The sequence below is a fragment of the Pedobacter sp. genome (genome assembly GCF_046462515.1).
Taxonomy (GTDB): Bacteria; Bacteroidota; Bacteroidia; order Sphingobacteriales; family Sphingobacteriaceae; genus Pedobacter.
Genome location: NZ_JBKGVD010000009.1, coordinates 517644 through 575314 on the forward strand (window position 1 = coordinate 517644; position 57671 = coordinate 575314).

Annotated in this window: 44 protein-coding genes and 1 CRISPR repeat array (2 of these 45 cut by a window edge); of the genes, 24 read left to right on the forward strand and 20 right to left on the reverse strand. The window is 37.6% G+C overall.

From position 1 onward, the window contains the following. Nucleotides 1-368 carry the 3' end of an OmpA family protein gene (locus ACLHG9_RS14195; RefSeq protein WP_410222159.1) on the forward strand. 952 nt of this gene lie to the left of the window's left edge, so only the last 368 of its 1320 coding nucleotides appear in the window; its start codon lies off the left edge, out of view; it ends in the stop codon at nt 366-368. Nucleotides 369-430: 62 nt separating this feature from the next. Here the strand turns inward: ACLHG9_RS14195 and ACLHG9_RS14200 are convergent, their stop codons facing one another. The 3 genes from ACLHG9_RS14200 to ACLHG9_RS14210 all read right to left on the reverse strand — a co-directional run bounded on the left by ACLHG9_RS14200 (nt 431) and on the right by ACLHG9_RS14210 (nt 4333). Continuing rightward, nucleotides 431-901 carry a hypothetical protein gene (locus ACLHG9_RS14200; protein WP_410222160.1) on the reverse strand — a complete coding sequence of 157 codons (471 nt, stop codon included), beginning with the start codon at nt 899-901 and terminating at the stop codon, nt 431-433. A gap of 68 nt (nt 902-969) precedes the next feature. Further along, on the reverse strand, nt 970-3060 hold the full coding sequence (locus ACLHG9_RS14205) for a glycoside hydrolase family 2 TIM barrel-domain containing protein (protein ID WP_410222161.1): 2091 nt from the start codon (nt 3058-3060) through the stop codon (nt 970-972). 22 nt (nt 3061-3082) lie between these two features. After that, nucleotides 3083-4333: a DUF2130 domain-containing protein gene (locus ACLHG9_RS14210; RefSeq protein ID WP_410222162.1), complete on the reverse strand. Its 1251-nt coding sequence runs from the start codon at nt 4331-4333 to the stop codon at nt 3083-3085. 87 nt (nt 4334-4420) lie between these two features. On the opposite strand from ACLHG9_RS14210, the gene ACLHG9_RS14215 reads away from it, so the two are divergent. The 4 genes from ACLHG9_RS14215 to ACLHG9_RS14230 all read left to right on the forward strand — a co-directional run bounded on the left by ACLHG9_RS14215 (nt 4421) and on the right by ACLHG9_RS14230 (nt 8333). After that, the gene (locus ACLHG9_RS14215; RefSeq protein ID WP_410222163.1) at nt 4421-5626 is read left to right on the forward strand and encodes an MFS transporter; all 1206 of its coding nucleotides are present in this window, start codon (nt 4421-4423) and stop codon (nt 5624-5626) included. Between the two features lie 53 nt (nt 5627-5679). After that, nucleotides 5680-6039, forward strand: coding sequence for a response regulator transcription factor (locus tag ACLHG9_RS14220; protein ID WP_410222164.1), 360 nt, complete (start codon nt 5680-5682; stop codon nt 6037-6039). 69 nt (nt 6040-6108) lie between these two features. After that, entirely contained in the window at nt 6109-6717 is a 609-nt protein-coding gene (locus ACLHG9_RS14225) for a pentapeptide repeat-containing protein (RefSeq protein ID WP_410222165.1), read from the forward strand. 29 nt (nt 6718-6746) lie between these two features. Further along, a complete protein-coding gene (locus ACLHG9_RS14230; RefSeq protein WP_410222166.1) occupies nt 6747-8333 on the forward strand; it encodes a S8 family peptidase in 1587 nt (528 codons plus the stop codon). A gap of 132 nt (nt 8334-8465) precedes the next feature. On the opposite strand, the gene ACLHG9_RS14235 is transcribed toward ACLHG9_RS14230, so the two are convergent. Continuing rightward, nucleotides 8466-8774: a hypothetical protein gene (locus tag ACLHG9_RS14235; RefSeq protein WP_410222167.1), complete on the reverse strand. Its 309-nt coding sequence runs from the start codon at nt 8772-8774 to the stop codon at nt 8466-8468. Between the two features lies 1 nt (nt 8775). After that, a complete protein-coding gene (locus ACLHG9_RS14240) occupies nt 8776-9489 on the reverse strand; it encodes a pirin family protein (protein ID WP_410222168.1) in 714 nt (237 codons plus the stop codon). A 156-nt stretch (nt 9490-9645) separates the two neighbouring features. Between ACLHG9_RS14240 and ACLHG9_RS14245 the strand changes: the two genes are divergently transcribed. Beyond that, complete coding sequence (locus ACLHG9_RS14245) at nt 9646-10791, forward strand: putative sensor domain DACNV-containing protein (RefSeq protein WP_410222169.1); 1146 nt, start codon at nt 9646-9648, stop codon at nt 10789-10791. Between the two features lie 15 nt (nt 10792-10806). Here the strand turns inward: ACLHG9_RS14245 and ACLHG9_RS14250 are convergent, their stop codons facing one another. Both ACLHG9_RS14250 and ACLHG9_RS14255 read right to left on the reverse strand, forming a co-directional pair. Continuing rightward, on the reverse strand, nt 10807-10977 hold the full coding sequence (locus ACLHG9_RS14250; protein ID WP_410222170.1) for a hypothetical protein: 171 nt from the start codon (nt 10975-10977) through the stop codon (nt 10807-10809). Nucleotides 10978-11208: 231 nt separating this feature from the next. Beyond that, entirely contained in the window at nt 11209-17463 is a 6255-nt protein-coding gene (locus ACLHG9_RS14255) for an MG2 domain-containing protein (protein WP_410222171.1), read from the reverse strand. Nucleotides 17464-18285: 822 nt separating this feature from the next. Between ACLHG9_RS14255 and ACLHG9_RS14260 the strand changes: the two genes are divergently transcribed. From ACLHG9_RS14260 to ACLHG9_RS14270, 3 genes are read left to right on the forward strand one after another with little or no spacing between them, the layout of a single operon-like run. Continuing rightward, nucleotides 18286-18636 carry a PadR family transcriptional regulator gene (locus ACLHG9_RS14260; RefSeq protein ID WP_410222172.1) on the forward strand — a complete coding sequence of 117 codons (351 nt, stop codon included), beginning with the start codon at nt 18286-18288 and terminating at the stop codon, nt 18634-18636. Nucleotides 18637-18648: 12 nt separating this feature from the next. Next, entirely contained in the window at nt 18649-20262 is a 1614-nt protein-coding gene (locus ACLHG9_RS14265; RefSeq protein ID WP_410222173.1) for a PspC domain-containing protein, read from the forward strand. Nucleotides 20263-20273: 11 nt separating this feature from the next. Next, entirely contained in the window at nt 20274-20639 is a 366-nt protein-coding gene (locus tag ACLHG9_RS14270) for a hypothetical protein (RefSeq protein ID WP_410222174.1), read from the forward strand. Between the two features lie 526 nt (nt 20640-21165). Here the strand turns inward: ACLHG9_RS14270 and ACLHG9_RS14275 are convergent. Further along, nucleotides 21166-23886 (reverse strand): Ig-like domain-containing protein, encoded by a 2721-nt coding sequence (locus ACLHG9_RS14275; RefSeq protein WP_410222175.1) that lies wholly within the window; start codon nt 23884-23886, stop codon nt 21166-21168. Nucleotides 23887-24591: 705 nt separating this feature from the next. Between ACLHG9_RS14275 and ACLHG9_RS14280 the strand changes: the two genes are divergently transcribed. Then, a complete protein-coding gene (locus ACLHG9_RS14280) occupies nt 24592-24885 on the forward strand; it encodes a GIY-YIG nuclease family protein (RefSeq protein ID WP_410222176.1) in 294 nt (97 codons plus the stop codon). A 418-nt stretch (nt 24886-25303) separates the two neighbouring features. On the opposite strand, the gene ACLHG9_RS14285 is transcribed toward ACLHG9_RS14280, so the two are convergent. Both ACLHG9_RS14285 and ACLHG9_RS14290 read right to left on the reverse strand, forming a co-directional pair. Then, a complete protein-coding gene (locus tag ACLHG9_RS14285; protein WP_410222177.1) occupies nt 25304-25936 on the reverse strand; it encodes an NAD(P)H-dependent oxidoreductase in 633 nt (210 codons plus the stop codon). A gap of 6 nt (nt 25937-25942) precedes the next feature. After that, a complete protein-coding gene (locus tag ACLHG9_RS14290) occupies nt 25943-26539 on the reverse strand; it encodes a TetR/AcrR family transcriptional regulator (protein WP_410222178.1) in 597 nt (198 codons plus the stop codon). Between the two features lie 186 nt (nt 26540-26725). Between ACLHG9_RS14290 and ACLHG9_RS14295 the strand changes: the two genes are divergently transcribed. The 5 genes from ACLHG9_RS14295 (at nt 26726) to ACLHG9_RS14315 (ending at nt 31866) form a co-directional block, all read left to right on the forward strand. Continuing rightward, nucleotides 26726-27709 carry an outer membrane beta-barrel protein gene (locus tag ACLHG9_RS14295; RefSeq protein ID WP_410222179.1) on the forward strand — a complete coding sequence of 328 codons (984 nt, stop codon included), beginning with the start codon at nt 26726-26728 and terminating at the stop codon, nt 27707-27709. Between the two features lie 574 nt (nt 27710-28283). Further along, nucleotides 28284-28856, forward strand: coding sequence for a hypothetical protein (locus ACLHG9_RS14300; RefSeq protein WP_410222180.1), 573 nt, complete (start codon nt 28284-28286; stop codon nt 28854-28856). 82 nt (nt 28857-28938) lie between these two features. Next, nucleotides 28939-29151: a (4Fe-4S)-binding protein gene (locus tag ACLHG9_RS14305; RefSeq protein WP_410222181.1), complete on the forward strand. Its 213-nt coding sequence runs from the start codon at nt 28939-28941 to the stop codon at nt 29149-29151. 1 nt (nt 29152) lies between these two features. After that, nucleotides 29153-29554, forward strand: a complete 402-nt coding sequence (locus ACLHG9_RS14310; RefSeq protein WP_410222182.1) for an OsmC family protein — start codon at nt 29153-29155, stop codon at nt 29552-29554. 122 nt (nt 29555-29676) lie between these two features. Further along, the gene (locus tag ACLHG9_RS14315) at nt 29677-31866 is read left to right on the forward strand and encodes a T9SS type A sorting domain-containing protein (RefSeq protein WP_410222183.1); all 2190 of its coding nucleotides are present in this window, start codon (nt 29677-29679) and stop codon (nt 31864-31866) included. Nucleotides 31867-32592: 726 nt separating this feature from the next. Here the strand turns inward: ACLHG9_RS14315 and ACLHG9_RS14320 are convergent. Further along, nucleotides 32593-33237: a DUF6266 family protein gene (locus ACLHG9_RS14320; protein ID WP_410222184.1), complete on the reverse strand. Its 645-nt coding sequence runs from the start codon at nt 33235-33237 to the stop codon at nt 32593-32595. Between the two features lie 434 nt (nt 33238-33671). On the opposite strand from ACLHG9_RS14320, the gene ACLHG9_RS14325 reads away from it, so the two are divergent. The 5 genes from ACLHG9_RS14325 (at nt 33672) to ACLHG9_RS14345 (ending at nt 48023) form a co-directional block, all read left to right on the forward strand. Beyond that, a complete protein-coding gene (locus ACLHG9_RS14325; RefSeq protein ID WP_410222185.1) occupies nt 33672-33938 on the forward strand; it encodes a helix-turn-helix domain-containing protein in 267 nt (88 codons plus the stop codon). Nucleotides 33939-34178: 240 nt separating this feature from the next. Next, nucleotides 34179-38636 (forward strand): type II CRISPR RNA-guided endonuclease Cas9, encoded by a 4458-nt coding sequence (gene cas9 / locus ACLHG9_RS14330; protein WP_410222186.1) that lies wholly within the window; start codon nt 34179-34181, stop codon nt 38634-38636. 4 nt (nt 38637-38640) lie between these two features. After that, complete coding sequence (gene cas1 / locus ACLHG9_RS14335) at nt 38641-39663, forward strand: type II CRISPR-associated endonuclease Cas1 (RefSeq protein ID WP_410222187.1); 1023 nt, start codon at nt 38641-38643, stop codon at nt 39661-39663. A gap of 17 nt (nt 39664-39680) precedes the next feature. Next, complete coding sequence (gene cas2 / locus ACLHG9_RS14340; protein WP_410222188.1) at nt 39681-40010, forward strand: CRISPR-associated endonuclease Cas2; 330 nt, start codon at nt 39681-39683, stop codon at nt 40008-40010. 115 nt (nt 40011-40125) lie between these two features. Then, nucleotides 40126-46769: a CRISPR direct-repeat array (repeat unit 46 nt; unit sequence GTTGTTGTAAATATCAGTAGTTCAAAGAATGAAAGCAAATCACAAC). A gap of 135 nt (nt 46770-46904) precedes the next feature. Beyond that, nucleotides 46905-48023: a TlpA family protein disulfide reductase gene (locus ACLHG9_RS14345; RefSeq protein ID WP_410222189.1), complete on the forward strand. Its 1119-nt coding sequence runs from the start codon at nt 46905-46907 to the stop codon at nt 48021-48023. Nucleotides 48024-48034: 11 nt separating this feature from the next. On the opposite strand, the gene ACLHG9_RS14350 is transcribed toward ACLHG9_RS14345, so the two are convergent. The 6 genes from ACLHG9_RS14350 to ACLHG9_RS14375 all read right to left on the reverse strand — a co-directional run bounded on the left by ACLHG9_RS14350 (nt 48035) and on the right by ACLHG9_RS14375 (nt 53504). Beyond that, entirely contained in the window at nt 48035-48484 is a 450-nt protein-coding gene (locus ACLHG9_RS14350; RefSeq protein WP_410222190.1) for a hypothetical protein, read from the reverse strand. 218 nt (nt 48485-48702) lie between these two features. Beyond that, complete coding sequence (locus ACLHG9_RS14355) at nt 48703-49176, reverse strand: hypothetical protein (protein ID WP_410222191.1); 474 nt, start codon at nt 49174-49176, stop codon at nt 48703-48705. 22 nt (nt 49177-49198) lie between these two features. Continuing rightward, nucleotides 49199-49894, reverse strand: coding sequence for a hypothetical protein (locus ACLHG9_RS14360; protein WP_410222192.1), 696 nt, complete (start codon nt 49892-49894; stop codon nt 49199-49201). A gap of 18 nt (nt 49895-49912) precedes the next feature. Continuing rightward, complete coding sequence (locus ACLHG9_RS14365; protein ID WP_410222193.1) at nt 49913-51811, reverse strand: hypothetical protein; 1899 nt, start codon at nt 51809-51811, stop codon at nt 49913-49915. Between the two features lie 356 nt (nt 51812-52167). Continuing rightward, a complete protein-coding gene (gene msrA, locus ACLHG9_RS14370; protein ID WP_410222194.1) occupies nt 52168-52767 on the reverse strand; it encodes a peptide-methionine (S)-S-oxide reductase MsrA in 600 nt (199 codons plus the stop codon). A gap of 77 nt (nt 52768-52844) precedes the next feature. Next, nucleotides 52845-53504 (reverse strand): phosphatase PAP2 family protein, encoded by a 660-nt coding sequence (locus tag ACLHG9_RS14375; RefSeq protein WP_410222195.1) that lies wholly within the window; start codon nt 53502-53504, stop codon nt 52845-52847. 383 nt (nt 53505-53887) lie between these two features. Here ACLHG9_RS14375 and ACLHG9_RS14380 point away from each other — a divergent pair, with 383 nt between their 5' ends. The 3 genes from ACLHG9_RS14380 to ACLHG9_RS14390 all read left to right on the forward strand — a co-directional run bounded on the left by ACLHG9_RS14380 (nt 53888) and on the right by ACLHG9_RS14390 (nt 55964). Then, nucleotides 53888-54850, forward strand: a complete 963-nt coding sequence (locus ACLHG9_RS14380; protein ID WP_410222196.1) for an isopenicillin N synthase family dioxygenase — start codon at nt 53888-53890, stop codon at nt 54848-54850. Nucleotides 54851-55061: 211 nt separating this feature from the next. Then, entirely contained in the window at nt 55062-55535 is a 474-nt protein-coding gene (gene greA / locus ACLHG9_RS14385) for a transcription elongation factor GreA (RefSeq protein WP_410222197.1), read from the forward strand. A gap of 33 nt (nt 55536-55568) precedes the next feature. Further along, on the forward strand, nt 55569-55964 hold the full coding sequence (locus tag ACLHG9_RS14390; protein WP_410222198.1) for an HIT family protein: 396 nt from the start codon (nt 55569-55571) through the stop codon (nt 55962-55964). A 65-nt stretch (nt 55965-56029) separates the two neighbouring features. Here the strand turns inward: ACLHG9_RS14390 and ACLHG9_RS14395 are convergent, their stop codons facing one another. The 3 genes from ACLHG9_RS14395 to ACLHG9_RS14405 form a co-directional block, all read right to left on the reverse strand. Beyond that, nucleotides 56030-56356 (reverse strand): nucleotide pyrophosphohydrolase, encoded by a 327-nt coding sequence (locus ACLHG9_RS14395; RefSeq protein ID WP_410222199.1) that lies wholly within the window; start codon nt 56354-56356, stop codon nt 56030-56032. Between the two features lie 184 nt (nt 56357-56540). Then, entirely contained in the window at nt 56541-56813 is a 273-nt protein-coding gene (locus ACLHG9_RS14400) for a hypothetical protein (protein ID WP_410222200.1), read from the reverse strand. After that, a complete protein-coding gene (locus tag ACLHG9_RS14405; protein WP_410222201.1) occupies nt 56786-56935 on the reverse strand; it encodes a hypothetical protein in 150 nt (49 codons plus the stop codon). The genes ACLHG9_RS14400 and ACLHG9_RS14405 overlap by 28 nt, the downstream gene beginning before the upstream one ends. A gap of 415 nt (nt 56936-57350) precedes the next feature. Between ACLHG9_RS14405 and ACLHG9_RS14410 the strand changes: the two genes are divergently transcribed. Continuing rightward, nucleotides 57351-57671, forward strand: the 5' portion of a protein-coding gene (locus ACLHG9_RS14410; protein WP_410222202.1) for a tyrosine-type recombinase/integrase. 138 nt of this gene lie beyond the right edge of the window; only the first 321 of its 459 coding nucleotides appear in the window; the start codon lies at nt 57351-57353; the stop codon falls past the right edge of the window.

Here is a 57671-nt window from a genome sequence, read left to right on the forward strand (position 1 = left end):
AAAAAGTGATTGTTACAGAAGCAGATCGTAAAATAGTTAAAGACGCTATTAGTAACTTGGAATTTGATCTAGGTAAAGCTACTATCAGATCTAAATCTTATGCAACTTTAGACAGAGTAGCTGCCTTATTGGTAGAGAAAAACTTTAGCCTTAAACTAGCTGGTCACACAGATAATACTGGTTCAAGAGAATTGAACATGCGTTTATCAAAAGAAAGAGCAGAATCTGTAAAATCTTACTTAGTTTCAAGAGGTGCAAATGCTTCACGTATTGAAGCTACAGGATATGGTCCTGATCAACCAATTGCAACTAATAAAACAGCAGCAGGTCGTCAGCAAAACAGAAGGGTAGAATTTACACTTTATTAAGTATAATATATCTATGAAAAAGCCCGGTAGTTAACTAACTACCGGGCTTCTTATTTTTTGAGCTATTTACAAGTTTTTTCTTCGAAAGTAAATTTACCTCTTTCAAAATTAATCGGTTTGCCCTTTACAAAATAAGAACGGCCATAAGCTGTTTCTATCTGGCCCACACCCATAAATAATTTGCCATCTTTTTTTAAGAAGGCTAATGGATTAGCGTAAGTGGCTTTATCGTTTTCACCAATTTTATAGGTATAATCTACGTATAGAGTGTCGCCCTTAAATTTGCCCTGTACAGTGCCTACATTGGCAGGTTTGTTTTCATAGTTTATGGTTAAATCGCCAAGCACATTAACTGTGTCGGTGATTTTAAGTTTCAAAAAAGCGCTGTCTTTTTCATAACCTGCAGTATAGCATTGCTTAACAGTATCCAATACGGTTTTTTTGCTTTCAGCCTTATTACCATTTCCGCTTTGCTGGCAGCTAAACATAAATGGTAACGTTGTTGCCAATAAAATTAAGGTTTGTTTTTTCATTGTATTGAGATTTAGTTTTAATCAATAAACTTATTATATGCCTAAATGTTTTAAAATGACGATGTTTACTATTTCAATACCCACTCAATCTCATCACTGAAGGTTCTTCCATTATTTTTGACTGTAGCTCTGATTTTATTTTTTCCTTTTTTAAGCGGTACGGCATTAAAGATATAATGAACAGCCGTTTCACCATAAACAGGAGAAGTATTTATTTTTTTACCATTTACAAACAAACTAGGCTCGCCCTGATTTGAATATACTGTAACAGGTGTTATTGCATTTTTACGTTCAATGGTTCTTCTTTCAGTTAAATATATAACAGGTTCTTTACTCCAGTTGGCTTTATACCAGAAAAATGCATCTTTTTTTATTTTTCTATCAAAAGAAACCAATCCTTTCATATTACGGGCGGTTAAGCTTCCTCTGTTCCACATCGGCGTAGCAAAATCGAACATGTTCCAAACATATGAAGCTAGTATTACTGGGTGTTTGGCAATAATTCCCCATTGTTTTTCATGAGTCTTGGTTTCAAAATTCTCCGGATAGAAGGAAGAAGTATAATCCCATTTATCTGGTAAAGTTGCTTGTTCCTGTTGCTGGAAAATGTTACCATCGGCTCCATATTCAGATAAGATTAAGTTATAACCCTGATAATTTTTCTCTATGTTTTGTGCCCATTCTTTCAGATCACCTATATTACCACCGTACCAGCCAAAATAATGATTGATGCCTTGTACCTGTGCGTTTAAATTGGTAGGTCTATTCATTTCGGCATAGCCACTTACTGCTCCGGTATAGCGGTTAGGATCGAGTTTTTGTGCAAGGTCATTCAAATTACGGGTTAAAACAGCCGGGTAATCTGCTGGTGTTTTGCCATAAACTTCGTTATGTAAACCCCAAATATAGATAGAAGGATGGTTATAGTTTTGTTTAACCAATTCTTCCATTTGTTGCTTTGCATTATCAGCTTCATCACGGGTAAATGTGTTTACAAATGGAATTTCTGCCCAAACTAGGAAACCAATAGAATCTGCCTTGGCATACATATACTCGGCTTGCTGATAATGAGCCAACCTTATGGTAGTTGCACCCATTTCTTTAATGATCGCTAAATCTTCAGCGTGCTGTACATTGCTTAACGCACTGCCATAAGCCCAGCGATCCTGATGTCTGGCTACGCCGTGCATAGGATATTTTTTGCCATTAAGAAAAACACCTTCTCCTGCAATCAATTCTATTTTTCGTAAGCCTAAAGGCTGATCAATATGATCTATAATTTTATTTTCTTTAAGTATTTCTGTACTTACCTTATAGAGGTAAGGATTTTCAAGTCCGTTCCATAATGTTGGGTCATTTACAGTAAGATCTTGCGTAATCTCTTGTCTGCCCATTGGCGAAAGTAAATGTTGAGTGATTTTTTGTGTTACCTTTTTGCCCAGGCTATTGTAAATGGTGTTTCTTAGACTAATAGATGTAGGTTTCCCGCTAAGATTTTCTACTTTAACGGCAATACTAACATCTGCCTTTTGTTTACTTACGTTCTTTTGAGTTATGTAAACCCCTGAAGAAGCATAATCGGTAACAGAAATGTTCACCAGATCTGTAATGATAAGGCTTACCGGCCTGTAAATGCCTCCATAAATTCCGAAAAGGAAATGATTAACAGGAATGACATCTGCACGGGCTTTATTGTTTACCTTAATTTTAATCAGGTTGTTTTCACCATATTTAACAGCATAAGATATATCAAAAGCAAAAGCACTATAGCCCCCTTTGTGGCTGCCAATTAAGCTATTGTTAACATATAAATCGGCAACCTGCCCAACGCCTTCAAAGCGTATAAATATTCTTTTTCCTTTTAACTTTTCATCAAATACATAGCTTTTCTCATACAAGGCTTCGCCTTCATAAAAATTATTGCCTGTTTGCATATCAACGGCATTCCAAGTATGAGGAAGGTTAACGTTTTGCCAATGATCTCTGGTTTGTGCAGTATCAGTTATTTTTGCAAATTTCCAATTGTTATTAAAAGGTATGTTGAGGCGTGTGTTTTGCGCCTTGCTTGTATTTGGGCAAAGTAAAATGAACAGCAATAAGGTTACGATGTTTGTAACTGCTTTAGCAAACAACTTTTGTAGGAGATTAAAATTCTGCATATCGTTTTTTGGCAACTACGAATTATCCTAAAAGAAGATCTTCATCATCTTCGCCCAGACTGAGTTGAATATTGTCACTTCCTGAGATACCTTCAATAGAACCTCTGATATGGGCAGCGTTTAAGAGTACCTTTTCTAACTGTTTCTCTCTTGATTTCCATAGTTTTTCCATGGCATCTCGTTCGCGTTGTATGGAAAGTTTCATACTCATAAAACCTTCTCTTATGGCTTTCCATTGCTCATTAAATTCATTACTGGTTAGATAATCATAGAGCATATGCATCTTATCGCCTTTGTTTTCTTGCGATTTTGAAGCATTAAATAACTTAATTATACCATCTCTTAAAATGTGGGCAACAGCCTTGACCTCATCAAAAGAGCAGATCCATACACCATCTTTCTCACCAAAACTGTTCATTCCTTTAGGGTAGGTCTGGGTAACAATAAGCGCCACGTCAACGTTCATGCTGCGCATATCTTTTTTCAGCTTTTCTATCCATTCCATAGAGAAATCTTTGGTGCGCTTACTTTCATAAATAATAGAACCACATTCCTGTCCAAACTGGTTTCTGATTTTATGTATACAATCTGCACCACGCACGCCTTTGCCTACTTCTTCAATCAGATCAAAAGGGAAAGCTACTCTGAGCAATTCTTCAAGAATCAATTCCTGTATTTCGCCTTGTAGCTGCATTGAGCCTTGTTCGGCTTTGCGCTTCATTTCTTCAGCCAGTTTTTTCTGGTCCTCAAGCTGTTTTTCTTTTTCGGCCAGCTTGAGTTTAAACTCTAATTCTATCTGTTGTAAGCGTTGGTTTTCGATATTTCTGATATCAACCGCCATTTTCTCACGTTCTTCTACTAGTTTCTTTTGTATAGAAAGCTCTAGTTCTTCTTCACGACGTTTAATCGCATTCTCTTTTTGCAGGTATTCTAATTCTTTCTGACGGGCAATTTTTAATTTCTCTTCATTTTCTTTATTGGCTTCGTCAAGAACTTTGAGTTTATTTTCAAAATCGGCAGTAACCGATTTTCTTATGTTTTCTGCAACAGCAGTTTGAGCTGCGTTTTTCTCTTGTATTAAGCGTTGCTCAAAAGCGAGTTCTAATTCTTTACGCTGGTTTTCAAATGCTTCTGTTTTTTTCTTGTATTCTTCTTCCTTTTGTTTGGTAAAAAGCTGCATCTTTTCTCTCAGGTCTTTTTTATACTCTTCGGCCATTACCTCCTCAATAGGGAACGTATGATTACAATTAGGACATTTGATTTCTGTTGACATAATAATTTATCAGGGAAAAGCTGAATATCAAAAATACAGAATAGATTTCATGATTGAATAGTTAATTTTGGCATTCATTCTCATCACATGCTTGCAAAAATTATAAACGCCTATAAAACATCTTTTTCGGGTTTGAGCAGACAAACCTGGATTTTAAGTGTGGTAATTTTAATTAACCGTTGCGGGTTTATGGCCGTACCTTTTATGGGATTATATGTAACTCAGGCATTGCACAGACCTGAATCAGATGCAGGTATCATCATTTCACTGTTTGGCTTTGGTGCTATTGCCGGTGCTGCGGCAGGTGGTAAACTTACCGATGTTTTTGGGTTTAGACCGGTGCAAATCATAGCTTCTTTGGTAGGTGGTTCATTTTTTCTGGTGTTTGCGTTTATGAAAGACTTTAATACGCTTTGTATGCTGGCATTGGTCATCAGTTTTTTTTCTGAAGCTTTTAGACCGGCAAACTATGCGGCTATTGCTTCTTATGCAACCAAAGGAACCGAAACCAGATCGTATTCGTTAAATCGTCTGGCTACCAATATAGGCTGGGCGTTTGGGGTAAGTATGGGAGGAATATTGGCATCCATCAATTATAAACTGCTTTTCTTTGTAGATGGCACCATTAGCATATTTGTGGCTATTGCTATATATATGGTGCTTCCAACTGTAAAAACCGGTTTAAAGCATGCCAAAGAGAAAGTGCTTGCTAAAATCAGGAAACCATGGCAAGATATTTTGTTTATTAAATTTCTAATTCTTTCTACTTTATTTACCACATGCTTTTTTCTGATGTTCAGGGTAGTACCGGTATTTTATAAAGATGTATGGCATTTAGATGAAGCATTGATTGGTTTTGTATTGGGCTTGAATGGAATTATTATTGCCATTTTAGAAATGGTAATGATTAGCAAGATTGAACATAAACGATCTTCTATCTATTTTATTGTGATGGGTGTAATAGTGGTAGGCCTTTCATTTGCAGTATTGATGCTGCCAAAATTTGCACCTTTAGTTTTAGCTATTATTAGCATTATCCTGTTTACCTGTGGAGAAATGCTTTCACTTCCTTTTTTCAATAAGTTTGTGGTAAATAGGAGTAATGATAATAACAGGGGATTATATGCCGGAGGTTATACTTTAAGTTGGTCTGTTGCGCAAGTGGTAGGGCCTTCAAGCGGTTTTTATATTGCCGAAAAGTTTGGATATAACGTGCTTTGGGCAGGTATTACCGTTTTATTATTAGGTTGTGCCTATGCATTTAGCCTGCTACGAAACAATTCGGAGTTTTAGATGATTAATCTATTATGTATATTTAGACCAATCATAAAAAAATACATCACTACATGAAAAAGCGCATCCATATTTTAGAAGACGACCACGATATTGCTTACATTATTGAGTATCTGTTAAGTGACCAAAATTACGAGGTACAGATCTCATCAAGCTTTGCCGAATTAAAAGAACAGCTAAGAGACTCCATTCCACATTTGTTTATTCTGGATGTGATGCTGCCCGACGGAAATGGGATAGATATTTGCAGAGACCTCAAAAATGACGAGTTTACCAAACATATTCCGGTAATTGTAATGTCGGCAAATGTAAAAGGTAAAAAAATGAGCGAAGATGCCAGCCCTGATGCTTATATCAGTAAACCTTTTGATCTGGATGAGATACATGCCACAATCAAAGAACTCATAGATTAACTAGGTTTTCGTAAAAGAAATGTAAATACAGTAGTTAAAATTGCAGCTCTACGGTTAAAAAACCTCAAAATGTGTAATTTGCAACTGTTAGAAATGCCATCAGGAAAAACCACATATTACAATGATACCAAATTTGTAAAAACCAATTTACCGGGGTTTTTAGGCAATGTTATGCATTTCGAAAACTGTAGTTTTTCTACTATAGATTTCAGTGAAATAAACCTTAACTATTGTGCATTTGTAGATTGTGAGTTTGAATACTGCAATCTGAGCATGCTTAAGTTAAATGGTTCCATACTAAACAACGTAACCTATAGAGATTGCAAACTAACCGGTACAGATTTTAGTCGTACTAACGAGACCTTTTTTAGCGTTAACTTCTACAACTGTTTATTAGATTATGCAGTGTTTTTTAAAAGAAAAAACAAGAAAGGTGTATTTAAAGGCTGCTCGTTAATTGGTACAGACTTTACTGAAGCAGATCTTAGCGAAGCCGTTTTTGAAGGCAGTAATCTGGATATTGCGGTATTTATGCAAACCAACCTAAGTGGTGCAGACTTTAGGCAGGCAATTAATTTTGTAATAGATCCTGAACAGAATTTAATTAAAAAGACTCGGTTTGAGCTTTGGGGTTTACCAGGCTTATTGGCTAAATATGATCTGAAGATTGATAAATAGAAGAAAAATAATTAAGAAAACAATTTAAAATGAATAAAAATCAAATTAAAAAACTGGTTGCGCTTGCTCTTTTGGCAACGGCACCGTTTATGTCTTTTGCACAAAAAGAAAAAGCAAACTGGCAAAATCTTGATCTTAAAACCGACAGCGTGTTTGGTATCAGTACAGAAAAAGCTTATACCGAATTGTTGAAGGGCAAAAAATCTACACCAGTAATTGTAGGTGTATTAGATGGAGGGGTAGATTATCTACATGAAGATTTAAAACGGGTAATGTGGGTAAATAAAAAAGAAATTGCTAATAATGGCAAAGATGATGATAAAAATGGTTTTATTGATGATATACACGGGTGGAATTTTGTAGGGGGTAAAGAAGGTTCAGTAAATTATGAAACCTTAGAGTTAACCCGTTTGGTTCGCAGAGATAGTAAACGTTTTGCCAATACTACCGTTCAGAATGTTGCAGAAAAAGACCGTGCAGCTTTTGAGGCTTACTTAAAAAATAAAGAAACACTTGAGAGAGATCTTGAAACTGCAAAAAGTGGTTTGGAAGGCGCTACAAGAGTTAAAAATCTGATTGATGATCTGGTTAAGAAAGTAGGTAAAGATAATCCTACTGTTGAAGAACTGCGTGCTTATACGCCAAGCGGACAAACAGAAACCAATATCCGCAACAACGTGATCAGAAATATGGGTAAAGGCGATTTCAAAACCTTTTATGAAGAGCGTATCAAAGGCGCGTATGATTATTACTATAACCAGGTTAATTATAACTTAAATCTTAACTATGATCCGCGTGGGATAGTAGGTGATAATCCGGATAACAGCAATGAGAAAAACTATGGTAATAATGATGTAAAAGGTCCTGATGCATCGCACGGAACCCATGTTGCAGGTATAATTGGTGCTGATCGTACCAATAATTTAGGTATAAAAGGAGTAGCTGATAATGTGTTGATCCTTGCTGTACGTAATGTGCCAAATGGCGATGAGCGTGATAAAGATGTGGCTAATGCTATCCGCTATGCGGTAGATAACGGCGCAAAAGTTCTGAACATGAGTTTTGGTAAAGCTTATTCATGGGATAAAAAAGTGGTTGATGATGCTGTGAAATATGCCGTAAGTAAAGATGTTTTGTTGGTACATGCAGCAGGTAATGATAACAAAGATTTAGATGTAGAAAATAACTTCCCTACCAATAAATATTTAGATGGAGGTGTAGCCAGTTCATGGATTACTGTTGGAGCTTCTACCCCTACAGATAACCAGAACCTGAAAGCAGGCTTTTCTAACTACGGAAAAACAACTGTTGATGTTTTTGCCCCAGGTTATAATATTTATTCTACTTATCCAGAGCAGCAATATAAAGATGAAAATGGTACAAGTATGGCTTCGCCTGTAGTTGCGGGTCTTGCGGCTTTAATCCGTTCTTATTACCCTAAGTTAACCGCTGCACAGGTTAAAGAGATTATCATGAAATCTGTAGAGAAAGTAAATCATAACGTAACCGTAATAAAAGACGGAAAAGCTGAGAGTGTACCTTTTGCAGATCTTTCTGTAAGTGGTGGTGTTGTAAATACTTACAATGCTTTAAAGCTGGCGGCAACATATAAATAACTTCTTCTTGAGAGGTTAAATAAAAGGGTTGTTTTAAAAGTTGGTCGTTACCCTGACCTGAAAATGCTTCAGATTCTGGAACAAGTTCAGAATGATGAATTTCAAGACTTTTGAAGCAACCCTTTTTATTATTTAATCTAAGGGTAAAATACCTAAGGCCTGGTATATCTCTGCATACAGCAATCCGCCTCCTCCGCCGTAATGTTTGGTTACGGGTATATTAGGATAGTGTGTTGTAAGGAATTGCATGAATTGCTCTTCATCTGTTGTATTTATGCCCGCGCCTATTAGTATAAGACAGAGAGCATGTTGCTTGCAGGTCTGTATAGCTTCGGCTATATTGGTAGCAGTTTCAGCAATAAATTGCCCGTTTTTTTCAATTAAACGAGTAATTGTTTTTATTATAGGTTCATTGGTGCCAATGATTAGGATTTTTTTCATTTTAGAAATGTATAGGTACTTCCATCAATAGAAACTTACTGTTGGTTAAAGCTTTGATTTCTACATTATCTGTATTCCAGATACCAAAGCCATCTCTGGTTTCGATGGTTTTGCCATCAATTTCAAGGTTTCCTTCTAACAAAAAGATGTAAACACCATTATCTTCTTTATGGATTTTATAGTTTTTTGAAATGCCCGCATCAAAATTGCTTAAGCTAAACCAGGCATCTTGATAAATCCATACTCCGTTATCGTTACTGTCTGGAGATAAGATCTGTACAAACTCATTTTTGGTCTGGTCATCAATTTTTTGCTGATCGTACCTCGGGGTTACATTCCTTTTGTTGGGAAATAACCAGATCTGAAGAAATTTAACTGGTTTTTCAGGATTCGGGTTATACTCAGAATGGTAAATCCCGGTTCCGGCACTCATTACCTGTATTTCACCGGTTTTTATGGTTGCTGTATTACCCATGCTGTCTTTATGTTGTAAATCTCCTTCTAGAGGAATAGAGATAATTTCCATGTTATCATGAGGATGCTCGCCAAATCCCATGCCTCCGGTAACAAAATCATCATTTAAAACTCTTAAGGCTCCGAAATTTATTCTTTCGGGGTTATAATAACCGGCAAAGCTAAAGGTATGATAGCTTTTTAACCAGCCATGATCTGCCGCTCCGCGACTGTTGGCTTTATGAATAATTGATTGTGACATTTTTTCCTCCTGTTTTAATATGACAAAGTTAAGGAGCTGATTGTTTATGGTTATTGATGTAGGTTAAGAAATAAGACTACAAACATGGCTTTGTAATGTTTTAAAATAGTTGACTCATGCCCTTAACTTCTTAGCTTAAATCTTTAAATTAGAAACATGATTAACAGGGCAACCTATCAAGCCGCAAAAATTGTAGCACCTTTAGTAGAAGAGCATTTCGCCACCTTACTGGAAGAGGCTAGTGCTGCCGGAGAGATTGATCTTGCTCCACAACCTCCCGCCAGAGTAATAGAAGCTATTGTAGATGCTGCTTTTTGGGTAAGCTTACGTAAGGAAGAAGGACATTCTGCCAAAATATCTTTGGCTTTCTTACCTCCTGAGCAATCTGGCAATGCCTTACTGTTTAAGCATAATTTACCTCTAAGTCCTAATATTTTAACCAAAATAGCGCCGGGCGTAGAGCGCAGTGGTGTTTATCTGGGGGTTTGGCACGATGGTTATGATCTGTATGTTTGGGGAACTACGCTTACTATGCCTAACTGCTGTTTGGTAGTAGATGTTTCAGATCCGGCGCTCTTAGTAATCAAGCACAGACGTATTCATGGTTTTGGAAAATTTACCAATGTGGCAGTTTTAAAAGGCGAACAGATTAAACTCATTAACCAGAAAAAAGCTGAGAAAATAGGCGAGTGTCCGGGCATATTAATTTCTTTGTTAGACCTTGCAGGCCCTTCTGATCATAATGATTACCTCAATGTAATGATACAGCTTGCGGTATCTATGCGGGCGCATGGCAGAGGCGGAGCTGTTTTGGTTGTCCCGCAAAATACACGTGAGTGGGAGCATTCGGTCATTCATCCGATAACCTACCATCTTACGCCTTCTTATAATGGCCTGGCTAATCTGGTAAGGAAAGACCGTAGCGTAGCCAGCGAGATTTATTTGCAGGCTGCTTTAAAGAAAGAAATAGAATATGTAGGTGGCTTAACCGCTATTGATGGTGCTACGGTTATTACCGATGAATATGAATTGTTAGCTTTTGGTGTAAAAACCAGCAGGGCGCACAGTAATGAACATATACAGGAAATCTTGTTTTTTGAACCAATAAATGATGTTGCTGCGGTAGTTATCCATCCTGCTAAGATTGGTGGTACAAGGCACTTGTCTGCTGCCCAGTTTGTATTTGATCAAAAAGATGCGTTGGCTTTGGTTGCATCACAAGATGGGCACTTTACTGTTTTTAGCTGGTCTGAAAAATTAAATATTGTACAGGCACAGCGAATTGATGCTTTATTGTTATAGACTTAATATAGCTACTTATATAGAAGAGAATACAGCCGAGCATATGGTTAGGATAAGCATAATTAACATTACCAGACGGTCTGTTTTTACTCTTTCCTCATAGGTACTTTTAGTAACTGCTTTTTTCTCGCTTTTCTCAAAAGCCTGGCTAATGGAAAAACCTGTTTGACGTGCTTCTGCTAACATATGCTTAAAATTAGGTAGATGTTTACAGGAAGTAAATAAACAAAACCCAAGCCAAAAGCAAAGCTTTAAAACTTATAAGTGTTAATAAGTTGAAAAATACTGCTTTTAAAAGTATTATATTCTTTAATGTGATGTGAAACCAGTTCTTTAACAGTGTTTTATAAACATGAAAGAGTTTCGTTAAAACCAGATGACCCCAAAAACGGGCAGAGATTTTCTGCCCGTTTAATATTATTTGACATTTACCCTTATACCTTCTGAATAAGTTGTAAACTCAGGGGCATACATGCTTTGCAGCGAGGTAATACCATTGCTGAAATTACCTGCATGGCTCACACGTAAAGGATATTCAAATACATAAGTGCCTTTTGGCATATAGCTGATAAAGAAATTTGTACTGGCATCTTTGGTACTTTCATAATAGCTTAGGCCATCCTGATATTTATATCTTGATATTACATTTACGGGTTCAAAGCCAGAAGAACGCATGTCTTTCAAATGCAGATATTCCATAGCCCTGTCGGCATAGATTTCTATACGCACTTTAACCAGATCGCCGGGAGTAAGTACCTGATCTTTATTTAACGGAACCAAAACATTGCCATTATTAGCTGTTTTTTGAAGGAATAACTGCTTTATAATTTTTATACCTGTATTTGATGGCGTAATCTTATCTAAATTCTCAAAATACTGCCAGTACAAACCTCCCCAGGCTATCCCTGCATTGTTGTTCTTGATTTCAACTTTACCCATTTCCGGTCTGGCATCTGTAGCATTAATGGTAATTTTTTCATAACCTGTTCCAGCTTCTTTTACTGCATTGGGTTTTCGGTAGTGGGCAATAGCTGTATTACCTATTTTTATTTCGGGTTCGTTATGGTCTGCTAATAAATTATAACCCCGCATCAGCAGAGCATAGCAGGCTGCGGTAGTTGCTTTGGTGGTTTTCCAGTCGTTGGTCTGCTTGTTTTTCAATAACCAGATCTTCATTTCTTCTACGGCCTTTTTATCATCGGCTATTTCATCAAAAGCTTCGATTAACAGCGCTTGGTTCTCTATAGGGTTCTGGTACCACCACCAGCCGTTTTTATTGGCTACCCAGTACATGCCCATTTCGTTGCTTTGTTGTGCAGTTTGTTTAAGCAGGTTAATGATCTTTAAAGCTTCGGTTTTCTGGTTATTGCGGTATAATACTAAGGCAGCCTGTGCTTGTTGGTAAGTATCCATGGTTTTCCACTCTAAACCAATTTTGTTCAAATAATAATTAAAGGCTTTAGCAAAATCTTCATTGGCATTTTTCTGCTCAAAATAGCTGCGTGCAAACAGGTAATGTAAAGGCAGGCGGCTAAAACCGTTATTTTTGATTTCATCGTTGTAATCCTGTACCAACTGGTTATCTAAATAGATCATAGCTTTGTTGGTTAGGGTTTTAAACGTTGGAAAGGCTTTCTGGTCAATGAGCCCGGCTTTTTGCAATTGGCCTATACCCATTACAATATGCTGTGTAATATAGCGGTCTTCACGCATGCCTGTAAACCACGGGAAAGCCCCATTGGATAATTGCATGCCCTGCAACTTATCAAAATTGTTTTTCAATTCGTAACGCATACGGTTCAGGTCAAATAAAACAGCGATACGTTTTTTGCGTTCAGTTTCGTTACCTGCGTTTCTTACCCAAGGTGTTTCTTCCAGTAAGATGGTTTTTAATTCCGCATTCTTTTCAAGGTTAGATAACAGCGCTTCGCCGTTTGGTATGTTTTTCCATTGGTCAAATACCAATCTGATCTGCGGCGAGCTGTTTACAATACCTGTAGCAAAACTGTTGGCATAAAAGCGACTAAAAGTCTGTTCAGCACACTCGTATGGATATTCCATTAAGTAAGGCAGGGCCTGTACCGCATACCATACAGGGTTTGAGGTATATTCAAAAGTGATGGACTGCGTACGTAAGGTAGAAGAATTACCCGATTTTAACAGTTTATCCAAGGTAAAGGTCTGACTGGTATTTCCTCTTACGTTTAGCGGAAGACTTTCAGTTATTAAAATAGCATTAGGCAGTACAGGTATGTTCATTTCTTCTCCATCGCTGTATTTGCCAGATTGCGCAATCAGTTTGTAGGTAATTGCCTGTAAGCCGTAAGGAATATGTAAGGTCCATTTTAAAGCTAAGTCTTTCTGATCTAGGATAGTAAAAGAACGGTCTAACGGAGAATTAGCTTGATTGATATGAATAATCTTGCCGCTTAACGCATCTCTTAACTCTAAAGTAACTGTACCGTTAAGCGCTTTACCTGCAAGATTGTTAAGTTTTGCACTAAATACAATCGTATCACCCTCACGCAAGAAACGTGGTGCGTTGGCCATAACAGCCAACTGTTTTTGCGTAATAAGCTGTTTGCTAACAAAGCCAGTTTTAAGGTCTTTGGTATGCGCAAAGCCCATCATTTTATAACGGGTTAATGATTGGGGTATGGTAAATTCTATGTTGATCTGACCTTGTTCATTTGTTTTTAACTGAGGATAGAAAAAAGCCGTTTCATTAAAATCGGTACGTGGCATAACCTTATTAATCATAGATTTATCTGCGTTTGGAGCTGGGGTTTCCATTGCATTAAAGCTATAAACCGTGTTATCTTGAACAAGTTCTTTATTCTGAATCTGAATACCGGCTGCTTGTCCCTGTAAGGCGGAAGTAGAACCTCGTAGCTTTATTTGATTATTGCCTGCACCAGCAGATGTAAGAACCACCTCATTCAATACATTTTCATCGGGTTCTAAGTTAATGTCTATGCGTTTTTGCTTACCCACCATAATGGTTTGGGTTTTATAACCTATAGTTCTAAAGCTTAGCTTGTCGCCAGGCTTAGCATTTATGGCATAGGTGCCATCTGTTGAGACGGTTATTTGTATAGGTTTTTCGTTAAGGCTAATGCTTACACCTATTACAGCATTTGCCCCATCTTTAATTAAGCCGTAAACCAGTTTGCCTTTTGCCAGTTCCTGTAATTTCAGATTTCTTTTCTTTTCCTGTTCTAAATTCTGTAAATAGGAATGGTAAGCACCATTATATCCCCCATAATAATTAAAGCCATATAAATTAAGTTCTGGGTATTGTCGGCTGGCAAAATTGTAATAAAAGCCACTGTTGTAGAATAGCCACAAGCTATAGTTCACATAGCCCTGGTTATTATTCCAGATATATTTATAGTAATTGAAAGATGGCTTGATGTAATTGTTATTCCAGGAAACACTTTTAAAATTGTCCAAGCTGCTGTCATAAAGCGTGGCTACCATTTCTGCCATTTCCTTTTCGCCGGCTTTATTGCTGATCTGTAGTTTCCAGGTTTCTTTTTCGCCGGGTTGTAACTTGTCTCTAAAGGTTAAAAACTTAATATCAAGTTGTGTCTTTGGATCAGTAATCTTAACTTCTTGCATACTATTGTACCTTATGCCATTGTTAATCATAATAAACTGTACCGCAAACCCATCTGTATATTCTGGTTTTGCAGCTATTTCAATAACTTTTTGCAAAGTATTTACTGTTACCCATTCTGTATGTTCAATCCTGTTTTTATAATAGACTTCATAATATAATTTACTGTCTGCACTTAAACCAGCAACCCTGAACAAGGCTTTTTCATGAGGAGCTATAGTTATTTTTTCGGCTGTAAGCCATTCTCCGGGTACTAAAATCTCAGAAGGTTTCTGGTTAAAGATCCGGATATACTGATCCACTGTAACAGTATCATTTAAGGCATTTATGGCGTGACTTACTACTTTATAGAACCCGGGCAGGAGATTGCTTTCATTAACTTTAATATTAAACTGGCCATTATCACTGCTCAGTTGCTGAAGCCATACACTTTTACCTATAGCCCATTTTTCAGGGTTGTTTTCATAGCCATATTCATCATCAGGAAAAGCCTTGATAAACTCTTCGCGGCTTAAGCTATATTTTTCGGCACTGAACAGGCTGTTATTGGTTAAGCGTGCGGGAGGGGTTAAAGCAAACCATTCGGTTTTGAGCGTGGCTTTTACAGGCTGTGCGTTTAAGTTAGTAGCTGTATAGGTAATGGTATCGGTTTGTTTGCTTAAAATAAGCTGCTGACCCAGGCTACTGTTCAGTAAAAGATCTTTTTTGCCAATGATTACGGATTGGGTGCTTTCCCGGGTTTCGCCATTTCCATCTGTAATCACTGCTTTAATGTCAAATACATAGTTTTCGTTCGGGTCATCGGCTGAAGCCAAAAAACTGATTTCGAACTTACCCCCTTCTTTTGTTTGGGTATTTCCTGATGCGACCTGTTTTGTACGGGCCCCTATATACCTGAAATTATTGAGGCTGGGCGAGGCATACTGCATAACTGTATAAGCAACGCCAGCATCGGTAACTGGGTAGCCTGCAAAAGAAACAGCTTTCCCATAAATTTTAACACTATCGTTTAGCTTATACTTTTGTGTTAAAGGGTTAAAAACTACCTCAAAGGCAGGACGTTTATACTCTTCAACCTGTATCCTGATATTGCCATAAGATGTGGCAATGGTCATTTGTCCGTTTAGTTTGCCCAAAGGAATATTAAATGAGCCCTGAAATGAGCCAAAATCATTGGTGGTAAGCGTAGTTTTTTCTATTTCTTTGGCGTTAACATCCCTAAAAATAACTTCTATCTGCTGCTGTATTAACAATTGACTCTTTTCTTCGTTACCTTCTAACAAAATACCTTTGTAATAAACCGTCTGTCCGGGACGGTAAATAGGCCTGTCAGTAAATAAAATAACCCGTTTTCTTTTGTCAGGCTCTTTGAAATAGCTATTGTAAGAATTAATGATCAATGAATCTCCATTATGTGAGATCAAAGCGTTTACAGACTGGGATGAGGGTACGATACTGATGCCTTTATTGTTGGTACGATATGTATTTTGATCAGAAACTTTAAGATCGTTTTGCAGTTCTTCTATTTTTACATTGCTAAGAGGCTCTCCATTTTTGGCATGCAAAACCTGATATTCTATATGGCTGGCGCTTTTTGCACGTGTGTTTGCAACCATATTGGTTACCCAGATAACATTATAACGGCCTGTTGTTGCCTGATCAGGTTTGTCTTTATCTAAGGAAGTAATTAGATAGTTGCCAAAAGGTAAGCCTTCTAATTTGGTAATGTAAGTATGGGTCTCATAGTCGTTATACTGAGGTAAGATGAGGCGTACTGATCTGAGTGGCTTTTTATTCCGGATCCATTCTTTATAGTTCGCATTTACCAGCTGTCTGGATTTAATGCCTGCACTAAAAGGTATGCGGTAAATATCCAGATACAGCGTATCTGTGTTTTTGTACGAGATGTGAAGTTGCGTAGGCTGATTTTCCATTATATAGGTTCTTACCTGTAAGTTCAGTTCTTTTTCTTTGATCTGTGCTATAAGTATTCTCGAATTTTGTGCACCTGTACTTGAAGGAAATGCTTTTATGGCTTTTTCTGCAAGTTCTACTGCTTTAATGAAGTTTTTTTTGCTATCTGCCTGCATTTGCCTGTTTTGATGCAATAATGCCTGCTCGTATAAAAAATCAGCATAGATTTCTGTGTTTTTGAAACGGTTCGCCATTTCGGCTAAGGCGTTATAGTAAATTTGTACTTTGTTGGCATCTAAGCTGTTCTGGTTGATAAATTTTAACCTTTTAAGCTCTATATCTGCCAATGCTGCCTGGTTTTTGTCTTTTTCATGCAATTTGATCAATTCCTGAAAAATCTTAAGTGCCTCAATATTAAAATTGTTGCTATCTATAGTATTAAAATTGTAGTCTCTAAAATCAGCAGTTTTACTAAGGGCAGAAAAAGAGAATCGGCTTAAATCTAAAGGAGTAATACCATTGGAGGTATTGGAGAAAATATCGAGCGCTCTATGTGCCAGTACATCGTATAATGTAGGCCGCAAATCTGTATTGGTGCTATCGTTTTTAAGCAAAGACTTTACTTGTTCTGTATCTGTTTTACGCAAGATTTCTTTCTCTGCCAGAGAGGCAATTAAGCTGGCTGTCGCCTCTTTGTTTATTTGCTGTGCAGACCAGGTTTTGATGTTATCGCCAATGTTAGCCTCTATGATGGGTGTTCTTTGCGCTATCTGATAACGGTTCTGAAGATAATAGTTCCAGTACATCTGCCCTAAGACCGATTGCAGGATGCTTTTTTCAGGTTGTTTAGCAATGGTAATGGCTCCTTTAAGATCTTTTAAAATTTCAATGAAAGCATCTTCTGTAAGATAACTCTGAAATAGCATGCGGTAGATTACAGATTTAACCAATAAGTTGGTATTGTGGGTTTTCTGTGCATCCGTATAAAGCTTGTTGATCAAAGCCAGCGCTTCTTTGGGCTGTGCATTAAGTGCTAATGAATCTACTTTGGCAAAGGGATCTGCTTTTTGCGCATTTACATTAAGTGTTAAGGTAAGAAGTAGGATTGTGCTTAAAATGAGCCGTACTGATGCTTTCATATTTTTCGATTTTTTAGAGAAGATGTTGATCTGGTCAGATTTCCATACCTGTTGCTATCCTTATGTTCAAATATATGTTTTATGCGCTTAACATAGAGATGCCTGGAATAGAAAGTTTTAAGGAGCTTATTAAAGAGAATCAGGTGTTTAGAGTTCAAAGCTTAGAGTCTAAAGTCTGATGACATAACCATTATCATCATGCTGCCCGTCTGTTCGTCATATTGAACTTGTTTTACTGCGTAGCTTTACATTTCGCTCTAAGTCAGTATCAAACCAGACAGGAGAAAAACTTCGAACGAGTTAGGAGTGACGGAGCTATTATTGTCACTCTTTCTCGTCATGCTGCCCCTTTGTTCGTCATGCTGAATTCATTTCAGCATCTTTAATTGCCTTGACAATGCTTCTAGGCAGGAGATAGACCCTGAAACGAGTTCAGGGTGACGTGACGAGATGATGACGGGTAGACGGTGGAAAGAGGAAAGAAAAGTACCAAATTCTATTTCCGTCATGCTGAATTTCATTAAGTGTTTTTGTCTTCAATGGCATTCAGGAAGGCTGCGCCGTTTATTTCAGCATCTAATTAGGGTGATAGACCCTGAAGCACGTTCAGGGTGACGTGACGAGTTCAGAGCTTGCCCCGATTTTCGGGGGTGAGGTAGGGTAGTAGGGTGACGTGATTGGCGTTAGAATGGTATGCAATAAAAAAATAAATAGAGAATCATAAAAATAAATTCATTGATAATCAGATTGTTGTGAATTGTTTGTGAGAATTTATAGTACTATGTATTGCATAGTACAATATAAAGCATATATCTTTGTATTATGATAGCAGAAAATACGCAAACCCAAATGCGCAAGGGCATACTTGAATATTGTGTGCTGTTAATCATCTCAAGAGGAGAGATTTATGCGTCTGATATAATAGTGGAGTTAAAGCAGGCCCGATTGCTGGTGGTAGAGGGCACGCTTTACCCGCTACTTACCCGCTTAAAAAATAACGGGCTTTTAAGTTATAGCTGGGTAGAATCTACATCTGGCCCGCCCAGAAAATATTATGTGCTTACCCCCGAAGGTAAACAGATTTTGAGCCAGCTGGATAAAACCTGGCAGGAACTGGTTTATGCCATAAGCACATCTAAACAAGAGGCCGATACCCAAAATCCCGGAAATTAAAAATTGAGCATCATGAACAAAACGATTATCATAAATATTGGAAATTCTATTATTCATATAGAAGAAGAGGCTTACGAGGTTTTAACCAAGTACCTGAATGAAATTAAACAGCACTTTGCCAAAACTGCCGACGATTTCGAAATTGTAAAGGATATTGAGAACCGCATTGCGGAAATGTTTGCCGAAATACTGGCTAAAAAACAAAATCAGGTGATTGAAATGGCCGATGTACAGGATGTTATTGCCCAAATGGGCAGCGTTAAAGATTTTAGCGATGAAAGTGAAGAGCCTGAACAAACCTATCATTACGAGCAGTTTGTAGGTATTAAAAAACTGTACAGAGATACTTATGAAGGGGTATTTGCAGGAGTGTGTAGTGGTTTAGGGCATTATTTCAATATAGAGGCCCGCTGGATCAGGTTAATTTTCTTTTTACTGGCCTTTGCCGGAGGAACCGGACTTTTGGCTTACCTTATTTTATGGATAGCCATGCCAAGAGCTACCACACGTTCTGAGCGTATGGAAATGAAAGGCGAAGCTACCAACTTATATGGTTATAAGCGCAGTTTTGAAGAAGAGCTGGCAGCCATAAAAGCCAATATGAGATCGGCCGGCGACCAGTTTAGACCATTGGCACAAAGCTCAGGAAATGTGATTACCCAAATGTTTAGAGGTATAGGTAAATTAATTGGTGCTATGGGTACGCTTTTAGGCAGAATTATAGCCTGGTTTATCGTGGTATTTGGCTTCTGTGCCTTATTGGGCTTGATTATAGCTTTAGGGGCATTAATGGGCTTTTGGAGCGATCATATTTACAGTGATTTTCCTTTCAATATCATTAATAGTCCGTTTAAAGGAGAGTTCGTACTCAGCGCCTTTGTAACTGCGTTTGTTCCTTTACTGGCCTTGGTGCTGTTTGCGGTTAAAACCATTAACCAACGTTTACAGATCAGCAAATACGTATGGTTTGCCATGTTGGTAGTATGGCTTATAGGTGCGGCAACAGTAAGCTTTAACGTGGCCCGCATCGTTTCTGAGTTTCAGGAAGAAGCAGAAATTGCACAAAAAACAGAACTTAAAGCCTTTCCTTCATATACCATTGCCGTAAACCCAAACATGGTTTTTTCTAAAAAAGACAGTGTTGATTTTAACCTGAAAGATTATGCGTCGGGTTCAAATATTGTAATAGATAATTTTGATGAAGGACCTTTTAGAAGTCCGAGAAATGTAAGGGTAGAGTTCGATAAAAGTGAAGATGGTAAAGTAAGCATTATGAGATCTTATAAATCTAATGGCAAAACCTTTAGAAATGCTTTAGAGAACGCTCAGAACATGGAGTATAAATATATCATCGCAGATTCGCTCATTACTTTAAACCCACGTGCTATTTTAAAGGAACATGCCGTATGGAGAGACCAGAATGTTGTATTGACTATTAAAGTGCCTGTAGGTACCAAGATCAATATTAACGATAACCTGTACAGGTATTTAAAATTCTATTATTACTGTCATGGAAATGATAACGAATACAATACTTACAGGACCTGGATCATGACCGAAGAAGGGCTGAAGTGTAAATATGATGTAGATCATGCCAACGATAAGGAAGACAACGGCGACCAATAAAATATTTAGATATGAAAAGGATAAGCTTATTGGCTGTAATTTTACCGCTTACTTTACTGGCCTGCAATTTTAATGAGGGCCGCAGATCTTTTAAAACCATTAAAAACGATAATGGGATTTCATTTACAGGTCTTTTCCCAGAGGATGAAGACCCCGTTCTGGACAATTATCTGAATAAGGCCTTAAGAAGTGAAAGCGCAAGAGTTTTAGATCATACTTCTGAGAGAAAAGAAATTGTTATGCCGGGTAACGGAACTTTTTACCTGAAGCATCAACCAGGTGTAATTGAAATGAAAATACTGAGCCGCGAAAACAGCATGCAAAATATGCAGGATTTTGAAAAGATTATTAAGGATATTAGGAGAGTGTTGAGGTAGAAGAGTTAGGTTTGTGAAGGAACCCTTTACATAAGCCTTTTCTACCCTCATGCCGGGTAGCTTCAGTTACTTTTTTATCGCAATAAGTAATCAAAAGCGCCCGGCTTGAGCATTTTCTTTTAAAGCTCAAGTTGAAGCAGAAGAGCTGCCTGCCGAAAATCTTCACAGGCCGGTTAGATCAGTAGAACGGTTGTTGTTACGTTTAGCAAGATGAATGATTACATTATTAAGTAACTTTTGTCTTCAAGCTAAAAATCTTTGCTTTTTGTGATAAAGTTAAGATGTTATCGTCTCATTGGCCGGCGTGGCCTAATCCTTTTTATGGAAAAAGGACCAAAAGCCACCGACTGCGCCTGATACTACAATATATCTGCTTAGGCCTATTACTGCCTACCGCATCAGCCAAGGTCGGACTTTACCTTAAACGAAGATGTTTTAGGGCTATCGCTATTAGAAAATAATTAATCTGAACTCATAGACCCCGAAACAAGTTCGGGGTGACGGGAAAGCAATAATTATGAACTCTTTATTTAACGCTATACCTTAATACGGTACGGGCTACATTACCGTTTTTATCAAATCCTTCTACCACAACTTTATAGGTTCCTTTTCCATCGGCATTGTAAAACTCCAGACTTGTATTGCCTTTTTCGTCGGTAATTACTTTAGGGTTCCAGTAAATGGTAGTTCTCAAATCGTTATTGGTAACAGGTGCGTTAGGCAGGTATTTAGGCGAGTAAAACTCACGTTGTTTGCTATAACCCATCGGACTGTATTTTGCCTCGTATTTTTTAGGGATCATATCTAAAAACTCTTGTTTAGATATTTTTTCGCCTTTAGGTGCTTTCTTAACATTAACCACAATAACACCCTTGGTATTGTACGTTCTGTCTATAGTACCCAGCGGATCGCTTAAAAACAGTTCTATAGATTCAACTTCACCACCATTGAGGTTACCCAGAGCAACGGCATCTACCGGCATACCATTTAAAAATATAGATGCGGGAATACGGCTGCCTGTATTGTAATCGCGTGATACATAGAATTTCTGTTCATTAAAATCGTAAGTAAAGCTACCGGTAAGCGCTTTTAAGCAATCTAATACAGAGCTGCAGCCTGTAAGCATGGCGGCATCTATAGAGCGATCAGGGATTGGGCTTAAACCTGAAAGTGCAGGGTAGTCACGGTAACTGGCTTTTTTAATTACAGAACCCTTAATTTCTACCTCTTTTAAGGTACGCATAAAGCGGTATTGTTTCTGGCTATTGGTTAGGTAAGAAGATAAAAGTGTATCAATGTTTTCACGTTCATCTGCCCAGCGCAGATTGGTTCCTTTTGCTGCAGATGGTATGCCATCTAACATAATCATAAGATTGGTGTAATTAGGGTTGTAACGAGCTGTAACCACCACTTGTGATGAATCTGGAAATACAAGATTATTAAAATGGAAAACGCCTACATTGCTGGTTACGGTCTCGGCAGATATAGGTTTTCCGGTAACCATCATACGCATAATGCCTTTTTTTACTGGCATACCGGTAAGATCTCTTAACGTACCACTTATACTAATGCCTTGCTCAGGTAATAAAAACACCTCAGGGTATTTATTATCCATGATGTTTTTATAGCTAAACCTGCGGTAACCTTGTGTAAGCATTAAGCGGTCTAAATCTGCCAGTTTCTTATCATCGGTTTTATTAAAATAATAGTTGGGTTTTTCTACATAACCCTTTAGGTCTGAGGTAAGTAACAGCGAACTTAAAATGGTGGTTTCATTGTCTTCATCAAAAGGTACTTTCTGCTCATCTACCACACTTACAGAAAAATCGCCTGCTACGGGTTGTTCTTTGCTTTTTGCGTCTAAGCTCAGTTTTACTTTCTGGCGAGGTTTATATTGTGGCAAATCTGCTTTTGCGGCAATGTTTAACGCATTTTTATGCAATACAAAAACCAGGCGCTCGCTAATAGGTTCTTTATTTTCGTTAAAAAGCGTAAACTGTGCAATACCCGAAGGGAAGTTCTCTTTGGAGATTTTGGCATTAACCACCTGGCTTTTGAGGCTTAAAGTAGCGCCATAGCAAACATTATTGGTGTTTTGGCCCACCAGGTAAAAGGTTTTGTCTTTGTTTTTTTCAAAATAACCGGCATTGGTTAAAATCCTCAGGTTAATGATATCGGTAACATTATGCTGTACCTGTATGCCAATACCTTCCTGTTGTGCTGCAGGCAGATCAATGGTTTGTGTACTGCCATCTTTTAAAGTATATCTTGCTTTGTATTTTTTTCCGGCTGCAGGGGTAAAATAAAACGAGCCTATGCCTGCAAAAGAAGAGGCAAAGGGTACAACTTCGGTGTTTTGCTCATCTAAAATACTCCCTTTAACATCAATACCTAAGCCATTCGTACCTACGGCCTTAAAGCCTATTTGGTTGGGTACATCGGCAAGGAGTTCGCCACCTTCCGGAAAAAACTGAAAATCTACTTTTTCAAGGTTTTGCTTTAAATTAAAAGTTGCACTGGCCAGATTTTTTTCACTAAGGCTTACATCGGCCACTATGCTGCCTTTGGTTATAGGCTCACCCGCTTTGCTGGTTACGGTAACTGTTAAATAACCATTGGCATCGGTTGTACCCTTGCCACGTGTAAATACATCGTAATTATGAAAAATGCGCCAGTTAACTGTTTTATTGGCCAAAGGTTTTTTATTGATGTCTTTAAACTGGATGCGGGCAGTGGTTTTAATGCCTTTATCGGCTGCCACGTTATTATAACTAATATTGGTAACCAGTTCTTTGTCTATGGCTTCGCCAATTAAAATGCTTTTGTTAAAGAAATAATCAGGACTGCTGTTTAACATCCATAAAGTATAGGCCCTTATATAATAATTGCCTTGTTTATAGTTGTTCATGCTGAGTGGCATATTGCCATAGGCCACGCTGTTTTTTACGGGCAGCTTTACCGTTTGTACTAATGAATCTACCTGATTGTACATTTCTACATATACAATCTTGCTCAGTTCTGAAGGGAAATTATGTGTGGTGGTAACATAAGCTTTAAACCATACCGTATCCGCTACGGCATAGTAGGGTTTATCAAAGTGCAGGTAAACTTTTTCTATAGGTTGTTCTGTAGCTAATTTCTTGGTTTTATTGATAATGGTTGATAAAGCCGCGGTATCTGCCTGTTGTGCAAAGGCCGTGGTTATACCCGTAATAAGTAAAAGAAGAAAGATTTTAAATTGTTTCATCTGATCAGAATTGATGTACCTGCGCTAAATATATTGATTATTATGCAGCAATTGCCCAATGCCTGATGATGTTTAACAAAATTTTACAGTTGGTAGGTACTTCACCAAGGTCACTTTATACCACTGCTGTTACCCACTACACCGTCACCCTGAACTTATTTCAGAGTCTAACCCCTCTTTGGTAAGATGCTGAAACCAGTTCAGCATGACGCATGTATTTGAGGGGTGATGCCCAGATGGGAAATGTGATGAGGGTATTGAAGTTACTTATAATCCTCCCGTCTTCTGATTTAAAGTAATTAGAGATGCTGGAACACCTTGTTCCTTTACTTCGGGAAGTTTAGCATAACGTGTTATTAAGCCATCTCATAATAATCACAGTCGCTGATTATAACTACAGCCGTCATCTTAATTCTATATCCTCCACCGTCACCCTGAACTCGTTTCAGGGCCTATCTCTCATTGGTAAGATGCTGAAACCAGTTCAGCATGACGCATCTATTAAGGACGTGTTATAATAATCACTGTTGCTATCATAACCGCTATCGTCATCCCGAATTCATTTCGGGATCTGTTTCCTTATAGTTGTAGACGTTGGCTTAGGATGCTTAGGTACTTAAACCAGTTCAGCATGACGCATGATGGAAAGGCATGGCGTGAGTTTGAAATAATTGAACTCTAGTCAAAAATGAATAACTTGTGTAAATGGAAAGAGGCGGCTGCGTTTATATCCTAACCAATTACACCCATACCACCTTGTATGTTGGTGTTACTTCAGAACTGTATTTCAGAATACAGGAGCATAAAGATAAATATGATCCTAATTCTTTTACGGCTAAGTATAATTGCAATAAATTGGTGTACTACCAACAACTTGCCACTATAGAAGAAGCCATTGCAGAAGAAAAACGACTAAAAAACTGGCATAGGCAATGGAAACTTAACCTGATCAAGGAGCATAATCCTGAGTGGAGAGATCTATTTGAGGATTTGGATTGAGTTAGAAGCATTTATCGCTGTCTCCTGCTCCTGATTGGGAACGATTAAAGATGCTGAAACCAGTTCAGCATGACGCATCTATTAAGGCATTTCATAATAATCACTGTTGCTATCATAACCGCTATCGTCATCCCGAATTCATTTCGGGATCCGTTTCCTTATAATTCTATACACAGACTTAGAGCGAAGCGTAAAGCTGCGGAGTAAATTCGTATCAGGGTCTATCTCTCGTTGGTAAGATGCTGAAACCAGTTCAGCATGACGCACAGATGGGAAGTATGTTGAGCAGAAAGCTCAGTATAGTATTTAATAAAGAAAAGGTTGTTTAAAATTGAGTGTCACATTGAGCTCGCCGAAATGCGACACTTATTCAATGCAGCAGCATCCTGCTTTTAAACAACCTTTTAAAAAATTGTGCTTATTTGTATTCTATTACAAAATCTGCTAAAGACTGACGTACTTTTTTAAGGTTAACCAACCAGTCGTTTTCTGCATCGCGGTAACCGATGGTTAAAATGCTGACACTTCTCAATCCTTTTTCGCGTAAACCTAAAAATTCATCAACTTTGGCATTGTCAAAACCTTCCATTGGCGTGGTATCTACTTTTAACATGGCGGCCTGAGCTATAGCCATACCCAAACCGATATAGGCCTGTCTGGCGGCATGCTGAAAATTCTCTTCAGCGGTACGTGGTACCAGCATTCCCTTTAAACGGGCCACATACTCTTCAGTAGCGCTGGCCGGAATACCTCTTTCGGCATTGGTGCGGTTAAAAACCTCGTCAATATTTTCATGGGTATAATTATCCCATGCGGCAAAGATCAATACATGCGATGCGTCTACAATTTGCGACTGGTTAAAAGCCAAAGGCAACAATTCTTTCTTTTTATCGGGGTTACTAATCGCAATGATTTTAAAAGGTTGTAAGCCCGATGAGGTTGGGGCTAAACGCGCAGCCTCCAAAATCATATCTACTTTTTCTTGTTGAACGGCTTCACCATTCATTTTTTTAGTGGCGTAACGCCAGTTTAACGCTTCAATTAAGCTCATAAATTTTTAATCGTTGATATTTTTAATAAAACCTTTAACGGCATCTAACAATACCTGTTTTTGCAGGGTATCAGCGGCGCCGGTTATGTTAACCATGCTAATAGAGGCCAGCCCGTGCAAAACCGACCACAGGGTATGGAACTTCAGAAAAATACGCTCATTGCTAGCTGCAGGTATGAGCCTGCCCAGTACCTCAAATATCACAGAGGTAAAACGCTTGATCTCGGCAATCTCATTTACCTGCTGGCAACCGGGTATGCCCAGCCCAAACATGAGCCTGTAATAACAGGCATGGCTAAATGAGAAATCGAAATAAGCCACGGCTAGTGCTATAAGCTGTTGCGCGGGTTCGGTTTTTGTTGCAGCTTGCAAAACAATACAATCTGTAAGCAGGTTAAAGCCCTGTTTAACAAATTCTTTCTGTATGGCTTCCTTGTTTTCAAAATGCGTATAAACCATAGGCAGGCTGTAGCCTATACGTTCGGCAATCTTGCGTATAGATACGCTTTCCCAGCCTTCTTTTTCCAGCAACTGGCGGGCAGCTTCTACAATGGCCGCGCGTACTTTTTCTTTATGAACCGTTTTCTGCGAAAGGTCTTCCATGCTTGTGGTTAACACTGTTAGCAAAATTACAATATGTAGGCTTTACCGCCGTATCAAAAAAATGTTTTTTACCAAAATATGATGTTTCAATTTTTCCTGAAAATTGAAACAAAAGCATAAAAACAGCGTTTATTTTTATGCAAGCATAATATTATGCCTGCCACCTTAAACACAAAACTAAGAACTATGAAAAAGTTATTATCCGCTGCCTTATTGCTGGCAGGTACTTCTGTTGTTACTTACGCTCAAACCGATAAGGGTTTTTATCTAAAGCCCGGGGCCAGTTATTTTATGAAAGTTACACCTGTTGAGTTTCCGGCGTTGAACGGTAAGCCTGCCCGCGATAGGGTGTTTACCATTAATCCTACCACAGGTGCTACCAGTACTGTATCTGAAACCGCATTAACCGGATCATTTGGGCAGGGTTGGCGTGCTGGTTTGGCCGGTGGTTACCAGTTTAACCCTATACTGGGTTTAGAGCTGGGGGTTAACTACTTTGAGAGTGAAAGTCAGGATATGATGAAAATGACCGGGATTATGAACGGCAATACCGTTTTAAGCCTGTACTCTAAAGGTAAGGTAAAAGCTCTGGATGTTGCTCCATCCTTAGTACTAAGAATTCCAGCCAAAGGCGATTTTAAACCTTATACCCGAGTAGGGGTAATTGTGCCTGTTTATGGCTACCTGCAGATCAATACCGCTGTTAACGATAAAACCGGGACCATAGCCAGAGAAAATGGCTTTACTTCGCCCCCGGGTACACAGGTTAATCTGGTATTAGACCGCGAAGAAAAAATTAATCCTAACGCAACTATTGGTTTTCAGTCGGCTATTGGATTTGATTATAAGCTGGGTAAAAACATCAGTCTGTTTTCTGAGCTAGAATACCGTAACGTATCGGTAGGGGGTAAAGATAAAGAGCTGAAAAAATATGATGGTACAGCTACGGTTGTGGTTTCGTCTACCGGAACAGTGGTAGGTTCGCAGCAGCTTACTCTGGCTAACCAGGCTAACGGCGATAGAAATGTGAATTACCATAAGACTATTACTTCTGATATGAACGTTAAAGGTTCTGCCAATTACGATTCTTCTAAACCTTCTGATGATTTGCGTTCTTATGTAAACATTGGTGGTTTGGGCTTAAATGTAGGAATCAAAATCGGGTTTTAAGCTTTAAAGATTTTTTTCAGTGCGGGGTCTGGCTTAAGCTGGGCCCCTTTTTTTTGAGAGTCGGGTGTCTGATGACGGAAGTCCGAAGTTGATAGTTAGAAAGACCGAAGACTGATGTCCGAAGTGTGTAGTCAGGAAATTTATAGTCTGTAGTCCGAAGACTGATGTCCGAAGTTGGTGTGCCTTTCTATAGTTTAATATCTGCGTCGTGCTGTGTGCTCCCTTCACGTCATGCTGAACTTCCCGAAATGAGTTCGGGACAGGCTGTTTCAGCATCTTTATACTTAGCATTGTCACATTGAGCCTGTCGAAATGTGGGTACCCCTGCAAGTTAGGCTTTGACAATCCCGATAGCTATCGGGACAGCCTGACACAGTCCATTTTAGGTTATAACATGCTTTCCTATTTCCGTCATGCTGAAATTTGTTCAGCATCTTTAAGGGTAAATAGACTCTGACTTGGAGCAAAGCGGAAAGCTACGCAGTAAAACAAGTTCAGGGTGACGGTAATGGCAACAGTATCTGGCTATTTCTTTAATATTCCATATATTAGTATACCGAAAAACTAAAAAATTATGAAGAAGATCATTTATTTATTCATGCTTGTATCTTTATATTCATGCAAAGACCAAAAAACCAAGGATATAGAGAAAATGCAGGCCTCTGTTGATAAGGCACTTAAAGATGCTATTTTTAAGCAGAACCTTGAAGCCGATATTAAGGAGTTTAGCGTTGTTAAAGTAGATACTTTAGACGAAAACAGGTTAGACTCTCTCAGAATGTTCAATAACCAGAAACGGATTGATTATTTTATCGAAGAGTCTAATCGTTATATAGCGCTCATGAAAAATGAGCTCAGCCAAATGGAGTTGCAACAAAGTATAGGGATGACAGAGGGAGTAAATATCTCTAAACGCGATTTTGAAGAGCATAAAAACAAAGCCACTATGCTAAGCGATTCTGTAGGCTATTACCAGAATATTAATGATAGTATTGAAAAAAGAATACAAGCCCGTAAGAATCCAAAAACCATATACGAACTTAAAATGTTTGTCAAGATGATCTTAAAAAAGGGTAAAGAGACTGAAAATGTTTTAGATACCACCTATCATCATTTTGATGAAAACATCAACCTGATTAAAGATTAAATAAGCTAGTTTGTATTTAGCAGTTAAATAAAGAATTGTTTATCCCTATATAACTATTTCTGAAAAATTTAACCTTAAAAAGATGGAAACTCATGAATATGATAAAGGTGAAATTACCGTGATATGGAAACCCCAGCTTTGCCAGCATTCGGGCATTTGTGTAAAAATGCTGCCTCAGGTTTACAACCCTAAAGAACGCCCCTGGATCAAAGCCGGAAATGCGAATGCGCAGCAACTCAAAAACCAGATAGAGCATTGTCCTTCGGGTGCATTGTCTTATAAGTTAAGATCCTGATATGGCGGTAAAAGTAAAAGCAACCTTAGGTCTTGAGAAATATTATACCGAGGTAATTGCGGGCGAGAATAGTCTGATCACTGATGAACCTGTAAAGAACGGCGGTGGTAATAAGGGCTTTAATCCTTACGAAATTCTGGCCACTTCTCTGGCAAGCTGTACGGCTGCTACCTTGCGCATGTATATAGAACGTAAAGGCTGGAATATCCCTGAGATCAATGTAGAGGTAGAGCTTGAAAATTACCCGCATATACAGACAGCACAATTTACCAGAACCATCAGTTTTGGAGGCGCAGTAATTGAACCGGGCTGGGAAGATAAGATACACAAGATAGCTCAGGGCTGCCCTGTGCATAAAATACTGAACGGAAACATTGAAATTCAAACTTTATTGGATTTCTGAAAGCTGGTGTAGGCAGGTACAGGTGCAAAAAAGACTGAACCCTTAAAGCAGCTTGAAGTATATAAGAAATTTATGTACCACATTTAATAAATGAACATCATTCTAATCTTAATTAAACTCGCATGAAAAAACTTTTACTCTCTATTTTTATGGCATTTTATGCTATAAGCACCTATTCGCAGGCCACTATATTTGTTCAAACTCCTATTAGTACAGCTGGAACGTCAGCTCTCAGAGCACCCAACGGAACAACTGCCCATACCACTTTGAGAGCGGCATTTATTATTCCGGCAAGTGAACTTAATGGTATCCTTAATACAAATGCCGTTATTAAGCGGCTGGGCTTTGTTTATGAAACGGGGGTAAGTTCAGCCGCAGGGGGTAATTTTAAAATCTACCTGCAAAACACTACCGATGCAAGCTATTCAAAATCTAATGTTTGGGCCACTGCCATTACTGGGATGACACAGGTTTATGATGGTAATTACAACCTTCCTGTAGGTGCAACTACTGCTGCAACTACAGATATTGGCCTAAACAATAATTTTACCTATACCGGAGGAGGCTTATATGTTGCTTATGATTATCTTGGCAGCCAGTTTGCGACTACCTCCGCAATATATCGTTGTGATAATTCTATTCCCAATTCACTTGCCAATGCTTCAAGCAATACCACTACACCTCCGGATAGCTTTACAGCGAGTAGCAGTTTCAGGCCTTCACTTCTGTTTGGTATGGATAATCCTTATCAAAATGATATTGCGGTTAACATCTTAGATATTGGCTATGGAGAAACAGATAGAATAGTTCCAGGAACTATTACGGCTATTGTACAAAATAAAGGTGCCCAAAATGCCAGCAATATTCAAGTAAGCCTTAACGTTACAGGCGCAAATCCCAATAGCCAGATTTTTACGATCCCTAGTTTAAATGCAGGGGCAAGTACACAGGTATCTTTTAACATGGTTAACGTTAATGTGGGCACCCAGAACATCGTTGTGAGCGTACCTAATGATGAGAGGAACACGAACAACTCAATGCAAAAAGCACAACAGGTAGGTTGTGGCGAACTGGCTTCCTATAATTCTACTGATGCTCCTTATGATGGCATCGGTTTTGGTTCCACTGCTGGTTTACTTGCGTTAAAATACCTGTCGCCGGCAGTGGGGGTCAGTATCAGTAGTGTCAAAGTGCATATTACCACAGCTACCACCAGCGTAGGTAAACAGATCGGTGGGGTGCTGTTAGATGACAATGGTGTTATTTTAGCCGAATCTCCATTGCAGACCATTACAAGTGCAATGCTCAATACCAAAGTAGTTTTTAATTTTCCAACTGCTGTTAATATTCCGGCCAACACCAGTTATTACGTGGCCATAAAACAAACGGCTGGTTCCCCAGATTCTTATTACCCTGTGGGTACCTTTGCTCCTGCTAATATTCTTGCTGGGCGTGTTTACTCTTTTGCAATAACCGGTGGTGCCAAAATAGAATATACCAATTTAGGTACTTTAATGATCGGTGCTACATTAAATCCTTATGCAACAATCAGCAGCTCAACTACAGGTATAATCAATTCAGGCACCAGTGTAACCTTTACAGCAAGCCCTAATTTTAGCCAGTATATCTTTAAAGTAAATGGCAATGCAATGCAAACCGGAGCAGGCAACACCTATACCTATACGCCCTTAAATAATGATATAGTAAGTGTAGAAGCTGCCTTAAATGGCTGTAGTGCTCCTGCGGCAAGTATTACCATGCAGGTTGACCCCAGTTTGCCTATCCGTTTATATAGTTTTACGGTGCAAAAAGAACAGCAGAAGGTAAAAGTGAACTGGCAAACATTAACCGAAACAAATAATAAGGAATTTATTGTTGGCCGTTCAACTGATGGTATTCATTATACCGAAATTGCCAAAGTACCGGGAGCCATTAACAGCCTTGGGCGCAAATACTATCAGGTGGTAGATGCTACTCCTGCACCAGGCATTAACTACTATAAACTGGAACAGTTAGACTTAGATGGGCAACTGACTGAGATTGGCATTAAAGCTTTAGATTTTAGCTTTACAGGTAACCAGCTTAGTCTTTATCCAAATCCGGTAAAAAATGTACTTAACATTAATTTTGTGAGTAATACATTTAACCAGTTACAGCTCTCAGATGTTACCGGAAAGGTAGTTTATCAGGCACAATTGAATGCTCAAAGCCAAGCGTATCAAATTAACCTGTCGGGTTATCCGGTTGGCGTTTATATTCTTTTACTTAAAGGTGCACAACAACAATTGCAGCAAAAGGTAATTAAAGATTAATGTTCGAAGTCGGGAAGGTTGGTAGTCCGAAAGTCTGAAGACGGAAGTCTGGATTCAGAAAGTTGGTAGTTGGGAAGTCCGATGACGGATGTCCGAAGTTGGTAGTTGGAAAGTGTAGAGTCGGGAAGTCTGAAGACGGATGACCGAAGTCCGATGACGGATGTTTGAAGTCGGGAAGGCTGGTAGTCCGAAAGTCTGATGACAGGAGTCTGAAGTTCCCTATTGTGCGTCATGCAGAACTTGGTTCAGCATCTTTACTTGTCACATTAACGGTGTCACATTGAGCCTCCCGAAGTATGGGGGCAAGTTGTCGAAATGTGGATGCTCCTACAAGTTAGGCTTTGACAATCCCGATAGTTATCGGGACAGCCTGACACGGTGTGTTTAAGTTGTTATGATGTTTTCCTCTTGTGCGTTATGCTGAACTCCTCGTTGTATCGTCATGCTGAATTTAGTTCAGCATCTATATAAAAACAGTAAACAGACCCTGAAATAGCTTGTCCCGAACTCATTTCAGGAAATTCAGGGTGACGGTAGTAATTGGATGGTGACACCAAAGGGTTCTGGGCAATGAAAGAAGGAACATGAGAAAGGAATGGTGTGAGTAGTTTAACAATTTATCAATTAAACAGTTAACCAATTTATGGGCAAGGGTGGTTCCGGGCTACAAAAAGACATCAGAAAGTCAAGCCCGGTAAGATTAAATTTTCTTACCGGGCTTTGTAATCAGGTAATGCTTACCGGACCGGTATAAATACTGTCGGCAATTTCCTTACCATTCTCGCTAAAGAAAGAGATGTAAGTCTCAACCTCCAGTCCGGCAAACTCAGGTACTTCCAAAATCAGGTGCTGGTCTTGTCGGGTAAACTCACTGCTAAACCTGCTGCATATAGCCAGGTCTTTTTCGGGGCAATAAGCCGTAACCAGACAAATATCGGTATCAAGCGCCTTACCACTGCCCGCATTGTTTACCCATGTAAACTCAACCGTACCGCCTGTACCTGCCGCGGCCTGTGGGTTCTGTGCATTGGGCAGATCGCCACGGCTTAACAGCACCATGTTATAGGCCACTTCGTAATTGGGGAAATCGCCCGTAATGCTGTTCTTGAGGTTGTAAGAAAGACCGGCATTGATCGGGGTCATGTGTATGGCCAGATTATGGTAGCCTCGGTTTACAAATGCGCTCATCTTACGCATAAATTTTACCATCAGCAAAAAGCGCATTTGCTGTTCTTCCTGTTTAAAGCTGGAACCCTGCCTTTTGCTGGTGCTCTTGCCACGCATGTAAGTAATGCCGCGCCACTTTGCGCCCACTACCGTGCCTACTGTACCCGAGAAACCTCCCAAGATACCTTGTTTAATAACTCCCATAATTTTAATTTTTAGTAAAACAATTGATTAATTAGCCTAAAGGTAGGGGCTTGTTATGTAGAATATTGTTATTCAGCTTGTTGTGAAGGTGTTTTGCCCTTTTAAGACTGTGCTTTACCCCGTTAAGCCCAGGTATTGCCCTCTTTATTGCGGAAAAAGGCCGTTTGTTCGGCATTACTAAAATTTTTATGGGCTTTTAGTAGGTTGCCTTAGGGTGTTAAGAACTGCTTCTGCTAAGGTGTAAGGCCTGTTATTTGCAAGGATATTGCTGCGTAACCGGCTTTGCTTTTCTCCACAAGCTGCCGAAGATGTTTCGAACAAATCTCAAATGAGTCCCGGAGCAGTCTGGGCTAAAGTCATATAAATTTGCTTAAGTGCCTTTTAGTTAATATCTTGCGGGTTAAGGTTTGCTTTTTTGTCTAAATTATACGCTTATGAACAACAGTAAATCAGATCAGCCGGTGCCGCTCAAGCGCATTACTTTTAAGTCTAAAGGTTTACAGTCTTTTACCAACGAAATTCTCGATAAACATCAGGTAATGGAGATCCTCAACATTAGCGAGCGTACGCTCAAAAATCTGGTAAGCCAGGGCTATTTGCCTTACTCGCCCATTGGTAACCGTTATTATTATTTGTACAGTGATCTGCTGCGCATGATGCAGAGAAATAGGCAGTGGGGCAATGGCGAGAAGAAGTTTTAAGGCATGAGATGTGAGATTTGAGGAGTTAGAGGGTATTAGTGAGCTTAAACATTTAGAGAAAGAAAACAAAAATGCCCCGCAGATAGGCGAGGCGCTAAATGTTTTCACAACGGAATAATCCTTATTGTGATTTGCTTTCAATAACCAAATATACAAATATCTTTTAAGGCTAAGATACGGAAAACCGTAAAAGAGTACTTTTTTTATAAGTATCTTTAAATGCCATCAAATAAGATGATTATGAAGAAAATTATATTAGGACTTGATTTAGGGACCAACTCTATCGGGTGGGCGTTGGTTCAACAAGATTACGACAATAAACAAGGAAAAATTCTTGGCATGGGAAGTCGGATTATTCCGATGACACAAGATGTATTAGGTGAATTTGGCAAAGGAAATTCTATTTCTCAAACAGCCGACAGGACAAAATACAGAAGTGCAAGAAGATTACGAGAGCGTTATTTGTTAAGGCGTGAGCGTTTGCACAGAGTATTGAATGTGTTGGGGTTTTTGCCCGAACATTATGCGAAAGAAATAGATTTTGAAAAGCGATTGGGACAGTTTTTGGAAGAAACCGAACCAAAAATTGCGTGGAAGAAAAACGGGCAAAAGGAAAACGGGAAAGACAAATTTGAGTTTTTGTTTCAAAACTTGTTCCAAGAGATGTTAACTGATTTCAAGCAACATCAATCAGACTTGCTAAACCGAAAAAATATTAAAGGTGAGAAAGCTAAGATTCCTTATGATTGGACAATTTATTATTTGCGTAAAAAAGCTTTAAGCCAGAAAATTGAAAAAGAAGAATTGGCTTGGTTGATTTTAAATTTCAATCAAAAGCGTGGTTATTATCAGTTGCGTGGCGAAGAAGAAGAAATAAACGACAATGTAAAAGAATTTGTAATTGCTCTAACCATAACGAAAGTTGAAAAAGGCGAAGTTGATAAAAAGAATGACAAACGGACCTGGTACAAAATGACCTTGTCAAATGGTTGGGAATATTCTGCGACTTTCACGACCGATCCGAAATGGGAAAATACAGAAAAAGAATTTTTGGTTACAGAAGAATTAAATGAAAATGGGGATATTAAAATAGTAAAAGACCGTAAGTCAGATACAACTGGTAGGGAGAAGCGAAGATTAACGCCATTACCTACATTTGATGAAATCGCTTTGATGAGTAAAAAAGATCAAGATAAATTCTTTAAGAAAATTAAAGCACGTACTGAATTAACAATTGCTAATTCCAATAAAACAGTCGGAACTTATATTTACGAAAACTTATTACTCAATCCAAAACAAAAGATAAAAGGGAAATTGGTTCGCACCGTTGAGCGTAAGTTTTATAAAGATGAATTAACGCAAATCCTTAAAAAACAAAGTGAATTTCATTCAGAATTTCAAAACGAAGAATTATACCATGATTGTATAAGAGAATTATATAAAAACAATGAACAGCATCGCGAAATACTTTCATCAAAGAATTTGGTGCATTTGATACTTAACGATATTTTGTTCTATCAAAGACCTTTACGAACCCAAAAGTCTTCCATTGCTAATTGCCCTTTTGAAAGCAGAAAGTCTAAAGATGGTATAGTATATCCAATCAAAGTGATTTCAAAATCCAATCCTTATTACCAAGAATTTCGATTGTTGCAATGGGTTAAGAATTTGGAGATTTACAGAAAAGACGATGATGTAAAAATTACCACTGAATTTATTTCGACTATAGAAGACCAAGAAGCTGTTTTTGAATTTTTAAATCAGAAAAAAGAAATTAAGCAAGAACAATTGATTGAGTTTCTGTTGAAGAAAAAACTTGACTTGAAAAAAGTTTCCAAAGCCGAAATTGAAAAATATCGCTGGAATTATGTTCAAGACAAAATTTATCCGGGAAATGAAACCAAATATTTAATTCAAAGTCGTTTGGATAAGGTTGAAAATACACCACAAGATTTTTTGACTTTTGAAAACGAAATGGCACTGTGGCACATCATTTATTCGGTAAACGATAAAATTGAGTACGAAAAAGCTTTAAAGAAATTTGCAGAAAAACACCATTTAAATACAGCACAATTTGTAGGTTCATTTAAGAAATTTCCACCTTTTAAAAGCGATTACGGCAGCTTTTCAGAAAAGGCAATCAAGAAATTATTGCCATTGATGCGATTTGGTAAACAATGGAATCATGAAGCAATTGACAGTATATCAAAAGAACGCATCTACAAAATTATTACAGGTGAATATGATGAAAAAATAAAAGATCGTGTTCGTGAAAAAGCACAACACCTTTCTACAGAAACCGATTTTAAAGACCTGCCTTTATGGTTGGCTCAATATGTTGTTTATGGTCGCCATTCCGAAGCTTCGGTTGCAGGTAAATGGAATTCTGTAGAGGATTTAAATGAGTTTTTAAACGACTTTAAACAACATTCCTTACGAAACCCAATTGTGGAACAGGTAATTGCTGAAACGCTGCGTGTTGTAAAAGATATTTGGAAACATTACGGGAAAGGTGCAAAAGATTTCTTTTCTGAAATTCATATTGAGTTAGGTAGGGAAATGAAAAATACGGCTGACGAACGCAAGCGTTTGACCAATATGGTTACTGAAAATGAAAATACCAATTTGCGGATCAAGGCGTTGTTGGCAGAATTGGCTTTAGACCAAAGTGTAGAAAATGTTCGCCCGTTTTCGCCAATGCAACAGGATATTTTAAAGATTTATGAAGAAGGTGTTTTGAATGCAGAAGAAAATATTGACGAAGATATTTTAAAAATTAGTAAAACGGCACAACCATCAAGTTCAGATTTGAAACGTTACAAGTTATGGTTAGAACAGAAATACCGTTCGCCTTATACGGGGCAAATGATTCCATTAAATAAATTATTTACCCACGAATATGAAATAGAACACATTATTCCGCAAAGTTTATTTTTTGATGATAGTCTGAGTAATAAGGTAATTTGCGAATCGGCTGTAAATAAGCTAAAAGATAACCAGATAGGTTTGGCTTTTATCAAATCGCATCACGGAGAAGTTGTGGAATTAGGAAATGGAAAATCAGTCAAAATTTTAGGAGTTCAAGATTATGAAGATTTTGTAAAACAAAATTACAGCAAGAACAGAACGAAACGCAGTAAGCTTTTACTGGAAGAAATTCCCGAAAAAATGATCGAAAGGCAATTAAACGATACCCGCTATATCAGTAAATATATCAGCGGAGTTTTATCTAATATTGTTCGTGATGATAAAGCAGAAAGTAAAGATGATGGTGTAAATTCTATAAATATTGTTCCAGGCAATGGAAAAGTAACTGCTCATTTAAAACAAGATTGGGGATTGAATGACATTTGGAACGAGTTGATTTTACCGCGCTTTGAACGGATGAACGCAATTACACAAACACAGGATTTTACAGCTTGGAATGAAAATCATCAGAAATTTTTGCCAACAGTTCCAATTGAGCTATCAAGAGGTTTTTCCAAAAAACGTATCGATCATCGCCATCACGCCATGGATGCCTTGATTATTGCTTGTGCAACAAGAGACCATGTTAATTTATTGAACAATGAAAGTGCAAAATCAGATACGAAGAGATATGATTTGAACCGCAAATTAAGGAAATACGAAAAAGTAGTTTATGATGATGCTAAAACCGGTAAAAGAATAGAGCGCGAAGTTCCGAAAGATTTTATGAAACCTTGGGAAACCTTTACTGTTGAAGCAAAAAATGCTTTGGAAAATATTGTAGTAAGTTTTAAACAAAATCTAAGAGTTATCAATAGGGCTACAAATTATTATGAGAGCTATAAAGACGAAAACGGAAACCTACGATTAGGACAAGACGGAAAACCCAAAAAAGCTTTGGTTTCTCAGCAAGGTGTTAATTGGGCAATCAGAAAATCATTGCATAAAGAAACCGTTTCCGGACAAGTGAATTTAGATAGAATAAAAGTAACAAAAGGTAAAATTTTAACCGCAACAAGAAAATCTTTGGACACTTCGTTTGATGCGAAATCCATTGCTTCAATTACCGATACAGGAATTCAAAAGATTTTATTGAATTATCTAAAAGCAAAAGATAACAATCCCGAAATTGCTTTTTCGCCCGAAGGTATTGAGGAAATGAACCAAAATATTGCGTTGTATAATGATGGTAAAAATCATCACCCCATATTAAAAGTCAGGGTTTTTGAGCAGGGAAGCAAATTTGCATTAGGAGAAACAGGAAATAAAACAACAAAATTTGTAGAGGCAGCCAAAGGAACCAATTTATTTTTTGGCGTTTATGCAGACAGATCAAATAAACGAAGCTACGATACCATTCCATTAAATTTGGTTATAGAAAGACAAAAACAAGGCCTATCAGCAGTTCCCCAGACTAATGAAAAAGGTAATCAACTATTGTTTAGTTTATCGCCAAATGATTTAGTTTATGTTCCGGAGGAAGGTAAAACTTTTGATGAGAATAACATAAATATTGAGGGGTTATATAAAATGGTTTCGAGCACAGGTTCTGAATGTCATTTTATCAAAAACAACATTTCGTCGTTAATCAAAAGTTATGATGCCAAAACAAAAATAGGGGAATTAGGAAGTTTGAATAAACTTGAAGTGACAATTGATAATCTATATAGGATTAAAGAAGTTTGCATCAAACTCCAAGTAGATAGGTTGGGTAACATTTCAAAAGCTTAATCCTATGATTAAACGAACGCTTCTTTTTTCCAATCCGGCTTATCTTAATCTAAAGCAAGGGCAATTGCAAATAGATTTGCCTCATTTAAAAGTGTTGGGTGAAAATGAAAGCAAAAAATCTGTAGCTGTTGAAGATATTGGAATGGTAATACTAGATCATCAGCAAATTACCATTACACAGGCTTGTATGGCTGCTTTGCTAGAAAACAATGCGGCTATTGTTACCTGTAACGCCAGCCATTTACCTACAGGTTTATTACTGCCTTTAGATGGGCACAATACCCAAAGCGAGCGGTTTAGATACCAGATTGATGCTACGCAACCCCTAAAAAAGAATTTGTGGCAACAAACTATACAGGCTAAGATCTTAAACCAGGCCGCGGTACTTTATAACAGAGGTATTAATTGCGAAAATATGCTGTACTGGGCCAGGTCGGTAAAATCGGGTGACCCGGATAATTATGAAGCAAGAGCCGCAGCCTATTATTGGCAAAATGTGTTTCCTAAAAAGATGGAGTTTTTTAGGGGCCGAGAGGGAGACCCACCCAATAACCTCCTCAATTATGGTTATGCCATTTTACGGGCTATTGTAGCCAGAGGACTGGTAAGTTCGGGCCTTTTGCCTACATTGGGCATACACCACCGCAATAAATACAATGCCTATTGTTTGGCCGATGATGTGATGGAGCCTTACCGGCCTTATGTAGATGAGCTTGTACTGGGGATTATAGATCGGGGAGAAAATTTTTTAGAATTGGGCCAGTCCATTAAATCGCAATTGTTGGGCATTGCTGCGGTAGATGTATTGTTTGATAAAGGCAAAAGTCCTTTAATGGTAGGCTTACAGCAAACAACGGCTTCATTGGCAAAGTGTTATGAGGGTAGCGTACGTAAAATAGTGTACCCTCAAATGAAGAACTTTGATAAACAAGCCAGACATTATAGATTGAATGATGGAGAACTGCCTATGGTAGCCGAAAGTAAGGAAGACAAGCCAGATGATGAAGGAGACGGGTTACCATTTTAACAGAGTATTTTTATGGTATGCGTTTAAATGAATATCGTATTTTGTGGATACTTGTTTTTTTTGATTTACCAACCGAAACCCAAAAAGATCGGAAATATGCCAGCAAGTTTCGCAAAGAAATGTTGCGAGATGGCTTTAGCATGTTCCAGTTTTCTATTTATCTGCGCCATTGCAGCAGTAGAGAAAATGCAGATGTACACATTAAGCGTATCAAAAGGATATTGCCTCCTAAAGGGCATGTGGGTATGATGACCGTAACCGATAAGCAATTTGGCATGATGGAACTTTTTTATGGAAAAGAAGAAAAATCCTTGCCTAATACGCCACAGCAACTGGAATTGTTTTAAGAATAGGATGGATAAAATCCAATTAGAATAAAATCCGATGAATTTTTATCATCGGATTTTTTAATGCTAATTTTTGGTTTAACTGGCTGATTTTTAGTTTTTTGAACTATGGTATGTTGTTGTAAATATCAGTAGTTCAAAGAATGAAAGCAAATCACAACTTATGCCACGAGTGAATAATCGGTCAAATAGTTGTTGTAAATATCAGTAGTTCAAAGAATGAAAGCAAATCACAACTTTTGTTGGTTATACCGGATCTAGTGTTATGTTGTTGTAAATATCAGTAGTTCAAAGAATGAAAGCAAATCACAACTTGCAGCCTCGTTGTTGGTCTTTGCCTTAGGTTGTTGTAAATATCAGTAGTTCAAAGAATGAAAGCAAATCACAACTAGTACGGCTACTATTTACCCAAACGAAAAAGTTGTTGTAAATATCAGTAGTTCAAAGAATGAAAGCAAATCACAACCCATCTATAGATATATCGCAAGCCGTTTCGGTTGTTGTAAATATCAGTAGTTCAAAGAATGAAAGCAAATCACAACGGATTAACGTTTTTTATTATGGAAGAAAAGTTGTTGTAAATATCAGTAGTTCAAAGAATGAAAGCAAATCACAACGAGCACCATCTTAGCATTGGTAAACTTAATGTTGTTGTAAATATCAGTAGTTCAAAGAATGAAAGCAAATCACAACACTCTCATTTTAACGGTAGGTTTGAGACTGGTTGTTGTAAATATCAGTAGTTCAAAGAATGAAAGCAAATCACAACATATGAAGATATACTTCAACGAGTTACTAAGTTGTTGTAAATATCAGTAGTTCAAAGAATGAAAGCAAATCACAACAGTGTCGACAATTAAAAGTTGCCCGCTCTGTTGTTGTAAATATCAGTAGTTCAAAGAATGAAAGCAAATCACAACGATAAGCCTGAAATGGTGTTGAAACAAGAGGTTGTTGTAAATATCAGTAGTTCAAAGAATGAAAGCAAATCACAACTACCAATATGGGATATAAATGCAAATCAAAGTTGTTGTAAATATCAGTAGTTCAAAGAATGAAAGCAAATCACAACTGTTCGCTTGCCTTTATATTTTGAATATTGTTGTTGTAAATATCAGTAGTTCAAAGAATGAAAGCAAATCACAACGTAGTTCTTACCCCCTCAATAATAGTAAAGGTTGTTGTAAATATCAGTAGTTCAAAGAATGAAAGCAAATCACAACAATGAATATCAACTACTGTTATCTCTGCTTGTTGTTGTAAATATCAGTAGTTCAAAGAATGAAAGCAAATCACAACACGAGAATGCTTTGATAAGGTTGGTGGCATGTTGTTGTAAATATCAGTAGTTCAAAGAATGAAAGCAAATCACAACTTCTATTTTAACTGTTTGGCGCTGTGAATAGTTGTTGTAAATATCAGTAGTTCAAAGAATGAAAGCAAATCACAACGGAACGAGATAAGGCAGTTATAAAATTAGAGTTGTTGTAAATATCAGTAGTTCAAAGAATGAAAGCAAATCACAACTCTTTCTGGTCTACTTTGTTAGACTGCTTGGTTGTTGTAAATATCAGTAGTTCAAAGAATGAAAGCAAATCACAACATTGGTCATCGTATTTTTTGTCGGGTATATGTTGTTGTAAATATCAGTAGTTCAAAGAATGAAAGCAAATCACAACGTCGGGAAGTTGTTTAATTAAGTCAAAACAGTTGTTGTAAATATCAGTAGTTCAAAGAATGAAAGCAAATCACAACAGAACAGTATTCGGTTATCATCGCCAGCGAGTTGTTGTAAATATCAGTAGTTCAAAGAATGAAAGCAAATCACAACTATCTGCTAATCCTAAATCCCTAGCAATAAGTTGTTGTAAATATCAGTAGTTCAAAGAATGAAAGCAAATCACAACAATGGATAAATTATATTATTTATACTAGGGTTGTTGTAAATATCAGTAGTTCAAAGAATGAAAGCAAATCACAACCTCCGGTTGCTTTATCTGTATTTGTTCTAGTTGTTGTAAATATCAGTAGTTCAAAGAATGAAAGCAAATCACAACGTAATGGCAAGAACCGAGATAGATCGTTAAGTTGTTGTAAATATCAGTAGTTCAAAGAATGAAAGCAAATCACAACGGTTGATGCTGACACTTTGAAAGCGCCTATGTTGTTGTAAATATCAGTAGTTCAAAGAATGAAAGCAAATCACAACTCTCTTCTGTATTTCCACCGGAAATATGTAGTTGTTGTAAATATCAGTAGTTCAAAGAATGAAAGCAAATCACAACATTCATCTGTCAATACTCCGCCTGATATACGTTGTTGTAAATATCAGTAGTTCAAAGAATGAAAGCAAATCACAACATTACTACCGTATTCAGATAGCTTCAATGGTTGTTGTAAATATCAGTAGTTCAAAGAATGAAAGCAAATCACAACGATCAGGCAGGATGGGAGCTAAAACCTTACGTTGTTGTAAATATCAGTAGTTCAAAGAATGAAAGCAAATCACAACATCCTTTGCTTAGCTTTATTTAGCTGTAAAGTTGTTGTAAATATCAGTAGTTCAAAGAATGAAAGCAAATCACAACATGCGGCTATTGGATTGGCTAGCAAGATTAGTTGTTGTAAATATCAGTAGTTCAAAGAATGAAAGCAAATCACAACGGTCGGTCTTCTGATCCTTACTCAACGTGTGTTGTTGTAAATATCAGTAGTTCAAAGAATGAAAGCAAATCACAACTGTTCATTTATGCAGTTCTGAAAATTCTTGTTGTTGTAAATATCAGTAGTTCAAAGAATGAAAGCAAATCACAACTATTTTTATGGAAAAACAAATAAAGCGCATGTTGTTGTAAATATCAGTAGTTCAAAGAATGAAAGCAAATCACAACAATTCTGAATTATCAATCAATAGACTTGAGGTTGTTGTAAATATCAGTAGTTCAAAGAATGAAAGCAAATCACAACTTCTTAACCGCTTCTTTCCATCCAAAGTATGTTGTTGTAAATATCAGTAGTTCAAAGAATGAAAGCAAATCACAACATGCTGCTAAGTATTTGTTCGAGGGTGGTGTTGTTGTAAATATCAGTAGTTCAAAGAATGAAAGCAAATCACAACAAGACAGTCCAAAGGTAGTAATAACAACAAGTTGTTGTAAATATCAGTAGTTCAAAGAATGAAAGCAAATCACAACCTTTTCGTGGATAACCTCACGCTTAGGAAAGTTGTTGTAAATATCAGTAGTTCAAAGAATGAAAGCAAATCACAACGATATGTGTGTCTTTTTGCCCTTCCTTTGGGTTGTTGTAAATATCAGTAGTTCAAAGAATGAAAGCAAATCACAACACGTAGCTTTGAATTATCCTGGTCCGCCTTGTTGTTGTAAATATCAGTAGTTCAAAGAATGAAAGCAAATCACAACACTCATAAATGCGTTTGCAATAAATTGACTGTTGTTGTAAATATCAGTAGTTCAAAGAATGAAAGCAAATCACAACGCCATTCTGTTTTGACCATCACATACCACTGTTGTTGTAAATATCAGTAGTTCAAAGAATGAAAGCAAATCACAACACCTGATCTACTACATCATGTACTACAAACGTTGTTGTAAATATCAGTAGTTCAAAGAATGAAAGCAAATCACAACAGGTTTTTATAAATTTCTCCCTTATGAGTAGTTGTTGTAAATATCAGTAGTTCAAAGAATGAAAGCAAATCACAACTAAAGGCAACAAGGTTCATTTCATATTTAGTTGTTGTAAATATCAGTAGTTCAAAGAATGAAAGCAAATCACAACGCAACGCCACCTATAAATGAATGGAACTTTGTTGTTGTAAATATCAGTAGTTCAAAGAATGAAAGCAAATCACAACGATATGTGTTCAAAGCAATTTAAGCATGTGTTGTTGTAAATATCAGTAGTTCAAAGAATGAAAGCAAATCACAACGTGCCTGTGCTTGTTTTAAATTCCACGTATGTTGTTGTAAATATCAGTAGTTCAAAGAATGAAAGCAAATCACAACAGCTATAGAATTAATTAAACCTCACTTTCTGTTGTTGTAAATATCAGTAGTTCAAAGAATGAAAGCAAATCACAACACTGTAGCCATTTTTTCATTGGCTCAATAAGTTGTTGTAAATATCAGTAGTTCAAAGAATGAAAGCAAATCACAACACAAGAAAACAAATTAATTGTTAATTGGGAGTTGTTGTAAATATCAGTAGTTCAAAGAATGAAAGCAAATCACAACCGTCTACTGTGAACCCTTCCATAATTTCATGTTGTTGTAAATATCAGTAGTTCAAAGAATGAAAGCAAATCACAACCAACTCTCGAAACCTCGTCGTAAGAGATAGGTTGTTGTAAATATCAGTAGTTCAAAGAATGAAAGCAAATCACAACAATTTTTGGCTGATTTTTTAGAGGCTTAAGGTTGTTGTAAATATCAGTAGTTCAAAGAATGAAAGCAAATCACAACGTTTGGAGAAGGGAAATTTAATAATAACTTGTTGTTGTAAATATCAGTAGTTCAAAGAATGAAAGCAAATCACAACAAATTCAAGAGCTTGCCGAAAGTTCATTTGGTTGTTGTAAATATCAGTAGTTCAAAGAATGAAAGCAAATCACAACGTAAAACTACAAAAGCATCCCAGGCATCCAGTTGTTGTAAATATCAGTAGTTCAAAGAATGAAAGCAAATCACAACATACATTGGTAAAGTTGGTGTATGTAGAAAGTTGTTGTAAATATCAGTAGTTCAAAGAATGAAAGCAAATCACAACAGCTACTTTGATCATGATCGTGATAATTTTGTTGTTGTAAATATCAGTAGTTCAAAGAATGAAAGCAAATCACAACGAATTCAGGTTTACAATAGATCAGTACCTGGTTGTTGTAAATATCAGTAGTTCAAAGAATGAAAGCAAATCACAACAGAAAATCCTCGTAGTTCATATTCTTATACGTTGTTGTAAATATCAGTAGTTCAAAGAATGAAAGCAAATCACAACACCAAATGATACTTCCATATAATTGACTATGTTGTTGTAAATATCAGTAGTTCAAAGAATGAAAGCAAATCACAACCCAATGGATCCAATGCTTATGGAAGCTGGAGTTGTTGTAAATATCAGTAGTTCAAAGAATGAAAGCAAATCACAACAGCGTATCTTCTAGGCTATCTCCTAGTAGTGTTGTTGTAAATATCAGTAGTTCAAAGAATGAAAGCAAATCACAACACTTTGGTAGATCATCTGTCTAATCCCAGCGTTGTTGTAAATATCAGTAGTTCAAAGAATGAAAGCAAATCACAACAATATATGTTATCACCTGATCTAAGGATTAGTTGTTGTAAATATCAGTAGTTCAAAGAATGAAAGCAAATCACAACGTACGTTTTTAAATTATTTTATCTGCTTTTGTTGTTGTAAATATCAGTAGTTCAAAGAATGAAAGCAAATCACAACTTATCTGGTTGTAGCTGTCCCCAAAGAATGGTTGTTGTAAATATCAGTAGTTCAAAGAATGAAAGCAAATCACAACGGTATTTGATATGTGGACTATCCGCATTTTGTTGTTGTAAATATCAGTAGTTCAAAGAATGAAAGCAAATCACAACATAGTCTTAAATCAAAAGAAAAAGCTAAGGTTGTTGTAAATATCAGTAGTTCAAAGAATGAAAGCAAATCACAACGGTTTTTTGCTTGTTCTGTTATTAATCCTAGTTGTTGTAAATATCAGTAGTTCAAAGAATGAAAGCAAATCACAACTTGTAATCTAAATGTCCATAAAAAGGGCTTGTTGTTGTAAATATCAGTAGTTCAAAGAATGAAAGCAAATCACAACAGTGTATCTTCTAGGCTATCTCCTAGTAGGTTGTTGTAAATATCATTAGTTAAAAGAATGAAAGCAAATCACAACCTATTTTTAGTTGTTTTTTTAATTTATTTAGTTGTTGTAAATATCAGTAGTTCAAAGAATGAAAGCAAATCACAACTGAGTGATGCACAACTGGCAACTATAGTAGGTTGTTGTAAATATCAGTAGTTCAAAGAATGAAAGCAAATCACAACAATATCCTCTCTGTATATCTTCAAAGGTTAGTTGTTGTAAATATCAGTAGTTCAAAGAATGAAAGCAAATCACAACAATCATAGGTTATATTAATTTCAGTGTTTTGTTGTTGTAAATATCAGTAGTTCAAAGAATGAAAGCAAATCACAACGGTCAATCATTTTTTGTAATCTTTCGATTTGTTGTTGTAAATATCAGTAGTTCAAAGAATGAAAGCAAATCACAACGTACTGTAGTGTTCATTTTTTTTGATTTTTGTTGTTGTAAATATCAGTAGTTCAAAGAATGAAAGCAAATCACAACTAAAAACGGTGTCGATTGCGTCCTGCGCCAGTTGTTGTAAATATCAGTAGTTCAAAGAATGAAAGCAAATCACAACCACGTTATTATCGGAAGAAGATATATACAGTTGTTGTAAATATCAGTAGTTCAAAGAATGAAAGCAAATCACAACGGCGTAAGAGGTTCTTTGGCTGTTTTTAAGTTGTTGTAAATATCAGTAGTTCAAAGAATGAAAGCAAATCACAACGAGTATAATTTTCTAAAATACGTGTTGTTAGTTGTTGTAAATATCAGTAGTTCAAAGAATGAAAGCAAATCACAACACAGTCCTCCTACATATACCGGTTTTAGGGTTGTTGTAAATATCAGTAGTTCAAAGAATGAAAGCAAATCACAACAAATAGAAAGTAAAATAGAAAGTAAAATAGGTTGTTGTAAATATCAGTAGTTCAATAATAATTCTATCATTAAAGATACCACAAAATATTTTGATTAAAATTTAAATGCTTATTTTTAAATCAAACCCAGTTTTAATGCTAAACCTGAAACACCTGCTTTCTGCCTTACTGCTGTTTATTAGCCTAAATGGTTTAGCGCAGCTTAAAGCTATAGTTGAAATTACTGCCACCAATTTAGAAGGCAAGACCCTTGAGCTGAATATACAGGATAATAAAGGTTTTAGCTTTATTCAAAGCCAAAAGCAAACCTTACAAAAGGGGGTAAATACCTTTGTTTTTGAGCTGGGCCAGCCCGCTAATATGGCCAGCATAGGAGTGAAAATAGCAGGTAACACCATAAGGCAGACCCTGGTTATAGACAGCGGGAAGAATGTTTTTAATATAGCTTTTGCAGATAACAAACTGGCGATTACAGCTTTTGAAGCCAAAGGTTATGCCATACGAAAGGCCATGGCCGATAGGTTTGTTGATCAGATGAGGCAGTACCGCGAAACCAGCGGCAATAAAGAAGCCCGTACATTGCCTGTTAAGGAAATGAACGACTTTTTTATGTGGAGCCTGAACCTCATAGAAAAAAATCCCGGTAATTATTACAGCCTCATCACACTTTACCAGATCAGTGGGTCTAACCGATCTATAGCATTCTCTAATGCTGTGCTGGCTACGCTTAAAAAGCTCGACCCTGCTTTACAGGCAACACCTCTGGGTGAGCAGGTCTTAAAAGATAACCTGGAAATTATTAAAAGCATAACTGCGGCCAAGACAGGTAAAGAAGTACTGCCCTTTACCGTGAACGATATTAATGGTAAAGCTTTTTCAAACAAGAGCCTTGCGGGACAAATTTATATCATTGCTTTTTCTGCCACCTGGTGCATTCCTTGTCAGGCGCAATTGCCTAAACTGAAGCACATTTACGATCAGTATAAAAGCAAGGGTTTGAAAGTAATCTATTTTAACGATGATAATAAAACAGATCTATGGAAAAAGCATGTAAAAGAACATCAGTTAGACTGGATCAATGTTTCTGAATTACAGGCGCCGGGCAAATCTAAAATTTCAAAGTCTTTTGGGGTATATGCCATACCCAGTTACCTCATTATTGACAAAGCCGGGAAGATCTTTTATAACTCAGATGATACCGACCACGAGCTGCTTAAATTTGAACAAAAGATTAAAGAATTGTTTGAAGGATAGGGAAGAGTAATTTAATCTTCTCTTATCATTTGCTGGGCCTCAACGGTTTCTCTGCCTTTAAATTTCATTTTCCCTGACCATGTGCCACCGCCCCAGTCATATATATATAACATATCATTATCAAAGGTATAATCATCAAAATCTCCCGGGTTCATTTTAAGGTTTTCTTTATTGGTCTTATCTGAATATTTGTAAACGACTATTTTGTATCCGGTATAGTTTGCCAGATCTTTAGCTCTGTTTTTATAGGCAAAGCTGTCAACAGTCCGTTCATTTTGAAGATTGTCTTTATAGTTTTTTACAATGTAAACATCTTTCTTATAGTAATATGGCTTTCCATTATCAGGCATCGTATCAATTTTTGAGAATTGATCCAGCTTGATAAATTCCAATGGCTTTTGCTTACAGGAAAAGATAAATCCTGCTATAATTAGCAAAAAAGGTTTAAAATACGTTTTCATGACTTCTTAATATCTGCCTTCAATTCTTGTTTTAATAGTAACTTTAGTTTGAAATGGCTTGTAACCTCTGGTGTGCTGCAATAACCACCATGCCGCAAAGCCAGCGTGCTTACCCTGATAGGTTAGCGCATCATTTTTGTCTAAGTCGAAATTATTCTCAACTTAGTCGACCCATAGTAGTGATTTGTAATAGTCTTCAAATTCTTCACCTCCAGCCTTTAATGCCGCAATGTAAGCAACTCTTTTGAACGTGCATTTCTCATTTCTTCAGTATAGTTACTCCGTGATTTTTCTGTCGAAAATTTCATAACTTCTACAAGAGCATCCAAGAATTTCTCTGAATTTTCTGCGCAATGAAACAGTATCTCGCCCGTGTCGAGATTGTAAGCGACTATTCTGCCGCTGGGTTTATATAGGGCAAGCATATTTGGCCCCGTATCAGAACCGAAAAACAAATTTTCATCATCTTCTTCTATATCTTGGAAGGAAATGTTATTGACATCTAAGGTACTGACATCATAGTTTATAACTAAGTTTATTAGCGGATCATTATGCTCTGCATTTGATTTCCTCTTAATATCATATTGTCTTAAAGTATATTCAATGAAGAAACCTTCAAGTCCATGTTGTGCCAATTCATCTGCTGTCGGCTTTAAGCTCGCTATTGCTTTTACAAATTCTTTTGCAGTCATAAACAAAGTCGCTTATAATTCATCATAAATCATGTTGCCCATTAAAATATGTAGCATTGTCTTTATAATAAGCAACCAATCCTAACCAATAATCAATGCCGCTCTTACCTGCTCCCTCTGGGTCTATGGATAAGAAATGAGGAATGATTTCGTAATCCTTTTGAGTTTTAATTTCATTCAGGAAATAGGTCATACATTCCAATAACTTTGAAAAAGATGAAAAAATGATTTCGCTTATAGCTTCGTGATCATAAAGAAATTCATAATAGCAAACCCTGATCGGATAATCATGATGGCTCCTTTTTTCTCGGGCATCAAATACCAAAGCTCCCTCATCATTACCCCCTTGTGCAAAAGGGTATAACTTCTGTTTAATTAAATGCTTAGCAAAATCATTATCTAATTCATCAATAAGCTGCTCTAATGGTCGATTAGGTTCAGAATATGGCAATCTCAAGATTGAGCAGTCTCCATCCATAAAGAAATAAGCTTTATGCCACTCAATAAAACTTTCCGGAAATTTCATACTGAATTTATCTTCTACGGCATGATATTCCATGATATTAATTCTTCCATTTATTGGCTTCCATCTATACCAACCCTCACTATCGATAGGTTCGGCCATCATCTCGGGCGAGGTCTTTCCCAACACATAAACAGCTTTCATGTCTGAAAAAGAAAAAAAAGCTTTAAAGAAACTTTCTATTATATCTGTCATATTGTTTAATACTAGATATTAATGCCAAACGGCGTTTCTATCGTAAGTGGTATTAGTTTCTAAATTAATATATTCCGTAAATGTTCCCAATTTAATAACTCCCATATAACGCTTTTCATCTTCATCCCAGATATAATCGTCATAAACATCATAAGTAACTACAGCTTTTATGATTTTACCGCTATTATCTTTTGTGGTAACCTGTTGAGTTATTTCAAAATAAACATTTTTCTCTGGCAGTTTGTAAAGTTTACCTACATCTTGATGTGGTCCAAACCAATTTATCCATGCATCAGGATTTCCTGTTTGGATATCAGTAAACAACGTGAATACTTGAAAAACACTTAACAATCCATTTATCTTTGGTCTGATTCCGGGTATCTTACCAGTCCTTCTATATTCGTGCAAAATAGAAGTCCATTTTTGGTGTACTTTTCTAGGTATTGCATAGGCATATCTTCCTTGTCCTTCGTGATGATGATGCAATGGCTCGTTTAAAAAGTTTTTGTGAGTTGGATTGTATTTTATCCATTGTGCATCAACAATTGGCATTTTAGATGGATTACTTAAAATACGTTGTCTATTTTGCGAACTAAACATCTGTGGCTTTTGTTCAATTACTTGTTTCCAGAAATAGGTTGCATTTCGAGGATGACCTAAAGCTGTTCTTCCTTTTACTGGGGCATTTACCATATCCACCCTTACACCATTTTTGTAGTACATTTCGGGTATCATACTTGATAGCGGGGCGTTCTCTTGAACAAATAAAAGTGCCAAAGCATCTAATTCAGCTTCATCATCGTAATATTCCAAAGGATAGCCAATCTCAAAATCTAAAGGCAAGATTATCGGCTCATTTTCATCAAATACAGGTTCAACCGGAGGTAAAACAGGTGGCGGATTACCATTACAGTCTGGTACCTGATGTACCATGAGCTTAGCTCCAGTAGCGCCGCTATGTACCTGAATTGGGCCTGTTGGCGGTTGCGTGGTATCGCAGGGATCATAATCAGGTGGAGTTGAGGGTGAGGTTCCGCCACCACCTCCCGATCCGCCCCCTGCACCGCCACCACTTCCGATCCCATCATCGTATTCATAGCAATCGGTAATGTCTTTGGATGATATGCGCCAGCCCGCCCTGTCATCACCTTCCATTCTGCACTCTTCCCAGGGCCAGTGATGATCCCCCGTACATGTGTATGGCGTTATGTAATAATAAGTGGTGGTATAGCAATCCTGATAAACCATACTGGTTTTACCGGATGTGCCGGGCTTAACAGCTCCGCCCATTACTTTGGTTGTTGAGTTTTTATTCAGCTCACCATTGGGTGATGCAGCGCCTATGCCCGGCAAGCCAGTAGAGGCCGACTTTAAATAAGTAACGCTGATATTTCCCTCAAACTCGCCCGGGTTTCCGCTGCGCCATCTGGCAATCCATTTTTGCGTTGGTGCATAGGTATTGATGAAAGTGAGCGTTCTCTCGGGAGTTACATCAACCGTTAGGTTCTGGAAAACGATCGCTCTGTGATTGGACAGCTTAACGCTGAAGATATAACTGGTACGATCTCCGTTTTTTATGATGGTAACACTATCCGTATTGATCTGGAGGCCCTCATAAGTTTCTGGCGTATTAACGGCCATTGTTTTGGCCTTGGGGTTAGCTGTTGTGAGCATTTTGCCCACGTTGCCCAGGACATTGAGATCTGTTTTAGCCCTGAAATTGTTAAAGCTGACCTTTTCCATCTGCGGACCTTTGCGGTACCCGGCATTTCTTTTAACAAGGTCAGGATTACTGTGTTCTTTTCTACTTTGATCAAACAGGTCCTTTTTACAGGAGAGGACTGCAATTGCAATAAATGCAAGAAAGGCTAAAAAGAGGCAGCCTCTTTTATGGCCCGAAAGCGCGGGTTTAGTCATTGAGGGTATTAGTTTAGTTTGGGTTACAAACCCAAGTTATCAATTGAATGCCAAATAAACAAAATAATTACAATAAATATTTTGTGTTTATTGCATAAAATTTTGAGTAAATAAATCTCACTAAACTTAACTGTAGTGCTTTCTATAGAAGAGGATGGGGCAGTACCGCCCAGCTTTTTAGCTTTTTTCCAGTCGCCACATGCACTGATCAGATTGCACAAATGTTTACAGAGACCCCTCTTGTATAGATTTTTGGTATCTTCAGGGTTAACTTCAATGGCTTCGTCATCGGTCTTCTGGCTTTCTGTCTATCAGTTTCCCGGCTACAAAACCTGCGATCTCCGGACGATTAAACTTTAATGCTTCAACTTGTTCTTAAACAGTTTCTCTAACTTCTCTAATTTAGGTAAGATGACCAGGCGGCAGTAAGGTTGCTCGCCATTGCGGCGGTAATAATCCTGATGGTAATTTTCGGCTACGTAAAAAGGCTGCGCTTTTTCGATCGAGGTAACCACGGGCTTGCCAAAGGCATTTTCTTTATTGAGCAGGGCTTTGTATTTTTCGGCCAGGGCTTTTTGCTGTTCGTTATGGTAAAAAACCACCGAGCGGTACTGTGTACCCACATCTGCACCCTGGCGGTTAAGCGTGGTTGGATCATGGGTTTTCCAGAAAACCTCCAACAGTTCTCCGTAGCTGATCTTGGCGGGATCATACTGCATTTCGATCACTTCGGCATGGCCGGTAAGGCCGGTGCATACTTCATCATAAGTAGGGTTGGGCGATTGCCCGCCCTCATAACCTGAGCGTACGTTGGTAACGCCATTTAAACGTTGAAAAACAGCTTCGGTACACCAGAAACAACCCATACCAAAGGTGGCGGTTTCTAATCTGGGTTTCTGGGCACCGGCGTTAAGCATAGAAAATAAGATGAGGCTCATGAGCAATAACTTTTTCATGTTAAATATAGGCTAACATGTAATATTACGAAAAAAGCCCCGTATTAGTGTGTAAGCAGAATGTAAGATTTAGCCACCTACCACTGAGGTATAGCGCTATGCTTTTTCTGTTTAAGCCAGTAAGGTGTTTTCATGGCTAAAATGCCCAGTCCGGCACCAAACAGTACATCACTTATATAATGTTTGTTATTGGCCATGCGCAAGGCGCCAACAGAAGTGGCTACGCCATAAGCGGCATAAGGCACCCAGGGATAACGGCTTTTATATTCTTCACTTAAAAAAGTAGCGGCGGCAAAAGCCTGTGTGGTATGTCCCGAAGGAAAAGAATTAAAGCCCGATCCATCCGGACGTACCTGACGACAAATATTTTTTAAAAGAAAACTGCTGCCTATGGCCAGTACCTCGCCTTTTAGCAGTAGAAAAGAACGGGTCTGGGCGGGATTTTTTGAAGCAACGCCCATAGCATCTAAACCGTAGGCCATTGCAATAGGACTAAATTGCAGGTAATCGTCTATTTTGGCCCTGAAGTTGGGCATATGGTTATTGCGGAACTCCACAATCTCGTTTTTAACAGACTCCGGATTGTTGGAATTGAGCAGCACCCCCGAAACCATTAAAGCTGCGGGCACCAATACCGCTTTATAGTTAAAATGAGGAGTTCTCACGCTATCGGTTTCCAGTGCTTTGGCATTGCACCACAAGATTAAACCGCATAGAAAAAGGCTTAACTGCTTCATCAGATTTTTAGTTTGATCTAAAGTAAGTATTGAATATAAACTTTTTATCAATAACAAATTATATTTAATTGAAATTTAATGCGTTGGTTTTTATTCACTGTCGTCACTCTGAACTCGTTTTACTGCGTAGTCAGGGTCTATAGGTAAAGATGCTGAACAAATTTCAGCATGACGTGAAGGGAGCACACAGCATGACGCAGATATTAAACTATAGAAAGGCATACCAACTTCAGAACTCGGTCATCGGACTTCTGACTCTCAACTTTACCGCTGTTAATAACTTAAAATATTGTTTTATAGTAATTTGTGTGAATTAAAAATAAAATAATGGCATTTGTTAACATAACTTTTCTAATTTTAGATGAATATTAAAAACAAAGAATATGTCAACACCTTATATTCCGTGTCTTGATCTCGACACTTATGTTAACGGAACAGAAGAGCAGCGTAAGCAATTTTCTGACGAGTTAGGTAAAGCTTTTAACGATTCGGGCTTTGTAACCATTACCAATCATGGAGTTAGCCAGGAACTGATAGACAAGCTTTATAAAAATATACAGCAAATGTTTGCTTTACCTGTAGAGGTTAAGCGTAAATATGAAAAACCTGAATTAGCCGGACAACGTGGTTACACCAGCGCCGGTAAAGAAACCGCTAAAGGCGCAAAAACTGCCGACCTAAAAGAATTCTGGCAGATAGGGCAGACTGTAAGCGATAACGATCCGATTAAGGACGAATATCCTGATAACGAGTATTTGGAAGAAATTCCGGAGTTTAATACCGTTACCCGCGAGATTTACCAAAAGCTGGAAAGCAATGGTAAGCACCTGTTAAGAGCCATTGCTACTTATTTAGGTTTACCTATCGATTATTTTGATAAACACGTACATAATGGCAACTCTATTTTAAGAGGTATCCATTATTTCCCGATTGAAGATCCGGATTCGATACCTGATGACGCGGTACGTGCCGGGGCACATGAGGATATTAACCTGATTACCCTTTTAATTGGCGCAAGTGCCGATGGTTTAGAGGTATTAACCCGCAGTAACGAATGGTTGCCAATTAAAGCCCACCATACTGATATTGTGGTGAACGTAGGCGATATGCTGCAGCGCTTAACCAATAATAAATTACGTTCTACCACGCACCGTGTGGTAAATCCGCCGCGTGAGCTGATGAAAACCTCGCGTTATTCGGTACCTTTCTTCCTGCATCCGCGTAGCGAAATGGATCTAACCAGTTTAGATTCATGTATTGATGCGGCACACCCTAAAGTATATAGCGATATGACCGCGGGCGAATACCTTGACGAGCGTTTAAGAGAAATAGGACTGAAAAAATAAAATATTAAAAATAAAGCAGGCGAAGATCCGGACAGTCTGTAACCTGGCAGTCTGGTTATCATAAGCAAATTGTAAAAGCGAAGCGCAAATTTGTTTTTTATTTGCTTTTATAGATCAAGGCTTTTATCTTCGTTAAAATCAGAGCAAGACTATGCAGGTACACCCCGTATAGTCTTGTTTCTTTTTTAGAGGATTAACGTAAAGAATAGTTATGGCAGAAATTACTTATTATACCAAAGAAGGGTTAGAAAAACTTAAAGAAGAGTTACACTACTTAAAAACGGAAGGTAGAGCGGCAATTGCCAGAGCCATTGCTGAGGCAAGGGATAAAGGCGACCTGTCTGAAAACGCTGAATATGATGCGGCAAAAGAAGCGCAGGGCCTGCACGAGGCTAAAATTGCTAAATTAGAAAGCACATTGGCCAGTTCAAGATTGCTGGATGAATCTAAGATAGATACTTCTAAAGTACTGGCTTTGTCTATCGTAAAAATAAAGAACATAAAGAACGGTGCAACCATGACCTACCAATTGGTGGCAGAGAGCGAGGCCGATCTGAAAAGCGGAAAGATCTCCGTAAAATCGCCGATAGCACAAGGCTTATTGGGTAAATCTGTAGGTGATAAAACCGAAATACAGGTGCCTGCGGGCAAAATTGAGTTTGAGATCTTAGAGATCTCGAGATAAGTATTGCAAGAGAAATCAGAAACAGATTAACAAATGAGCACTATTTTTTCAAAAATCATTGCCGGCGAAATACCGGCGCATAAAGTAGCCGAAGATGAGCGCTATCTGGCTTTCTTAGATGTTTTTCCGCTGGTACATGGTCATGTACTGGTTATTCCTAAACAGGAAGTGGATTACATTTTTGATATGGATGACGAACACCTGGCCGGATTGCATGTTTTTGCCAAGAAAGTAGCCACAGGTGTTAAAAAAGCATTTCCTTGCAAAAAAGTAGGCGTTGCGGTAATCGGACTGGAAGTTCCACATACGCATATACATCTTATCCCGATGAATAATGTGAGCGATATGAACTTTGCCAAAGAGAAATTGAAGCTAAGTGCCGGTGAACTGAGCGCCGATGCTGAAAAAATAAAACTTGCTTTAGCCTAAAAAACACTATATTTATATAAATAAATAGCGCAATTAACTAAAACTAAATACGAAAAGCTGAGGGTTTACTTCAGCTTTTCGTTGTTTTTATGCCTTTCGGCATCTCTTCTGGTTTTCTTTTCCAGATTTTTCTGTAAGGCCTCATGCAGATCTATACCCGTTTGATTGGCCAGACAGATCAGCACAAAAAGCACATCGGCCATTTCATCGGCCAGGTTTATCTCTTCATCACTTTTCTTGAACGATTGCTCACCGTATTTACGGGCCATGATACGGGCTACCTCGCCCACTTCTTCCATTAAAATGGCGGTATTGGTTAACTCGTTAAAATAACGTATGCCAGTGGTTTTAATCCATTGATCTACGGTTTGCTGCGCTTCTGTAATGGTCATCTTTTTTAACTGAATGGTAAAGCCACAAAGATAAGTGCTATTCCTGTTAATGCTTAATGCAAGCTTAAAGAATTTGATGTGGCTACTATTGTCACTCTGAAATCATCGCGTCACCCTGAATTTATTTCAGGGTCTGCCTTCCTTAATTAGATGCTGAACCAAGTTCAGCATGACGTAAATCAATCTATTTTACCCATACTATACTTTTAAAGAAAGGCTTGATCTGGTATTTGATTTCTACAGGTAAAGGAAGTGATTTATCCTTTAGCCTATTTAACTGCTGAGCATTCTGTAAAGAGTATTCTACATCACATGAATCGAGTGTTTCCCGGCCATTTAAATCAAATTTATAGTAGAACTTAATCGAATTGATTTTTGTGCTTGTCACAGTGAGTGACTGGTTCATGCCATAGACGGGTTTTCTGGCAATTAAAATGCCTGTGGTTTGGTAGGGCATGTCTCTACCCAGCCATAGCATTTTAAGGTAAGCAAAGTTGAAGAAGAAAAGCAAAGCCAATGATTTTCCATATAAGATGGCCCGTCGTAAAATTCTATGCGTTCTTTAATCGGTTTAAACATGCAAAATATTCTATAAGGTTTACATGTAAAGTAAACTTAAGAAATATTTATTTCAGGGTCTATATCTTGTTAGTTAAATGCTGTTGGGAAATTAAAATGCCGAACCAAGTTCAGCGTAGTCTTAGGAAGAAATCCAATATAACAAGAAGAACGACTTTACAAAGAGAAAAAACCAACAAAGAACTCAAACTCACAAGCAGAGGAAGGTATGATGAATAGCGGCCAAAAAGATATATGGATTAACTTAATGTTTAAAAAAGGATTAGAGAAGTTAGATGATTGGGTTTTTATTGCTTTCTTTTGAGTGTTATAAATTTAGAATCATGACTAACACACAGAAGACAATTTCGGGAATCATTAACTTATGGGAAGCAGACAAAAAAATTATATAAAACGATCTAGTTACTTAGCATACATGATATCGATAGAAAATCACATCCGCCCTTCTTTTGGTAAAATGACTGATATAGAAGAAAGTGATGTGCAAAACTTTGTAATGCGGAAACTAGCTGATGGCCTGAGCCAAAAAACAATCAAAGATATATTGGTTGTACTGAAAATGATATTAAAATTTGCCGCAAAACAAAAATGGCTGGAGAATAAACAGTTTGATATCCAGTTTCCTACTAAACATGAAAAAACTTTTGTGGAGGTGCTGAGCCGTAGCAATCAAAGAAAGATTATGAACTATGTAAAGGAGCATCTTACTTTTAAGAACTTAGGTATCTTACTATGT

What these genes read in the sequence shown, in the direction of transcription:
- ACLHG9_RS14200 (WP_410222160.1), bottom strand. Translation starts at nt 901, where the DNA reads ATGAAAAAACAAACCTTAATTTTATTGGCAACAACGTTACCATTTATG.
- ACLHG9_RS14205 (WP_410222161.1), bottom strand. Translation starts at nt 3,060, where the DNA reads ATGCAGAATTTTAATCTCCTACAAAAGTTGTTTGCTAAAGCAGTTACA.
- ACLHG9_RS14210 (WP_410222162.1), bottom strand. Translation starts at nt 4,333, where the DNA reads ATGTCAACAGAAATCAAATGTCCTAATTGTAATCATACGTTCCCTATT.
- ACLHG9_RS14215 (WP_410222163.1), top strand. Translation starts at nt 4,421, where the DNA reads ATGCTTGCAAAAATTATAAACGCCTATAAAACATCTTTTTCGGGTTTG.
- ACLHG9_RS14220 (WP_410222164.1), top strand. Translation starts at nt 5,680, where the DNA reads ATGAAAAAGCGCATCCATATTTTAGAAGACGACCACGATATTGCTTAC.
- ACLHG9_RS14225 (WP_410222165.1), top strand. Translation starts at nt 6,109, where the DNA reads ATGTGTAATTTGCAACTGTTAGAAATGCCATCAGGAAAAACCACATAT.
- ACLHG9_RS14230 (WP_410222166.1), top strand. Translation starts at nt 6,747, where the DNA reads ATGAATAAAAATCAAATTAAAAAACTGGTTGCGCTTGCTCTTTTGGCA.
- ACLHG9_RS14235 (WP_410222167.1), bottom strand. Translation starts at nt 8,774, where the DNA reads ATGAAAAAAATCCTAATCATTGGCACCAATGAACCTATAATAAAAACA.
- ACLHG9_RS14240 (WP_410222168.1), bottom strand. Translation starts at nt 9,489, where the DNA reads ATGTCACAATCAATTATTCATAAAGCCAACAGTCGCGGAGCGGCAGAT.
- ACLHG9_RS14245 (WP_410222169.1), top strand. Translation starts at nt 9,646, where the DNA reads ATGATTAACAGGGCAACCTATCAAGCCGCAAAAATTGTAGCACCTTTA.
- ACLHG9_RS14250 (WP_410222170.1), bottom strand. Translation starts at nt 10,977, where the DNA reads ATGTTAGCAGAAGCACGTCAAACAGGTTTTTCCATTAGCCAGGCTTTT.
- ACLHG9_RS14255 (WP_410222171.1), bottom strand. Translation starts at nt 17,463, where the DNA reads ATGAAAGCATCAGTACGGCTCATTTTAAGCACAATCCTACTTCTTACC.
- ACLHG9_RS14260 (WP_410222172.1), top strand. Translation starts at nt 18,286, where the DNA reads ATGATAGCAGAAAATACGCAAACCCAAATGCGCAAGGGCATACTTGAA.
- ACLHG9_RS14265 (WP_410222173.1), top strand. Translation starts at nt 18,649, where the DNA reads ATGAACAAAACGATTATCATAAATATTGGAAATTCTATTATTCATATA.
- ACLHG9_RS14270 (WP_410222174.1), top strand. Translation starts at nt 20,274, where the DNA reads ATGAAAAGGATAAGCTTATTGGCTGTAATTTTACCGCTTACTTTACTG.
- ACLHG9_RS14275 (WP_410222175.1), bottom strand. Translation starts at nt 23,886, where the DNA reads ATGAAACAATTTAAAATCTTTCTTCTTTTACTTATTACGGGTATAACC.
- ACLHG9_RS14280 (WP_410222176.1), top strand. Translation starts at nt 24,592, where the DNA reads ATGGAAAGAGGCGGCTGCGTTTATATCCTAACCAATTACACCCATACC.
- ACLHG9_RS14285 (WP_410222177.1), bottom strand. Translation starts at nt 25,936, where the DNA reads ATGAGCTTAATTGAAGCGTTAAACTGGCGTTACGCCACTAAAAAAATG.
- ACLHG9_RS14290 (WP_410222178.1), bottom strand. Translation starts at nt 26,539, where the DNA reads ATGGAAGACCTTTCGCAGAAAACGGTTCATAAAGAAAAAGTACGCGCG.
- ACLHG9_RS14295 (WP_410222179.1), top strand. Translation starts at nt 26,726, where the DNA reads ATGAAAAAGTTATTATCCGCTGCCTTATTGCTGGCAGGTACTTCTGTT.
- ACLHG9_RS14300 (WP_410222180.1), top strand. Translation starts at nt 28,284, where the DNA reads ATGAAGAAGATCATTTATTTATTCATGCTTGTATCTTTATATTCATGC.
- ACLHG9_RS14305 (WP_410222181.1), top strand. Translation starts at nt 28,939, where the DNA reads ATGGAAACTCATGAATATGATAAAGGTGAAATTACCGTGATATGGAAA.
- ACLHG9_RS14310 (WP_410222182.1), top strand. Translation starts at nt 29,153, where the DNA reads ATGGCGGTAAAAGTAAAAGCAACCTTAGGTCTTGAGAAATATTATACC.
- ACLHG9_RS14315 (WP_410222183.1), top strand. Translation starts at nt 29,677, where the DNA reads ATGAAAAAACTTTTACTCTCTATTTTTATGGCATTTTATGCTATAAGC.
- ACLHG9_RS14320 (WP_410222184.1), bottom strand. Translation starts at nt 33,237, where the DNA reads ATGGGAGTTATTAAACAAGGTATCTTGGGAGGTTTCTCGGGTACAGTA.
- ACLHG9_RS14325 (WP_410222185.1), top strand. Translation starts at nt 33,672, where the DNA reads ATGAACAACAGTAAATCAGATCAGCCGGTGCCGCTCAAGCGCATTACT.
- cas9 (WP_410222186.1), top strand. Translation starts at nt 34,179, where the DNA reads ATGAAGAAAATTATATTAGGACTTGATTTAGGGACCAACTCTATCGGG.
- cas1 (WP_410222187.1), top strand. Translation starts at nt 38,641, where the DNA reads ATGATTAAACGAACGCTTCTTTTTTCCAATCCGGCTTATCTTAATCTA.
- cas2 (WP_410222188.1), top strand. Translation starts at nt 39,681, where the DNA reads ATGCGTTTAAATGAATATCGTATTTTGTGGATACTTGTTTTTTTTGAT.
- ACLHG9_RS14345 (WP_410222189.1), top strand. Translation starts at nt 46,905, where the DNA reads ATGCTAAACCTGAAACACCTGCTTTCTGCCTTACTGCTGTTTATTAGC.
- ACLHG9_RS14350 (WP_410222190.1), bottom strand. Translation starts at nt 48,484, where the DNA reads ATGAAAACGTATTTTAAACCTTTTTTGCTAATTATAGCAGGATTTATC.
- ACLHG9_RS14355 (WP_410222191.1), bottom strand. Translation starts at nt 49,176, where the DNA reads ATGACTGCAAAAGAATTTGTAAAAGCAATAGCGAGCTTAAAGCCGACA.
- ACLHG9_RS14360 (WP_410222192.1), bottom strand. Translation starts at nt 49,894, where the DNA reads ATGACAGATATAATAGAAAGTTTCTTTAAAGCTTTTTTTTCTTTTTCA.
- ACLHG9_RS14365 (WP_410222193.1), bottom strand. Translation starts at nt 51,811, where the DNA reads ATGACTAAACCCGCGCTTTCGGGCCATAAAAGAGGCTGCCTCTTTTTA.
- msrA (WP_410222194.1), bottom strand. Translation starts at nt 52,767, where the DNA reads ATGAAAAAGTTATTGCTCATGAGCCTCATCTTATTTTCTATGCTTAAC.
- ACLHG9_RS14375 (WP_410222195.1), bottom strand. Translation starts at nt 53,504, where the DNA reads ATGAAGCAGTTAAGCCTTTTTCTATGCGGTTTAATCTTGTGGTGCAAT.
- ACLHG9_RS14380 (WP_410222196.1), top strand. Translation starts at nt 53,888, where the DNA reads ATGTCAACACCTTATATTCCGTGTCTTGATCTCGACACTTATGTTAAC.
- greA (WP_410222197.1), top strand. Translation starts at nt 55,062, where the DNA reads ATGGCAGAAATTACTTATTATACCAAAGAAGGGTTAGAAAAACTTAAA.
- ACLHG9_RS14390 (WP_410222198.1), top strand. Translation starts at nt 55,569, where the DNA reads ATGAGCACTATTTTTTCAAAAATCATTGCCGGCGAAATACCGGCGCAT.
- ACLHG9_RS14395 (WP_410222199.1), bottom strand. Translation starts at nt 56,356, where the DNA reads ATGACCATTACAGAAGCGCAGCAAACCGTAGATCAATGGATTAAAACC.
- ACLHG9_RS14400 (WP_410222200.1), bottom strand. Translation starts at nt 56,813, where the DNA reads ATGCCCTACCAAACCACAGGCATTTTAATTGCCAGAAAACCCGTCTAT.
- ACLHG9_RS14405 (WP_410222201.1), bottom strand. Translation starts at nt 56,935, where the DNA reads ATGTTTAAACCGATTAAAGAACGCATAGAATTTTACGACGGGCCATCT.